Here is a 54,578-nt window from a genome sequence, read left to right as displayed (position 1 = left end):
TGCGCCGTCGCCTGCGCGAGCAGCGGGGAGATCGCCGCGAACGGCTGCAGCCGGGCGAGGACGGTGTCGGGGTCGTCGGAGTCGACCATGGTCATGGACTGTGCGACGACCGGCTGCCCCGGCCGCGGGCGCCCGACGATCAGGAAGCTCGTCGTGTCGCGCGGCGACGCCTCGACCGTCGCACCCCAGCGCTCGAGGAACCCGGCGAGGTCGGAGGCGTCGTGCACCATCTGCGCGAACCCCACCGCGGACACCTCGTCCGCGACGAGCTCGAACGACGTCACGATCCCGACCTGCGACCCCGCGCCGCGCACGGCCCAGAACAGGTCCGGGTTCTCCTCCGCGCTCGCCCGCACCACCGACCCGTCGGCGAGCACGACCTCGACGGCGCGCACGTGGTCGATCGTCAGACCGTGGGCGCGGCCGAGGAAGCCGATGCCGCCCGCGGTCGCGAGCCCGCCCACACCGACGCCGCCGTAGTCGCCGGACGTGATCGCCCAGCCCCGCGGCGCGAGCGCCGCCGCGACCTCGCCCCAGCGTGCGCCGGGCCCGACGCGCACGAGGCGCGCGGCGTCGTCGAGCACCTCGACGGCGTCGAGCGCGCCCAGGTCGAGGACGATCCCGCCGTCGTTCGTCGAGCGCCCGCTGATGCCGTGGCCGCCGGAGCGGACGGACAGCGGCACGGTGCGCGTCACCGGCTGGGCGCGTGCGAAGGCGAGCGCCTCGACCACCTCGGCGGTGTCGCGCGGGCGGAGCACGAGCCCGGGTGAGCCGCCGCGCAGGTAGTTCGAGCGCACGCCCGCGTACGCCGCGTCCCCGGGCTCGACCGCGCGCTCCGCGAGCGGGGCGGGGACGTCGTCGTACGCGATGCCCGGACGGCGCGCCGTGCGGACGGCGAGCGGCACGACGCGCGACGTGTCGGTCCCGCGCGCGGCACGCCCGGCGGCGACCGCGTCGCGCAGCGCGGGCGCGACCTCCTCGGCGAACCGGCGGGTCGTGCTTTCGTCGTCGGTCGCGAGGATCAGCGTCGAGACGCCCTCCTCCAGGACGAGCGGCACGAGCCGCTCCACCCAGGCCTCGGGCGGTCCGGCGAGGTCGGGCGCGCCGCCCAGGCCGCCACCGCCGTCGTCCGCCCCGAAGGTCCCGGACACGTTGAGCAGGCGCGTGACCTCGCGCGGGTCGCGCCCGACGGCGGTCGCGGCCTCGTCGATGCGCGCGTTGCCCGCGCGCAGCCCGTCCAGGCCGATGCGACCCAGCGACGGGAGCCAGCCGTCGGCCTTCTCGCCGACGAGGCGCAGCATGCGGGGGCCGAGCGCGCCCAGCCACACGGGGATGCGGCGCGTGGTGCCCGGGCCGGGGGTCGCGCCGTCGAGCCGGTGGTGGCGCCCGGGGACGAACAGATCGCCGGCACCGTCCTCGCCCCAGATCGCGCGGATCACCTCGATCGCCTCGGCGAGCGCGTCGACCGACTCGCCCGGGGTGAGCCGCTCGACGCCCATCGAGACCATGGCGTCCCAGAACGCGCCGGCACCCAGGGCGAGGTCGACGCGCCCGTCGGACAGCAGGTCGAGGCTCGCCGCCGCGCGCGCGAGCACCCCGGGCTGGCGCATCGGGACGTTGACGACGTCGGGCGCGACGTGGATGCGCTCCGTCGTGGACGCGACGTACGACAGCAGCGTCCACGTGTCGAGGAAGCGCGGCTGGTAGGGGTGGTCCTGGAACGTCACGAGGTCGTAGCCGAGGTCCTCGGCGAGACGCGCGAGCCCGACCGTCGCGTCCGGGTCCTGCGCCGAGGGCGTGACGAACGTGCCGAGCCGGAGCGGGTGGCCGTAGTCGGTCATGCGCGGACCTCGCCGTCGGTCGTGGCGCCCGAGGCCGGGCCGCCGGCGCCCCGCGCGGCCGCGACCAGCTCGCGCGCCGCGGGGGCGACCTCCTGACCGACGACGGCGAGCGTCGTCGGGTCGTCGCCCGCGACGATCCACGTGGACACGCCGTGCTCGAGCGTCACCTCCGCGACCTGCTCGGCCCACTGGCGCGGCGAGCCCTGGAGGAAGCCCGCACCGCCGTCGGCGGTGAACCGGCCGCCGACGTTGAGCAGCCGACGCACGGCGCGCGGATCACGACCCGCGGCCTCGGCGGCGGCGTCGATCGTCGCGTTGCCCTGCGCCAGCGCCTCGAAGCTCTGCAGGTACGCGAGCGACGGGAGCCAGCCGTCGGCCTTCGCCCCGACGAGGCGCAGCATGCGGGGCTTGAGCGCGCCGACCCAGATCTCCACGTCGTGCGCGGGTGCGGGCCCACGCTTGGGCCCGTCGACGCGGTGGTGCGTCCCGCCTGCGACGAGGCGGTCTCGGGTCGACGTGTCCCACAGCCCGCGGACGACGTCGATGCCCTCGGAGAGCGCGTCGACCGACTCCCCCGGTGTCAGGCGCTCGCCGCCCATGGCGACGATCGGGTCCCAGAACCCGCCCGCGCCGAGCCCCAGCTCGACGCGCCCGCCCGAGAGCCGGTCGAGGCTCGCCACGGCCCGCGCGAGCACGGCCGGCGGGCGCAGCGGCAGGTTGAGCACGTTGCCCGCGATCCGGACGCGCTCGGTGCGCGCGGCGACCCAGGACATCAGCGTCCACGTGTCGAGGAACGCCGCCTGGTACGGGTGGTCCTGGAACGTGACGAGGTCCAGCCCCACCTCCTCGGAGAGCTGAGCCAGCGCGACGGCCTGGTGCGGCGCCGCGGCGGTGGGCGTGACGAAGGACCCGAAGCGCAGGTCGTGGCCGTAGTCGGGCATAGCTCCTCGCGATCTCGGAATGCGTTGTTGAGCAGAACATATCTGTAACAGATAGGTGGTGCAACCGCATTCCCGGCGGTAGGCTGGGCGGATGAGCACGACCACGACGACCGCCGCACCCACCGGCCCGGCCGAGCTCCCCGGGCGCCTCGAGGACCTCGGCTGGCACCTCGGCGTGCTCCTGCGTGCCTACCGCGCGACGGTCGAGCAGGCCCTCGACGACGTCCCCCACGGCACGCGTGGCTACCAGGTCCTCGTCACCGTCGCACAGGGCGACCACCCCACCCAGCTCGCGCTCGCCGAGCACCACGGCATCGACCGGACCGTCATGACCTACCTCGTCGACGACCTCGTCGCCGCAGGCCTCGTCGAGCGGCAGCAGAACCCCGCCGACCGCCGCGCGCGCCGCGTCGTCGCGACGCCCGAAGGCCGCCGTCGGCTCGCCGGGTGGGCCTCCGCCGTGCACGACGCCGAGGAGCACCTCCTCGACATGCTCTCCCCCGACGAGCGCAGCGCCTTCCGCACACTCATGCGCCGCGTCGCGTGCGACCTGCGCGACGTCGACGCCACCACCGACCCCTGCACCGTCGCCGAGCACACCCTCGGCAACACCACTCCGCCGAAGCAGACCCCCGCTCGACCGAGGTAGAACCCTGGTCGCGCGACCCGGGTTGCACCGCGTGCAACCACGGCTCTACCTCGCGCGGGCGGGGTTCTACCTCGGGAGCGGGTCGGCCGCGGTGGGCGAGGCGTCGGCCTCGGTGAGGGCGGCGTCGGTGTCGTCGGAGTCGTGGCCGCGGAGGGGGTAGAACCAGAAGCACACGAACGCGAGCGCGGCGAGGACCACGGGCACGCCGCCGAGGAGGAGGCGCACGCCCGTCGCGACGCTGTCCGGCTGCACGACGTCGCCCGCGCCCTCGACGTACCCGCTGGCCGAGAGCACTCCGGCGACGAGCACGGCCTGGACGATGACGGACCCGCGCACGACGAACCCGTTGGCGCCGAAGTACATGCCCTCGCGGCGCAGGCCGGTGCGGCGCTCGTCGTCGTCGATGACCTGCGCCAGCGCCACCTCGAGCACCTGCATGAGGCCCGCGACGCCGACGCCCACGGCGAGGCCGGCGAGCGCGGCGCCGAGGACGGTGGACGGGATCAGGTAGAGGCACGTCGCGAGGCCGTACACGGCGACGACCCACAGCATGGCCGAGCGCGGGCCGATGCGCCGCACGACCCACGACCACCCGACGATCGACGGGATCGCGGCGACGAAGATCGGGGCGAGCAGCAGCGTCGCGTCGGCCTCGGCGCCGCCCAGCGTGTACCGCACGTAGAACGGGATCGCGGCGAGCACGATCGCGGTCGTGCTCTGGAGCAGGAGCGACCCGAGCACGTAGGTGACGAACGCCCGGTTGGCGAACGTGTACCGGAGCTGGTCCCCCAGCCCGACGGCGGCCTCGCGCTCGCGCACGGTCGCGACGTCGACCGGGCGCTCGACCATGCCGGCGAGGGACCACACGAAGAACGCGAGGCTCACGACCGCGAGCAGCAGCGCCATCCAGGTCCACCCGAGCGTGCCGTACAGCAGGGGCGCGCCGGCGGTGCCCAGGATCATCCCGACGAGGCCGAAGATCTGGCGCGGGGTGTTCCCGCGGGCGCGCTCCGCCGTCGTGCGGAAGATCTCGGGGAACAGCGCCGAGATGTTGAGCGCGACGACGACGTACGCGACGTCGAACAGGGCCACGACGACGAGGAACCACACGACGAGGCCGACGGGGCCGACGGCGGGCGGCATCCACACGAGCGCGAACGCGACGACGAGCGGCACGATCCCGAGCACGATCCAGGGGACGCGGCGGCCCCACCGCGTGCGACGCCGGTCGGAGGCGGCGCCGACGAGCGGGTTGAGCAGGGCGTTGAGGATGCCGTGCGCGACCATCGCGCCCGCGACCCAGCCCGCGCGCACGCCGAGGTGGTCGACGTAGAAGTAGACGACGAACGCGGAGAACGTCTGCATGAGCAGGTTCGAGGGGAACGCGGACGCTCCGTAGGCGATCGTCCGTGCGCGCGAGGGCGCGCCGACGAGCCGGCGGTCCCGCGTCCGGGCGAGCAGCCCTCCGCCCGCCGTCGGCACGCTGCCCGACGGCGCCGGCTGCGGGGCGCTCACCGCTCGCCCCGCTGCACCGCGCGCAGGTCCCGCCAGCCGACGCGGACGATGCCCTCCTCGGCGATCACGGCCGCGACGGCCGGGTCCGCGAGGAGCCGGTGCTCGAAGCCGCGCTTCGCGACGCCGTAGTCGGCGACGTCGCCGAGCTCGTCGTCGTCGAGCATGGGGTGGAGGAAGATCTCGGTCACGCCGGACGGGACGCGGCGCAGCAGGTCGAGGAAGTCGGCCCGGACGTCCTCGTAGTCCTCCTCCTCGACCGTCCCGGCGCCGTCGAGCTCGAACGGGTGGGTCCAGAGCCGGTCGACCAGGACGACGCCGAGCGCGTCCGCGGCGGCCGTCGCCTCGTCGAGCAGCGGCTGGAAGTCGCCCGGGGGCAGCACCATCCCGTCGGTCGTGCGGGGCAGACGGAACGGCAGCCGGTGCCGGGCGGCGAGCTCGAAGACCTGCGGCAGGAACGAGCGCCCCGTCTCGAGCCCGTAGACGGAGCCCATGTGGTTGTCGAGGTGCGAGACGTCGACCCCGGCCGCGAGCGCCGCGTCGAGCTGGGCCGTGAGCTCGGCGACGACGTCCTCGACGCGCGCCTGGCGCTCGACGGTCAGCACGTCGCGCGGGAAGTAGCCCGCGTCGTCGACCAGGGACGTGCCCGTGCCGGTGAGCGGGCGCCACCGGTACCGCGTCCACTCGCTGGTCAGCACGAGGTGCACGCCCACGTCGACGGGGTGCGCGGCCGCGAACGCGAGCGCGTCCGGCGCCCACCCGCACGGGACCATGACCGTCGCGGAGTCGACGTGCCCCGCGAGGAGGAGCTCGGAGACCGCGCGGTTGGCGGCGCGGCACATGCCGTAGTCGTCGGCGTTGAGGATGATCGCGCGCGCGTCGGCGGCGAGGCCCAGCCGGGAGACCAGGTCCGACGGCGGCGCTCCGCCGCCCGGTGCTGCCGCGGTCACGACGCCGCCTCCTCGCGCTCGTCGGCGATGTCGCCCTCGCCCGGCGCGGGGTGGGCGGCGGCGGAGCGGAACACCTCGTCGCGCAGCGCGTCGCTGGCCGAGCGGGCGGCCCCCACCACGACGGCGTCGCACGTGAGGTCCGACGAGACGACCCGGACGGGGAGGACGGCGATCTTCTCCGCGAGGAAGCGCGTCACGCGGTCCGCGATCGGCGCGCGCGCCGCCTGGTTGGTGAGGACGAAGAGCTCCGGCTCCACCACGAGCGCCACCGACGCGGCGACGACCCCGATCCGCTCGGCGACCTCGTCGAGCACGTCGTTCGAGGCGCCGTCGCCGTGCTCGGCCCGGTCCACGACGTCCTTGACGGTCACGTCGTCGGGCAGGCCGTGCTCCTTCGCGAGCGACGCGAGGGACGACGCCCCCAGCGCCTCGGAGCCCAGCGCTCGGGCGGGGTGCGGCAGGAACGAGACCTCGCCGGCACCGCCCGCGAACCCGCGGTGGAGCTTCCCGTCGAGCACCAGCCCGGCCCCGAAGCCGTCGCCCAGCCCGAGCACGACGAACGAGCGCGCCCCGGCCGCGGCGCCGTCGCGCTGCTCGGCGAGCGCCGCGAGGTTGAGGTCGTTCTCGAGGGTCACCGGGCACCCGAGGGCGTCCTCGAGCGCGTCGACGAGCTCGGTCCCGCCCTTCTCGTAGCCGGGGACGCGGCGGATCGTCCGCAGGTCCGACCCGACGATCAGCGGGACGGCCGCGACCGCGCGCGTCACCTCGATCGTCGGCCCCTCCGCGAGCCGCGCCTGGGCGTCGCTCACGCACGCGCGGGCGAGCTCCGCGGCCGCACGGGCGCGCGCCGTCGTCGTCGGCTTGACGTCCCGGCGCTCCGCACGGGCCCGGATCGCACCCGTGACGTCGACGAGCGCGACCCGCACCCGGTCGCGCGCGACGTCGATGCCCAGCCCGAACGCGTAGTCCGGGTCGACGCGGTACAGCGTCGCGGCGGGCCCCCGCCGGTCCCGGTCGAGCCCGGCCTCCGTGACCACGCCCGTGGCCTCGAGCGCCCGCAGCGTCTGCGCCACGGTCGTCTTGGACAGACCGGTCGCCGAGACGACGTCGGGCCGCGCGACCCGCGCGCCCGTGCCGAGCACGTCGAGCACGGCGCGTGCGTTGAGGGTGCGCAGGAGGGCGGGCGTACCGGCGGGAGTGGTGTCCATCTGGTCTCCGTCGAGCAGTGGGTGGGTCGATCAGACATGTCCGGGGCCGTGCGGGTAGAGCGGGAAGTTCCCTACCCGCCCGGAGACTAACCAAGGTCCCGGAGGTTGTCGACGGCAACCGGTCTCCCTGTGGACGGCCTGTACCGTGGCGTGGTGATCCGCCGAGCCCTCGCCCGCGCCTACTGGGCGACCAGCCGGTGGTCCCTGCGCTCCGAGCCGTACGACACCCGCCGCCCGACGCTCCTCGTCGGCGCCCCGCACACGTCGAACTGGGACTTCGTCCTCATGCTCGCCATCGCCTGGAGCACGGGCATCCACGTGCGCTGGCTCGGCAAGCACACGCTGTTCGCGGGCCCGGCCGGCCCGCTCATGCGCGCGCTCGGCGGCATCCCCGTCGACCGGCGCGATCCGAGCCGGGTCGTGGCCGACGTCGTCGCGCGCCTCCGCGCCGGCGAGGTGTTCTCGCTCGTCGTGACGCCCGAGGGCACGCGCGGCGCGGGGTCGTACTGGAAGTCGGGCTTCTACCGGATCGCGCGCGAGGCGCACCTGCCGGTGACCCTCGGGTACGTCGACCGCACCACCATGACGACCGGCCTCGGCCCGACCATCGAGCTCACGGGCGACGTGCGCGCCGACATGGACGTCGTGCGCGCGTTCTACGCCGACAAGTCCGGCCTCCGCCCGGCGCTGCGCACCGAGCCGCGGCTCCGCGAGGAGGACGCGGCCGCCTGACGCCCGCGCATCGGCCGGCCCGCCGCGCTCAGGGAACCCGGAGGATCCGCACCGGGTCCCGTCGAGCGGCGACGACCGCGGGAGGGACCGCGCCGACGACGCAGACGGCCAGGGCGAGCACCGCGACGCCGACCAGGAACGACGCTGACGGGAGCTCGCCCGCGAGCACGACCACCGTCGCCGCGCCTGCCGCCGCGCCGAAGGCCACTCCCAGGGACGCCGCGACCGCCGTCTGGACGAGCACGAGGACCACGATCGCGCTGCGCGTCGCGCCGAGCGCACGTCGTCGTCCGAAGTCCCGTCGCCGGGCCGAGACCGCACCGAACACCGTCGCGCACACGATCACGAGGCCGACGGCGAGGACCGTCGTCATGAGCCGTCGCGACGCCGCGCCGAGCTGACCGGCGACGACGTCCCGCAGCGCGATCGCACCCGTGGGTTCCTCGACCACGACGCCACCGGGCGACCGTGCGGGCAGCACGTCGGGGAGCAGCCGCGCCAGCGCGGGGACGGTCGCGACGTCGCGCGCCATCGCGTAGACGTAGCGCACCTCGTGACCCGCCGGGTCGGTGGCGACGAGCGCCGTCTCGCGCAGCGACGCGAGCGGACCCGCCGCGTCGACCACCCCGACGACCTCCCACGACCGCACGCCGTCGGTGAGGACGCCGACCCCGTCCACGAGCCCCAGCGCTCTCGCCGCGTCCACGCCGACGACGGCCTCGCCCTCCGCCGGCGCGCGCCCGGAGACCGTACCGACGTCGGCGGGAAGAGACCCGTACAGAGCCCGCAGCGGGACGACGTCACGCGCCGTGGCGTCCGCGTTGCGCACGTCCGTCGCCGAACCGGTCCCGAAGGCCCATGTGACGCCGTCGATCCGTGCCAGGGCCGCGACGCCGTCCGCGGCGACGCCGGCGTCGCCCTTGGCGTCCGCCGCCGTGACCAGTCGCGTACCGGTCGAGTCGATCGTCGCCATGACGGCGCGCTCCCCCGCCGCAGACTGCCCGGTCGTCGCGAGCACGACGAGGCAGACGACGGCGACGACGACCGCCGTCGTGAGGGTCGCGACCGGTTGCGCCAACGCGGACCGGACGCCGTCGCGGACGAGCGCCGTCGGACGTGGGCTGCCGGGCGCGCGGGACGTGCTCACGAGAGCACCAGCCGGTGGTCCGCCTCGGCCGCGAGCTCCTCGTCGTGCGTCGCGACCACCACGGTCGCGCCGTCGCGCGCGTGCTCGACGAGCGCCTCCCACACGACACGCGCCGACGCGTGATCGAGGTTCCCGGTCGGCTCGTCGCCGAAGAGGACGCGCGGCGACGTGAGCAGCGCGCGGCACAGAGCGACGCGCTGCGCCTGGCCTCCGGAGATCTCGCCGGGTCGGTGGGTCGCCCGGTGTCCGACGCCGAACCTCGCCAGGAGCTCCTCGGCCCGCGACCGTGCGGCACGAGTCCCCATCCCGGCGAAGAGCGCCGACTCGCACACGTTGTCCAGGATCGAACGCGCCGGGTCGAGCATCGCGTCCTGGAACACGAAACCGACGTGGGCAGCGCGCAGTCGTGCCGCCTCCGCGTCTGCCAGGCCCGACGCCGGCTCGCCGTCCCACAGCACCTCGCCGCTCTCGGCACGCAGCATCAGGGCGAGCACGTACAGCAGCGTCGACTTGCCCGACCCGGACGGCCCCGTCACGGCAGTCACGGCACCGGGCGCGAAGGCGGTCGTCAGGTCGTCGATGACGGGCGGCGTGCCGTGGCGGTACGCGAACGTCAGACCGTCCGTCGCCAGGACGGTCACCCCGTGTCCGCCTCGAAGAGTCGGACGACGTCGCCGACCTCGACGCCCTCCACCACCGAACGGCCCGAACCGCTCGACACGATCGTCACCGCGGCCTCGCGCCCGTCGGCGGTGCCGTCCTCCACGACGACCTGCACGGAGCCGTCCGCCCGCGTGCGCAGCGCCGCGGCGGGCACCGTAGGCCCGGTCGCCTCCTCGACGACGACGATCTCTCCGTCGAGGACGACGGACGCGACCACGTCAGCGGATGGCGCAGGTCCGCCGCCGGCGGTCCCGCCCTCGACGGCCCGCACGACGTCGAGCGCGGCGCAGTCCGACCCGCACACCGGGCCTCCGTCGGGCGCCGTGAGCAGCAGCCGCAGCGACCCGTCGCTCGTGCTCGTCGCGGACGAGATCGTGGCGTCCCAGGTCGACTCGCCGCTCCGCACGCGCGCAGGACCGCTCGTGGGGACGAGCGACGCCTGCTCGACGCTCAGCACCATCTCGAAGACCGGGTCCCCGGTGATCGTCGACACCAGGCGCTCGCCCGGCGCGAGCACCGCGCCGACGACCACACCCGGATCGAGCACGATCCTGGCCGGGAGGTCGGTGACGAAGTAGACGTCGCCCGTGCGCACGACACCGTCGACCGGGAACCCGGCATCCTTCTGCCACGCGCGCACCGCGCGCTCGGTCGCGGGCCCGAAGACGCCGTCGCCGCGACGCGCCGTCAGGTACCCGGCCTCGCGGAGGTACGCCTGGAGCTGGGCGACGTCCTGCCCCTCGGTACCCGCGCCGAGGTCGCGGAAGGCGGGCACACTGCCCGCGAGGACGACGACGGGGCGCAGCCCGACCGTGAGGAGCCGGTCCCCGGCCGCGACCGTCGCGCCCGGCTCCACGTCGACCGTCGTGACCGTGCCGGTACTCGCCCCGGCAACGAGGTCCGCCGTCGGCCAGGTCACCGTGACGGGCACGCTCACTGAGTGCCCGACGGTCTCCTCCGCCACGGTGTAGGTGAGCGCCTCCACCGAGGCGGTCTCGACCGTGGGCGGGGCGAGCGTCGCTCGCCCCGCCCACGCTCCGGCGCCGAGCGCCACCAGCACCGCGAGGACCCAGCCCGTCGTGGTGCGCCACGACCGACGTGCCGCTCTCACGGAGCCGTCCTGCCGCGTCGGGCTCGACTCCTAGCGTCTCGCTCCGGTGCCGAGATCACGACCCGAGCCCCGCCGGTGGGTCGCTGAGATCAGGAGAGAAGACGATTCCGGACTCGACACAGATCCCCTTGAGCCGGAACCACTCCGACTCCTCGATCTCGGGATCCTGCTCGTAGAGGTCCATGTAGGGCGCCCAGACCTCCTCGCCGGCGTCGAACCCCTCGACCCACGACGCCTTCGACGGCGGATCCGGCAGGTCGTACCCCTGCGCCGCGAGGCACTCCCACGTCTCGACGGACTGGTCGTAGACCGTCCCCGTCGGATAGTCGACGAAGCCGGCGAGCGGCTCGGACTCCTCCCAGCACTCGTAGGCCGCGGCCTGGAGCCGCTCGACCTGCGCGGGCGGCACGCCGTCCGCCGAGTAGCTCGCGCTCCCGTCGACCTCGGCCTGCGCGTACGGCAGCCCACGTTCTCCCATGCACGCGGCGACGGCACGATCGAGCCGCTCGTGGGCCTGCAGGGTCTCGAGCATCCACCCCGGCTGCGCGTAGGACGCCGTGGGTGCCGGAGCAGGGAGCTCCGCGGTGCACGCCGTGGCACCCCCGAGGAGCGCGACGAGCACGACGGCACGTCGCACGCTGCGCGCTCGGCACCCGCGACCTGCGCCCTCCCGCGCGACTGCCCGACGGTCAGCGGACACTGCAGTCACCCGACCCCCGGGGCCACTCGTCGTCGTCGACGCCGCTCGACACGGACCAGCCCGTGAAGCGAACTCCCGCACGCACGATCCCGTAGACCCGAGTCTTCGACGATCCCGACGTGATGTCGATCCTGTCGTTGGCGTTCACCCAGACCCAGCCGAGTGCGTTCCCTCGCGTGACGACCTGACGGTCGGCAGGGCAGTCCGTGTAGTCCGCGATCAGCGCGGCGGAAGCCGTCCCTGCACCGCCGAGAACCAGTCCGGCACCCAGTGCGCCCGTGACAAGTCCTGTGAGAACTCTCTTCATCTCAGCCCCCTCACTGAAGACACGGCGGAGGCCAGACACCTGCGTCAACCCCCTGCCGACCAGCGCACACGCGCCGACCACCTGACGCTAGGGGGCACTGCTCGGATAATGCAAGCACCCCTTCCCAATGCGTGGCCGCTCGATGCCACCCGCTACGGGGTCCCCGCACACCTCGGGCCCCGCAGCCCCTCTCCCGTGTGCGTTCCTCGACCCGCCAGGTGCGTCCTGACCTGCGCCGTCGTACAACCCGGCGGCGTGCTTAGGGGCAATCACCTACCTCCCGTAATCCTCGCGGAACCGTTGCCCGGGGAAGCGGGCGTGCCTAGCGTCCGTCGGGTCAAGGCCGACGAACCGGGCTTCGCGCCGCCGTCGGCACCCCGACCAAGGAAGCGAGACCCTCATGAGACGACTCCGCGCGACCCTCGTCGCCGCCGTCGTGGGCGCGGCCGCGATCGTCGCCCCGGTCGTGGTCGCCCCGAGCGCCTCGGCGCACGGCTGGATCACCTCGCCCGCGAGCCGCCAGGAGCAGTGCGCCAGCAGCGGCACGCTCTCGTTCGACTGCGGCGAGATCAAGTACGAGCCGCAGAGCGTCGAGGCCGTCAAGGGCTCGATGCAGTGCTCCGGCGGCAGCCGGTTCGCCATCCTCGACGACAGCAGCAAGCCCTGGAAGCGGACGACCGTGGGCAGCACCGTGACGTTCCAGTGGGAGCTCGAGGTCGCGCACGCCACGAGCACGTGGGAGTACTTCGTCGACGGCGTGCTCTTCAAGACGTTCAACGACGGCGGCAAGCGCCCGGCGTACGACGTCTCGCACACGCTCACCGGCCTGCCGTCGGGCAACCACACGATCCTCGCGCGGTGGAACATCGCCGACACGAACAACGCGTTCTACAACTGCGTCGACGTGAACGTCAACGGCACCGGCGGCAACGATCCGGACCCCGAGCCGACCGACCCGGAGCCCACCGACCCCGGGCCCGGGGAGTGCACCGCCCCGGCGTGGGCCGCCGGCTCCGTCTACCTCGGCGGCGCCACGGTGTCGCACGACGGCCGCACCTACCAGGCCAAGTGGTGGACGACGGGCGAGAACCCCGCCCAGAGCGGCCAGTGGGGCGTCTGGAAGGACCTCGGCGCCTGCTGACCTGACACCTCTCACCGAGCGCTGCACACTCGCGGCCGGGAGACGCACCTCTGTGCGCATCTCTCGGCCGCGGGCGCATCCCTGACCGGCGGACGCACGACGTTTCTCCGAGGTCCGCCGCCCGGACGCCGAGGACCGGTCCCTGCGGAGACGGCCGGGCTACGTGGTCCCCACATGTTTTTCACCCGCCGAGGGGCTCGGGACGGGCTCTCCGCCCCCGCGGGCACGACCGCGCAGGCGCACGATCCCGGCGAACCGGGCCCGCCGGGTACGGGACTTCCCGTACCCGATCCCGGTCGTGCGTAGTCGTTGAGCGGACGCGTCCGGGCTGCCTACGGTCCACCCCGTCACGGCCGACGGTGCGGGCTCCGCACGGCGTCGGCCCTCCCCGACACAGGAAGCGAGTCCCCCATGAAGCGACTTCGCGCGGCGCTCCTCGCCGCCGTCGTGGGCGCGACCGCGATCATCGCCCCGATCGCGATCGCCCCCAGCGCCTCGGCGCACGGCTGGATCACGTCCCCCCCGAGCCGGCAGGACCAGTGCGCCACCGGCGCCACGTCCTTCGACTGCGGCGGGCTCAAGTACGAGCCGCAGTCCGTCGAGGCCGTCAAGGGCTCGATGCAGTGCTCCGGCGGCAGCGGCTACACGATCCTCGACGACGCGTCGAAGCCCTGGCCCCGCACGACCACCGGCCAGGAGGTGACCTTCCAGTGGAAGCTCACCGCGAACCACGCGACGAGCGTGTGGGAGTACTTCGTCGACGGCCAGCTCTTCGCGTCGTTCGACGGCGGCGGCGTGCAGCCCCCCAAGGACATCTCGCACACCCTCAAGGGCCTGCCCCTCGGCAACCACACGATCCTCGCGCGCTGGAGCGTCGCGGACACGGTGAACGCGTTCTACAACTGCGTCGACCTCACGGTCACGGCGGACGGCACGAACCCCGGCGGGGAGAACCCCGGCGGCGGCGAGGGCGAGAACCCGGGCGGCGGCGAGCCGGGCCAGTGCACCGACCCGGCGTGGTCCTCGACCGCGACGTACACCGGCGGGGCGAAGGTCTCGCACGACGGGAACATCTACGAGGCGAAGTGGTGGACGCTGAACAACGTCCCGGGCGCCGAGCAGTGGGGCCCGTGGAAGCTGGTCGGCGCCTGCTGACCCGCTGACCCCGCGACGGCGGGTGTCCTCGTCCCTCGGGGCGAGGGCACCCGCCGTCGTGCGTGCCGGGCGTGGACGGCGCGCCGGGGTACGCGGAAGCACGTACGAGCTTTGCCCAATTGTCCGCACTCCGCACATTTCGTAGCGTCGACAGTGCCCGATCCGAGAGCGGCCCGCGACGAAGCGCGCCGCAGGACCCATGCACCACCGGATGGAGAGCGAGACAACTCATGCGAAGACTGAGAGCGGTACTCCTGGCGGCCGTCGTCGGCGCGGTCGCGATCATCGCCCCCGTGGCCATCGCCCCCAGCGCGAGCGCGCACGGCTGGATCACGTCCCCGCCCAGCCGGCAGGACCACTGCGCGAAGGGCACGACGTCCTTCGACTGCGGCGGCATCAAGTACGAGCCGCAGTCCGTCGAGGCGCCCAAGGGCTCGATGAAGTGTTCCGGCGGCAGCGGGTTCAGCATCCTCGACGACACGAGCAAGCCGTGGCCGCGCACGCAGACCGGCACGTCGGTGACCTTCCAGTGGAACCTCACCGCGGCGCACAACACGAGCACGTGGGAGTACTTCGTCGACGGCGTGCTCTTCAAGACGTTCAACCAGGGCGGCGCACAGCCCCCGAGCAACATCTCCCACACGCTGACCGGTCTGCCCGAGGGCAACCACACGATCCTCGCGCGCTGGAACGTGTCGAACACGGTGAACGCGTTCTACAACTGCGTCGACCTCAAGATCGGCGCCGGCGGCACGGACCCGGGCGACCCGGACCCCGAGCCCACTGACCCCGAGCCCGGCGAGTGCACCGCGCCCGCCTGGGCCGCCGGGTCGGTGTACGTCGGCGGCGCGAACGTCTCGCACGAGGGCCGCAACTACCAGGCCAAGTGGTGGACGACGGGCGAGAACCCCGCCCAGAGCGGCCAGTGGGGCGTCTGGAAGGACCTCGGCGCCTGCTGACCTGACACCTCTTCACCGAGCGCTGCACACTCGCGGCCGGGAGACGCACCTGCGCGTGCGTCTCCCGGCCGCACGCGTCTGCCGCTCGGTCCTGGGCCGCTCGCCGAAGCGGCGTCAGCCGCGGCCGCGGAGGCGGTCGAGGTCGCGGCGCTCGCGCTTCGTCGGGCGGCCCGCGCCACGCTCGCGGACCGCGACGCGGACGGTCAGCTCCCGGGGCGGAGGGGGCGGGCTCTGGTCGACCACGGCCTGTGCGGCCAGAGGCGCGGAGACGCGCTTCACCAGCACCTTCTCCACGACGAGGATCCGCTCGGCCGGGCCGCCGCGCACGACGACGCGGTCGCCGACCTTGACGCTCGTCGCCGGCTTCGCGCGCTCTCCGTTCACCCGCACGTGCCCGGCCTTGACCGCCGCGGTCGCCTGCGAGCGGCTCTTGAACACCCGGACCGCCCAGAGCCAGCTGTCGACGCGCGCGCTCGTCGCCTCCGTCGTCGCCATCCCCCGAGCCTAGCGACCACGCGCGCGGCTCCCGGCGTGCGAACCGCCCCGCCCCGTGCCACCGTGAAGTCAGGCATACGGGGCAGTTACGCCGTATGACCGTTTCGTCCCCCAGAGAACGGAGACAGGGATGAGCTTCATCGGGTGGATCCTCATCGGCCTCATCATGGGCGCGATCGCACGCGCCATCCTGCCGGGCAAGGCAGCAGGGGGCTGGATCGTCACGCTGATCGTGGGTGTGCTGGGTGCCCTCCTCGGCGGGTGGATCGGCGGCGCGCTGTTCGGCGCGGACGCCAACGACGAGTTCTTCTCGCTCACCACGTGGTTCTGGGCCTTCGTCGGCTCGCTGCTCGTGCTGCTCATCTGGGGCGCGATCGCAGGACGTTCGGCGCGCAAGTAGGCGGCGCGCGACCGCCGCGACCGACGGCGTCCCCGGCCCGGGCTCCCTGGCGGAGCCCGGGCCGTCGTCGTCCCGGCCGTCGTCGCCCGGTCCCGCGGGCCGCCGCCAAAAGCGTGGACACCCCGGACGCGCCGCGGTCACGCTGGACCGCATGAGCAGCGTCGCCCGCACCGCCCCCGAGGTGCCCCTCCCGCCGGGGTACACGCTCGTCGAGGCCCCGCACCCCGCGTCGCTCGACGACGCCGACGCGTGGGCCTACCACGCCGTCGCGGACGTCGGCCGGGAGCACGAGCTGGAGGTCCACGGGTACGACGACCTCGCGCTGCGACCGCGCGACGTGCTCTCCGGGATGGACCACCAGGAGTACGCGGCCAAGCGCCGCTTCGTCGTCGTGCGCTCCGCCGCCGCGCGCGCCCTGATCGCCGACGGCGTCCCGCCCGCGGTGCACGACGTCGTCGCGTACCTGTTCGTGCTCCAGCCCACGACGAGCAACGCGCACCTGAGCGACGCGTTCGCCGTGGTCCGCCCGCAGGAGCGGGGTCGCGGCATCGGGACGCCGCTGCTCGCGCTCGCCGAGCGCCTCGCCGCGGACGCCGGGCGCACGGTGCTCCTCTCGAACACCTCGCACGGGACGGAGCCGCCGCCCGGCCCGGACGCGCTGGCCGCCACCACCGGCGCGGGCCGCGTCCCCGCCGACGCCCCCGGTCCTCGCTTCCTGCGCGCCCACGGGTACGTCCTGGAGCAGGTCGAGCGCCACTCGGTGCTCGACCTCCCGGCCAACCCCGCGGGCCTCGACGCGCACCGCGCCGCCGCGCGGGAGCACGCCGGCCCGGACTACCGCGTGCACACGTGGACCGACGAGGTCCCCGAGGAGTGGCTCGACCAGGTGGCCGTGCTGTTCACCCGCATGAGCACCGACGCGCCGACGGGAGGCGTCGAGTTCGGCGAGGACCCGTGGGACGCGCGGCGCGTGCGCACGTGGGTGGGCGAGCAGGCCGAGAAGCGCAACGGGTTCCTCGTGAGCGCCGCGGAGCACGTGCCGACCGGCACGCTCGCCGCGTTCACCGTCTTCCTGTACCCGCACGACCGGGACGACTTCGCGTTCCAGGAGGACACCCTCGTGCTCCGCGAGCACCGGGGGCGCCGCCTCGGGATGCTCGTCAAGGTGGCCAACCTCGACGCGCTCGCGCGCGAGCGCCCCGCGACCCGGCGCGTCCACACGTGGAACGCGCAGGAGAACGACCACATGCTCGCGATCAACGTCGCCCTCGGGTTCCGACCGGCGGGCGTGTGGGCCGCGTGGCAGCGCAGGACGACGTCGGAGGACGGCGACTGATCGCGCCCCGGGAAGGACGGGCGCGACCCGCGTGACCCCGGAGGCCGCCGCGTCGTCGGCCGCTCAGCGGATGCCGTCGAGGAAGCGGATCACCCGCTCGGTGACGAGCGCGGCGGCCCCCGGCTCGTACGACGGCAGGCTCGGGTCGGTGAACAGGTGCCGGTCGCCGGGGTAGACGAACAGCTCGGCGTCGGGCGTGGAGTCCACGAGCTCGCGCGCGGCGTCGAGGTCCCCCTCGCCCGCGAACGACGGGTCGCCGTCCATGCCGTGCACCTGCACGGGCACGGCCTCGGGCCACGCCTCGCCGAACTCCGAGACCGGCACGCACGCCTCCAGGAGCACCGCGCCCTTCGCGCCCGCGCGCGTCTGCGCGAGCATCTGCGCCGGGAGCACGCCGAGCGAGATCCCGGCGTACACGACCGCGGGGTCGTATCCGTCCGCCACCGCCCGACCGCGCTCCAGGACCGTGCCGAACCCGAGCTCCTGCACGTGCGCCATGCCCTCGTCGAGGGTCGCGAACGTGCGTCCCTCGAACAGGTCCGGCGTGTGCACGACGTTCCCCGCGCCGCGCAGCGTCTCCGCGATCGTCCGTACGCCCTCGGTCAGTCCCTGCACGTGGTGGAACAGCACGACCTCGGCCATGGTCTCCTCCTCCGGTGTCCGTCGGTGGCCCGGCGGCACCGTCGCCGCGCGGTGCGCGCCGCCACGGCGCACGCCCACCATCGTCGCGCGGACCACCCACGTCCGCCCGGGCCCGGGGTCCAGGGACCGACGGCGGCCGTTCGTGAGGCCACCGGACCATGGACCGCGGGACGGTCGGGGTGGGCGAGGGCCGACGTCGGTCAGTAGTTTGGTGGTCATGACCTCGCAGCCCGTGCCGCCGCCGATCGACCCCACCACCACGCCGTCCTGGACCGCGCTCACCGTGCACCGTGACACCGTGGAGCCGGACCTGCGCACCTGGTTCGCGGTGGACCCGGACCGCGCGCGCCGTCTCACGCACCAGGCCGCCGACCTCACGGTCGACCTGTCGAAGAACCTCGTCACCGACGAGACGCTCGAGCTGCTCGTGCGCCTCGCTGAGGAGGTCCACCTCGACGACCGCCTCGAGGCGATGTTCACGGGCGAGCACATCAACGTCACGGAGGACCGCGCCGTCCTGCACACGGCCCTGCGCCGGCCGACCCCGCTGGGCGACGACGAGCACCTCGTCGTCGACGGGCAGGACGTCGACGCGGACGTGCACGGCGAGCTCGCCAAGGTCTACGCGTTCGCGGACAAGGTGCGCTCGGGCGAGTGGACGGGCGTCACGGGCGAGCGCGTGCGCACGGTCGTGAACATCGGGATCGGCGGCTCCGACCTCGGGCCGGTCATGGCGTACGAGGCGCTGCTGCCGTACAAGCACGAGGACATCGAGGTCCGGTTCGTCTCGAACATCGACCCGACGGACGTCGCGGAGAAGACCGCGGGCCTCGACCCGCGCACGACGCTGTTCATCGTCGCCTCCAAGACCTTCGGCACGCTCGAGACCCTGACCAACGCGCGCCTCGCGCGGGACTGGCTGTGGACGGAGCTCGCGGCGGTCGGCGCGATCGAGGACACGGACGAGTCCCGGCAGGCCGCCGTCGCGCAGCACTTCGTCGCGGTCTCGACCGCGCTCGACAAGGTCGCGGCGTTCGGGATCGACCCGGCGAACGCGTTCGGGTTCTGGGACTGGGTCGGCGGGCGCTACTCGGTCGACTCCGCGATCGGCACGTCGCTCGCGATCGCGATCGGGCCGGACCGGTTCGCCGAGCTGCTCGCGGGCTTCCACGCGATCGACGAGCACGTGCGCCGCACGCCGTTCGAGCGCAACGTCCCCGTCCTCATGGGGCTGCTCAACGTCTGGTACGTCAACTTCCTCGACGCGCACACGCACGCCGTGCTCCCGTACGCGCAGTACCTGCACCGCTTCCCGGCCTACCTCCAGCAGCTCACCATGGAGTCGAACGGCAAGCGCGTGCGGTGGGACGGCTCCCCGGTCACGACGGAGACGGGCGAGATCTTCTGGGGCGAGCCGGGCACCAACGGCCAGCACGCGTTCTACCAGCTCATCCACCAGGGCACCCGCCTCATCCCGGCCGACTTCATCGCCGTCGCGAACCCGGCGCACCCGCTCACGGACGAGGTCGGTGACGGCGGCGCGGTCCAGCCCGGCGCGGACGTGCACGGCCTGTTCCTCGCGAACTTCTTCGCCCAGACCAAGGCGCTCGCGTTCGGCAAGACCGCCGACGAGGTCCGCGCCGAGGGGACGGCGGAGGCGCTCGTGTCCGCGCGGACCTTCCCGGGCAACCGCCCGACGACGTCGATCCTCGCGCCGGCCCTCACGCCGTCGGTCCTCGGCCAGCTCATCGCGCTCTACGAGCACATCACGTTCGTGCAGGGCGTCGTGTGGGGCATCGACAGCTTCGACCAGTGGGGCGTCGAGCTCGGCAAGAAGCTCGCGCTTGAGATCGCGCCGGCCGTCGCGGGCGACGAGGACGCCCTCGCCGCCCAGGACCCGTCGACGGCGGCCCTCATCGACCGCTACCTCGACCTGCGCAACTGACCCACCCTCCCGCGCCGAGCACGACCTTGGTGTCGTCATCCGTCGGATGACGACACCGAGGTCGTGCTCGCGGGCGCGCAGGGTCGTGGTCGGGCGGGCTCAGGCCTCCTGGCAGGTCCCCGGCGCCGCGGCCGACGTCGCGTCCGGGCAGAGCAGGTGCACCCACTCCTGGTCGAACCGGACGTCGCCGCACGGGTCGAGCGGCTCCCGGTCGACGAACGCCGCCGGGGCGACCGCGTCGCCGTCACCCCGGGCTCCCGACGGCGTGGGTACGTCGTCGGCCGGCGGCTGCGAGCCCGTCGTCGCGCACGCACCCACGACGAGGAGCCCCGCCAGCACCTGGACCAGGATCGCGACGCGCGTCGTCCGGCTCATACCCGGGACGTGTGGTGACACCCCGCGACCTTGCACCTCGTCCCCGTTCCCGGTGGTCGACGGCGGTCGTCACGACGGAGGCGACGCGCGTCGAGCCCGGGGCCGGGGATCAGCCGGCGTCCCCGGACGGCACCTTGTCCGCGACGTCGTCGTACGTGACCTCGGCCGGAGGCTCGGCGGGCGCGTAGACGAGTCGCACGACGCCCGTCGGGAAGGTCTCGGAGCGCAGGAGCGTGAGCGGGTAGTAGGGCTCGCCCTCGTCGAAGAGCCGCTCGCCCGAGCGGGCCGCGACGGGGTGGACGAGGAGCCGCAGCTCGTCGAGCAGCCCGGCGGCGAGGAGCTGGCGCACCACCGAGATCGACCCCGCGACGAGCACCTTGCCCAGTCCGGGCTCCTCCTTGAGCGCACGGACGGCGTCGACGAGGTCGCCGTCGATCCGCTCGACGTGCCGCCACCCGAGGTCCTGGTCGCCGCGCGTCGCGACGATCTTGCGCATGTCCCCGAGCCGCGCGGCGAACGACGCGTCCTCGCCCCCGGCGGTCTCCCGCTCGGGCCACGCACCGGCGAAGCTGTCGTAGGTGACCCGCCCGAGGAGCAGCGCGTCGACGTCCTGGTAGTCCTCGTCGACGGCGGCGGCCATGTTGTCGTCGAAGTACGGGAAGTGCCACACCGGGTCGATCTCGGCGACGCCGTCGAGCGAGAGGAACAGGGTGGAGACGAGCGTCGCGGTCATGGGGTGGCCTTCCGGTCGAGGACGAGACGACGGGGCAGACCCTCGCGCCCGCGCGAACTCATCGTCCCGCCGAGCACGACCTCACGCGCGGTCGAGCACGATGTTCCTGTCGTCATCCGACGGATATCGACAGCAACATCGTGCTCGGCTGCCCCCGGGGGGCTGGGGCCGGTGGCGGAGGGTCAGCGGCGCAGGGCCAGCGTGAGGGTCAGGCCGACCGCGAGGTGCTCGACGGCGAGGAGCGCCACCGCGGCAGGCGTCACCGCGCCGAGCGGGCCGAGCAGCGAGACGAGCAGCACGACGGCGCACGTCACGAGCCACGCGCGCTCGCCCCGCCGCGGGCGACGGGACGCCAGCCGGCCGAGCAGGGCGCGCACGCCCCACGCGGCGTACCCGACGACGAGCGCCGTGACGACCGCGGCGACGACGCCGACGGTCTGGGTGCCGGTCGCGGTACGCACCTCCGGGTCGACGCCGAGCGCCGTCCCGACGAGCAGGACGACGGCGGCGACCGCCGCGGCGACGAGCGGGACGGACCAGCGGGGGACGCGGCGTCGGACCTCCCCGGGGACCTGCCGCCCGACGGTCGCGGTGGACGAGCCGGGATGGCGGGGGACGTCCGAGGTGCGGTACGTGGTGGTCGGCGTCGTGGACATGGCACTCCTCCTTCGTCACGCGACGGTGCCGCGTGCTCTCACGGCCGAGGCCGCCGCCGGCGGGGTGCCGACGTCGTCCACCCTCGCGGCGGCGGGGCTCCCGCCGCACCGACCGGACGTCGGTGCGCGACCCGACCGGCGTCCACCCCTGCCCCTCCTGCCGGACCCCGACCCCCGACCTTGGTCGGTGGTCGACCGTGACGGCGCCCCCTAGCGTCCGGAGCATGACCACTCGCACCGACTGCCCTCCGTACCCCGGGCGCCCCGTCCTCGCGACGGCCGCCGCACGCCGCGACGGGAACCGCCCGCTCGTCCCGTGGTGGACGTTCGCCCTCGCGTGGCTCGCCGTCGCGGCGCTCACGGTGCTCGCGACGGCCGGGATCGTCGGCCAGGACGACCCGGGCGCGCAGCCCGCGATCGACGTCGCCGTCGCGGCGCTGGCCCTCGCCGTCCTCCCGCTCCTGTGGTCGCGGTCCCCGCGCAACGCGCCGGTGCTCGGCGCCCTGATGCTCGCGTCGCTCGCGGCGTACTCCGGTGCGGCGACCCCCGCCTCGACGGTCGCGACCCTGCAGGTCGCGCGCTGGTACCCGGCGCGCACGGCGGTCCCGGTCGCGGTCGCGGGCTTCCTCGGCCACGCCGTGCAGGCGCTGTGGCGCCCGGAGGCGCTGCCGCTCGGCTGGTGGCTCCTGTGCGACCTCGCGGTGCACGCCGCCCTGCTCGGCTGGGGGCTGTACTGGCAGGCGCGGGCCCAGCTCATGTGGTCCCTGCGCGACCGCGCGCGGCGCGCCGAGGCCGAGCAGGAGCACCGCGTCGCGGAGGCGCGGGTCGCGGAGCGCACGCGGATCGCCCGCGAGATGCACGACACCCTCGCCCACCGCCTCTCGCTCCTCGCCGCGACGGCGGGGGCGCTCGAGTACCGCCCCGACGCCGACCCGGCGCAGCTCGCCCGCGCCGCGGGCCTGGTCCGGGCCGGGGTGAGCTCCGCGCTCGGCGACCTGCGCGACGTCGTACGGGTGCTCCGCGCCGACCCCGACGAGGTCGACGGAGGCGCCCCCGCGCCGCAGCCCACGCTCGACGACGTCGACCGCCTCGTCGCCGAGGCGCGCGCGGCGGGCGGCGACGTCGCCTACGAACGGTCGGGCTCGGCGGACGTGCCGCGGACCGTCGAGGTCGCGGCCTACCGCGTCGCGCAGGAGGGGCTGACGAACGCCCGCCGGCACGCGCCGGGCAGCCCGGTCGTGCTGCGGGTCACGGCCCGGGCGGGCGAGGTACGCGTCACGGTGTCCGACGGCGGTCCGCGCCTCGTCGCGGTCGGTGGCGTCGGTGGAGCGCGGGACGCGGCGGGAGAGGGCACCGGCACCGGGCTCGTCGGGCTGCGCGAGCGGGTCGACCTGCTCGGCGGGACGCTCGACGCCGGAGCGCGGGACGACGGGTTCGTCCTCGATGTCCGGCTACCGTGGGACGCGTGAGCGATCAGGGTGGACGCGGAGGCGGGGCGCGCGCGGACGGACGGGCACCGGGCGACGCGCCACGCACCCGGCTGGTGATCGTCGACGACGACGCGCTCGTCCGGGCCGGGCTGCGGCTCATGCTCGACGGCGCGCACGGGATCGAGGTCGTCGGCGAGGCCGCCGACGGGGCCGAGGTCACGTCGGTGCTCGACGCCCACCCGACCGACGTCGTGCTCATGGACCTGCGGATGCCGCGGGTCGACGGGATCGAGGCCACGCGGCGGGTGCGGTCGAGGGCCGGCGCGCCCGCCGTCGTCGTGCTCACGACGTTCGACAGCGACGAGGAGGTGGTCGGCGCCCTGCACGCCGGGGCGTCCGGCTACCTGCTCAAGGACATGCCGCCGGAGCGAATCGTGGCGGCGGTGCGCGCGGCGGCCGCGGGCGAGCCGGTCCTGTCGCCGGAGATCGCGCGGCGGCTCATGACGTCGGTCGCCGACGCGGGCGGCGAGCGGGACCGTGCCCGCGCGGCGCTCGACGCGCTCACCGGACGCGAGCGCGACGTCGCGGTCGAGCTGGGCCGCGGCGCGGCGAACGCCGAGATCGCGGCGACCCTGTTCCTCAGCGTCCCGACGGTGAAGGCGCACGTGTCGAACGTGCTGCTCAAGCTCGGCCTGGAGAACCGGACGCAGGTCGCGCTGCTCGTCCACGCCGCCGACCTGACCTGACGACAGACCTCCCTGCCTCCGTGTCCGACCACGTCCTGGCCCGCCGTCGAGCACGACATGGAGGTCGTTCTGGCTCCGACAACGACCCTCATGTCGTGTTCGGCCAGAGGGGTGAGGTCAGTCGCCGGGCCACTCCCCCGTCCAGCGCTCGAACGCGCGCGCGCCACCGCGGTCGATGAGTGCCTTGACCGCCGCGAAGATGGCGCCCTGGATCAGCGCCGCGACGAGGATCTCGCGCAGCCGGTACTCGGACTCGAGCGGCTTGGGCGCGTCCGTCCGGTGGCCCGGGGTCACGCGCTTGTAGACCTGCTTGAACACCTGCCCCGCGACGAGCCCGCCCACGATCGAGCTGGCGAGCCCCACGGGGCGGTAGAGGATCTTCGCGGCCTTGCCGCCGGTCTTCTCCGGGGGATGCGTCCCCGCCGTCACGTCGTCGCTCATCCCTCGACGCTAGGTCGGCTGCGGCTCTCTCGCCCGTCGCACGACCGCGAGCGCCGTCCGCGTGGGGGTCAGTCCGGGACGACGGCGCAGCCCGCCGGGTCGGGCGCGACGTGCACGCGGGCACCGGGTTCGTGCCCTGCGTCGGCACCGGCACCCGCGAGCGCCACGAGGCGGGCCGGTGCGCCGTGGTCGGCGCCGGGGAGGACGACGTCGACCGTGACCTCGACCGCTCCTCGCCGGAACACGCTGCCGACGACCGTCGCGGCCCACGTGTCGTCGGACGGCGCCGGGACCTCCGCGGGCACGAGCCGCAGCCCGCGCGGCCCGATCGCGAGCACGCTCCCGTCGCCGCGGGGGACGAACGCCTGGTAGCCGAGGAACTCCGCGACGCGGCGCGAGGCGGGGGCTCGCCACAGGTCCTCGGGCGGCGCGACCTGGAGGAGCCGGCCCGCGTCCATGACGGCGACGCGGTCGGCGACGGTGAACGCCTCGTCGTGGTCGTGGGTGACGAAGACGGCGGTCGTGCCGGTGGCGCGCAGCGCCTCGCGCAGGTCGAGCGCGAGGCGCTCACGCAGCCCGCGGTCGAGCGCGGAGAGCGGCTCGTCGAGCAGGAGGAGCCGCGGACGCGGCGCGAGGGACCGCGCGAGCGCGACCCGCTGGCGCTCGCCCCCGCTGAGGGTCGCGACGGCGCGCCGCTCGTACCCGGCCAGCCCGACGACGTCGAGCAGCTCGGTCACGCGCGCGTCGCGCGCGGCGCGCGGCAGCCCTGTGATCCCGTAGGCGACGTTGCCCGCGACGTCGCGGTGCGGGAAGAGCTGGCCCTCCTGGAACATGAGCCCGAACCCGCGCCGGTGCACGGGGACTCCCGTGAGGTCGCGGCCGTCCCACGCCACGGAGCCCGCGGCGACCGGCTCGAGCCCCGCGGCGGCGCGCAGCAGGCTCGACTTGCCGCACCCGCTCGGCCCGAGCAGGGCGAGCACCTCGCCGGGCGCGACGTCGAGCGTGACGCCCGCGACCGCCGTCGTGCCGGGGTCCGTGCCCGCTCCCCCGGCGCCGCGCCCGCCGTACCGCACGACGACGTCGCGCACCGCGAGCCCGGCGGCCTCCCCGGTGCCGGGGCCGCCGCGCGACGGCTCCGGCGTGCCCGCGCGCGCGGGGGCGGGGTCGGTCTGCACCATCAGAACTCTCCTCCGGGTCGGTCGCCGCGCAACCGCTCGGCGAGCAGCATGACGGTCGCGGTGAGCAGCGCGAGCACGACGCTCGCCGCGAGCGCCATGCCGTAGTTCTCGGCCCCCGGACGCCCGATGAGCCGGAAGATCACGACCGGCAGGGTCGCGCTGTCCGGGCGGGCGAGGAACGACGTCGCGCCGAACTCCCCGAGCGAGACGGCGAACGCGAACCCGACCGCGAGGCCGAGGGAGCGGGCGGCGATCGGGCCGTCGACCGTGCGGAACACGCGGCCGGGCGCGGCGCCGAGGGTCGCGGCGGCCTCGCGCAGGCGCGGGTCGATGGCGCGCAGCGTCGGCAGGACCGTGCGCACGACGAGCGGGATCGCGACCACCGCCTGCGCGATCGGCACGAGCAGCCCCGACGTGCGCAGGTCGACGTCGAGGCCGAGCGGCCGGTCGAGCGTGAGGAGGAACCCGAAGCCGACCGTCACGGCGGAGACCCCGAGCGGGAGCATGAACACCGAGTCGAGCACCGAGATCGCGCGCCGCCCGCCGCGCGAGCGCGGGCGCCGGGACACGACGAGCGCCACGAGACCCCCGATCACGACGGCGAGCACGGTCGCGAGCGCGGCGGTGCGCAGCGAGTTGCCCGCCGCCTCCCACACGGTGACGGACAGCGCGTTGCGCCCGCCCGTGGTGCCGAGGTTCGCGTAGTTGTCGAGGCCCCAGCCGCCGCCCGGGACGCGGAACGAGCGCACGACGAGCGTGCCGAGCGGCAGGCCGACGAGCACGACGACCACGGCCGCGGTGAGCGCCGCGGGGGCGAGGTCGCCGGTCGGGCGGCCGTCGCGCCACAGCCGCAGCGGGTGCGCGGACGACGCGGAGGACGAGAGGTTCAGGGCCCGCTCGCGCCGCGCGCGCGTGCGGTTCGCGACGGTGAGCGCGGCCGCGACGACGACGAGCTGCACGACCGACAGCACCGCCGCGGTGCGCAGGTCGAGGAACTGGGTGGTCTGGATCCAGATCTCCGTCTCGATCGTCCCGTAGCGGATGCCGCCGAGCACGAGCACGACGCCGAACGCCGTCGCGCAGAAGAGGAAGACGATCGACGCGGCGCTCGCGATCGCGGGAGTCAGCGCCGGGAGGGTCACGGTGCGGAACGCGCGCCACGGCGTCGCGCCGAGCGCCCGGGCGGCCTGCTCGGCGCGCGGGTCGAGGTGCTCCCACAGCCCGCCGACCGTGCGCACGACGACCGAGTAGTTGAAGAACACGAGCGCGACGACGATCGCCGCGAACGTCTCGTCGAGCCGCAGGAACCCGAGCGGGCCGCCCTGCACGAGCAGCGACCGGAACGCGACGCCGACGACGACGGTCGGGAGCACGAACGGCACCGTGACGAGCGCGCGCACGACCCGCCGCCCGGGGAACCGGCACCGGTACAGCACGTACGCGCCGGGCACGCCGAGCAGCACCGAGAACGTCGTGCCGAGCACCGCCTGCCAGAGCGTGAGGCCGAGGATCCGCCACGTCCGCGGCTGCGAGAACACCTCCGCGAACCCCGAGAGGTCGAGGCCGCCGTCGTCCCCGACGAACCCGCGCGCCACGAGCGTGACGACCGGCCACGCGAAGAACACCCCGAGGAACGCGAGCGGCACCGCCGCCGCCAGACCCCACAGCACCGCGCGTCCGACGCCGCCCCGCCAGACCGCCCGACCCCTCACCACGGCTCTACCTCGCGCGACCACGGCTCTACCTCGGCAGACCGGGGCTCTACCTCGCGAGGTAGAGGCGTGGTCACGCAGCGCGCACCGGGCGTCAGTCGACGACCGTGGCCGTCCATGCCTTGATCCACTCGTCGCGGTGCGCCGAGACGTCGGCGGGCGCGACCTCGAAGGGCTCGTCGGCGAGCGGGGCGAACTCGGCCCAGCCGTCGGGGAGCGCGACGGAGTCGTCGGCGGGGTACATGTACATCTGCTCCGGGACGTCGGCCTGGAACGCCTCGCTCACGAGGAAGTCGACGAGCTGCTGCGCGCCCTCGGGGTTCTTCGCGTTCGCGAGCACGCCCGTGTACTCGACCTGGCGGAAGCACGTGTCGAGCAGCGCGCCGGTCGTGGACGCGGAGCCGTCCTCGGTGAGCGTGAACGCGGGCGACGTCGAGTACGACAGCACGAGCGGGCGCGGCCCGGCGCCCTCGGAGCCGGAGAAGTCGACGTAATACGCGTCGGACCACCCGTCGACGACCTTGACGCCGTTGTCCCGGAGGTCGGCCCAGTAGTCCTCGTAGCCGTCCTCGCCGAACGCGCCGATCGTCGCGAGGAGGAACGCGAGACCGGGCGACGACGTCGCCGGGTTGGTCACGACGAGGAGGTCCTCGTACTCCGGCTTCGCGAGGTCCTCGAGCGAGACGGGCTCCGGGATCCCGGCGTCGGCGAACCACGCGTGGTCGACGTTGACGCACACGTCGCCGAGGTCGACCGCCGTGAGCTCGTCGCCGTCGCCGACGGCGTACGAGGCCGCCGAGTCGGACAGGCCCTCCGGCGTGTAGGGCGCGAGGACGCCCTCGTCGATCGCCCGCGAGGCGAACGTGTTGTCGATCCCGAACACGACGTCGCCCAGCGGCGAGTCCTTGGTGAGGATCAGCTGGTTGACGAGCGCGCCGCCGTCGCCGGGGGCGACCTGCTCGACGGTGAGCCCGCTCTCCTCCTCGAACGCGGCGAGCACCTCGTCGCTCACGGCGAAGGAGTCGTGGGTGACCAGGGTGACCGTGCCCCCGGTGCCCGACGACGTGTCGTCGCCCCCGGAGCCTGAGGTCGCGTCCTCGCCGCCACTGCACGCGGCGAGGGCGAGGAGGGCGAGGGTCGTGCCCGCGCCCGTGACGAGGGCGCTCCGGCGGGTACGGGCGGTCGTGCGCTGCATGTGTCCTCCCAGGACGTTCAGGAGGGGTCCACCGGCTCGCGCGACCGTGCCCCGCGAGCGCGGGCGACCGCACGAGCAGGTGATCGAGATTCCCGACTTCCTCCACCGGTGCTAACCGGATCAGGTTCGAGGGTCTGCGGTGGTCCGCACTCTCAGCTCCTCCAGGAGCTCCCCTGTCGTTCCCGTCGAGCCTACACCGGGCCGCGCCTGGGGAATCCCCCTGAGAGAACCCTGAGCGCGGCCCCGCGGCGACCAGGGAGGGGTTCCGGGCCGGTCCCCGATGCCCCGGGGCGCACCGCCGCGGGAGGGTCGAGACGACCGGACCGGGACACCCGGCCGACGACGCAGGAGGGGAAGGACCGATGAGCAGCAGACCTGGGACGACGGGTGCGACGACGACCGTCGCGACGTCCACCGAGAACGCCGAGAACGCCGAGAGCGCTGCGGGAGACGCCGGGACGACGCCGGAGCGGCCCGTGATCGCCACCGCGCGGGGGCTCGTGAAGACCTACGGGCGCGGCGAGGCGACGGTCCGCGCCCTGGACGGCGTCGACGTCGACCTCGAACGGGGACGCCTGACCGCGATCATGGGCCCGTCCGGGTCGGGCAAGTCGACCCTCATGCACTGCCTCGCCGGGCTGGACTCCCCCACGGCGGGGACCGTCGTCGTGGACGGCGAGACGGTCTCGGCGATGAGCGAGCGGCGCCTGACGCGGCTGCGGCGCACACGCATCGGGTTCGTCTTCCAGTCGTTCAACCTCGTGCCGACGCTCACGGCGGAGGAGAACATCGTGCTCCCGCTCGCCGTCGCGCGCCGGCCCGTGGACCGGGAGTGGTTCGACCGCGTGGTCGACGCCGTCGGCCTGCGCCCGCGGCTCGGGCACCGCCCGGCGGAGCTCTCGGGCGGGCAGCAGCAGCGCGTCGCGTGCGCGCGGGCGCTCGTGTCCCGGCCGGCGGTCGTGTTCGCGGACGAGCCGACCGGCAACCTCGACTCGCGCGCCGCCGCGGAGGTGCTCGGCTTCCTGCGCGCCTCGGTGGACGACCTCGGCCAGTCCGTCGCCATGGTCACGCACGACCCGACGGCGGCGTCGTACGCGCACCGCGTGCTGTTCCTCGCGGACGGGCGCCTCGTGACCGAGCTGCGCGACCCGACGCCGCAGGCCGTCCTCGACACGCTCGGTTCCCTCACGCCGGGGGCGTCGGCGGGCGCACACGCCGCACCGGTCACCCACGAACCGGCGGCCGTCCGATGATGGGCCGGATCGCGCTGCGCGGCGTGCGGGCGCACGGCGCGCAGCTCGTGCTGTCCGTGCTCGCGGTGACGATCGGCGTCGCGTTCGTCACGGGCACGTTCGCGCTGCGCGCGATGCTCGCGTCGACGTTCGACGGCATCGTCGCGTCGTCGATCCAGGCCGACGCGTACGTGCGCGGCGCCGCCACCGCCGGGTCCGCGCTCGAGTCGTCGTCCGCGCAGCTCGGTGGCGCACGGAGCCTCGTCCCGGCCGACCTGGCCGGCACGCTCGACGAGCGCGACGACGTCGACCTCGCGCTCGCGGAGGTGAGCGGCCCCGCCGTCCTGGTGGGCGCCGACGGCACCGCGGTGCTGAGCACCCAGGCGCCGAGCATGGCGGTCGGGTACGACCCGCGCGACCGCGGGCCGCGCGTGGTCGACGGCCGGGCGCCGGAGAACGGCGGCGAGGTCGCGCTCGAGTCCGCGACGCTCGAGGCGTCGGGGCTCGCCGTGGGCGACACGACCGACGTCGTGCTCGGGGACGCGGTGCGCCCGGTGCGCGTGGTCGGCGAGCTCTCGCTGTCCGCGCCCATGGCGGGCGCGACGATCGTCCTGCTCGACGCGGCGACCGCGGCCGCGACGTACGCGCCGGACGGCATGGTGCCGTCGATCGCCCTGCACGCCGCCGACGGCGTCTCGCCCGAGGCGCTGCGCGACGCCGTCGCGACGTCGCTGCCCGACGGCGCCGAGGCCGTGACGGGCGCGGAGCTGCGCGACGAGACGAGCAGCGCCGTCGCCGACCAGCTCGGCTTCGTCTCGACGTTCCTGCTCGTGTTCGCCGGGCTCGCGCTGTTCGTCGGCACGTTCATCATCACCAACACGTTCGCGATGCACGTGCGCCGCCGCACGCGCGAGCTCGCGCTCCTGCGCGCCGTCGGGGTGTCGCCCGGGCAGGTGTTCGCCTCGGTGCTGGGGCAGGCCGCGGTCGTCGGGGTCGTCGGCGCGGTGCTGGGCGTCGCGGCCGGGTTCGGGCTCGCCGAGCTCGCGCGGGCCGGGCTCGGCGCGGTGGGCATGGAGCTCGCCGGCTCGCTGCCCGTGACGACGGCCGGGATCGTGGTCCCGCTCGTCGTCGGTGTCGTGGTCTCGGTCGTGGCGGCAGCCCTGCCCGCGCGCCACGCGGCGCTCGTCCGGCCCGTCGAGGCGATGCGGGCCGACGTCGTGCGGCCAGCCGGCCCGGGCGTCGCCCGGGTGGTTGCGGGGACGCTGACCCTGCTCGCCGGCACCGGTCTCGTGGTGGGCGCAGCGGTGGTCGGGAGCGGCGGCGCGCCGCTCCTCGGGCTCGGCGCCGTCGGGGTGATCGCGGGCGTGCTGCTGCTCTCCCCGCTCGCGGTCGGTCCCGTGCTCGGAGTCCTCGCCGCGCCGTTCGTCGCGCTGGTCCGGCCGCTCGGCGGGCTCGCGCGCGGCAACGTGACGCGCCAGCCGCGGCGCACGGCCGCGACCGCAGGGGCGCTCGTCGTGGGGATGGCGCTCGTGTCGACGACGTCCGTCCTCGCGCTCTCGGCACGCGAGTCCGTGACCGGCATCGTCGACGAGGAGACGGCCGCCGACCTCGTCGTCCGGTCCGCGACCCCGTACCTGCCCGAGGGCGTCGCGACCGACGTGCGCGCCGTGCCCGGCGTCGCGTCCGTCGACCTCACGACGTACGGGCAGGTCGTCGTCGACGGCGAGCCGCAGCTCGTCGTCGGGTTCCCCGCCGAGGGCTTCGGCCGCTCGGTCCGCACGACGGCCGTCGAGGGCGACCTCGACGCGTACGCGCGCGGCGAGGCGGCCGTCATGGCGGACGCGCTCGACGAGCACGGCTGGGCGCTCGGCGACGTCGTGACGATCGCCGACCCCACCCGGCCCGACCTCCCGGCGCACGACGTCCGCATCGGCGCCGTGATCGACTCCCACGCGTTCTCGGTCGACATGCTCCTGCCGCCGGACGTCGCCTCGGCCGTCGGCGCGACGACCCCCGAGATGCTGTTCCTCGACGTCGAGCCGGGCGCCGACCTCGCGGCCGTGCGGGGCGCGGTGACCGAGGCCGTCGCGCCCTACGTCGTCGCGAGCGTGCTCGACGCCGACGAGTTCGCCGGGGAGGTCGCGTCCCAGGTCGAGTCGATCCTCGCGATCGTCTACGCGCTGCTCGGCCTGTCCGTGCTCGTCGCGGTGCTCGGGATCGTCAACACGCTCGCCCTGTCCGTCGTCGAGCGGACGCGCGAGATCGGGCTCCTGCGCGCCGTCGGGCTGGGGCGCGCCCAGCTCGCCACGACGATCGTCGTCGAGTCCGTGCTGGTCGCGGTCTTCGGGACGGCGGTCGGGCTGGTCGTGGGGACCGGCCTGGCCGCCGCGCTCCCGTCCGTCCTCGCGGACGAGGGCTTCACGACCCTCGCCGTGCCGTGGGCCCAGCTCGGGGCGATGCTCGCGCTCGCCGCCGTCGTCGGGGTCGTCGCGGCGGTCTGGCCCGCGACGCGCGCGGCCCGGCTGCCCGTGCTCGACGCGGTGAGCCAGGAGTGACGCGAGGGCGGTGACGAGAGGCGAGAAGTGGCCCTCCACGGTGGCGTCCAGAGGGCCACTTCTCGCGTCTCGCGACGTCGGGCCGTGGCCACGTGCGCGCGCCGCGCGACGCGGGCGCCGACCGTTCGCACTACGGTGGGAGCACGCCCGCGCCGACCGGCGCCCCGACTCACGGAGGACCCTCGTGGCCGACACGACCGAGACCGAGCAGACCCTGGCCGTGAAGGTCGGCACCGTCGCCCTCACGTTCGCCGCGGGCTGGGTGGCGCAGAAGCTCGTCACGTTCGTCTGGGCGAAGGTCACGGGTCACGACGCCCCCAAGGACCTCGACGACGAGGAGGTCGGCATCGTCTCCGCCGTCACCTTCGCGGCCGTCGCCGCCGGCGTCGGCGTCCTCGCGCGCCGGTTCGCCGGCAAGGAGGCCAAGCGCGTCGTCGCCCGCCTCGCGTCGCGCGCGTCGTAGCCGCCGCCCGAACCCGGGGTCCTTCCTCACGATCGTCACGACGTGGGGAGGGACCCCGGGTTCGGCGCGCCCGACGGCGGACGTCGGCGCCGGAGTCAGCGCACCGGGGCCGCGGGCTCGGGCGGGGTCCAGCCCATCGCGGCGCGCGCCCCGCGCGTGACCGCGGAGGCCGGGGTCAGGCGCATGAGCCCGTTCCGGACGGTCTGCCGCCAGCCACCGCCGAGGTGCGAGCCGAAGCGACCCGTCGCGACCGATGCCCGGGCGAGCGCCCGGCACCGGGGCCGGCGCGCGGCGTCGTACCCCGCGAGCGCCAAGGCGAGCCGACCGCCCGCCGCGACGGGCGACCCGACCAGGAGGCCGACGCACAGCCCGTCCTCCAGCGCCGTCGCCGCACCCTGCCCCATCGTCGGGAGCGTGCCGTGCGCGGCGTCGCCGACCAGGACGACGCGGCCCGTCGCGTAGCGCGGGAGGCCGCCGGGCAGGTGGTGCACGTCGTGGCGCAGGACGGCGTCCGGCGACGTCGCGGCGAGGACCTCCTGCACCGGCGGCGCCCACCCGGCGAACCGCTCACGGGCCGCGCCCAGCTCGTCGTCCAGCCGCGTCCGCTCGGGCATCGCGACGTAGCCGTACCAGTAGGTCTCGTCGGCGGCGGTGCGCAGCAGGCCGAACTCCGCGTGCGCGCCCCAGTACTGGGTCAGGGCCTCCGCGCCCCAGGCACCGGGGGTGATCGCGCGCCAGCTCGAGTAGCCGCTGTACACCGGCACGCTCGCCGGGAACAGGGTCGCGCGGACGGCGCTGCGCATCCCGTCCGCGCCGACGACGAGGTCCGCCTCCCGACCCGCGACGACGGCGGGCGACCCGGCGGGGTCGCCGGGATCCAGCGCGGTCACCGGCGTCGCCGTGACGATCTCGACGCCCAGGTCGGTCGCCCGGCGGTGCAGCGCCTCGTGGAGCCGACGCCGGTGGACGCCGACCAGCCCGACGGACGCGCGCACCTCGGGGGTGCCGGGCAGCGTGAGGATCGGGCGCCCGTAGAGGTCCCACGTCCCGCCCGCCCAGGTCGCGTACCCGAGCCGGGCGACGGCGTCGTCGTCGAACCCGAGGCCGCGGAACGCCGCGACCGCGTTGCGCGACATGGCGAAACCCGCGCCGACCTCGCCCAGCGCGTGCGAGCGCTCGAGGACGGTGACGCCCCACCCCGTGCCCGCGAGAGAGATCGCGGACGCGAGACCGGCGATCCCGGCTCCGACGACGATCGCGGTAGGGGTCATGGGTGCCTCCAGGTCGACGAGCCCGAGCGCACATACCACTACGGGCGTTGCAGTACCGATGTTGCCATACTGGCAGCCATGCCGAGGACCAACCCCGGGCGGCGGGCCGCTCTCGCGGACGCCGCCGTCGCCCTCCTCGCCACGGACGGCGTGCACGGCCTCACCCATCGCACGGTCGAGCGCGCCGCAGGGCTCCCGGCGGGCACCGCGGCCAACTACGTCCGCAGCCGGGAGGAGCTGCTCGTCGCCGCGGCCGAGCGCGTCGTCGACCTGCACCTCGCCGCCATGCGGCGGATCGACCGGACACTCGACGTCTCCGGCTCCCCGGAGCCGCTGACCGAGCTCCTCGCCGCATCCCTCGAGGACGCCGTCACGACGTCGCGCGAGCGGTACCTCGCGATCTTCGAGCTCCAGCTCGAGGCGCGCCGCCGCCCGGCGCTCGCCACGGCGCTGGCGCGGCTCGGCTCCGTCGCGACCGCGTTCACCGCCGACGAGCACGCCACGCTGGGGCTCGACGTCCCGCCCGACGCGATCCCCCTGCTCGTCACCCTCTACGGCGGCGCGCTGTTCTCCCTGGTCAACGCCCCGGGAGACGTCGACCGCGAGACGACCCGCCGCCTCGCCCGCGCGATCGTGCGGGGAGCCCTCGGAGCCGACCCGTCCGCCCCGCCGACGTGATCGCCACCGCCCGCGGGCGAGGCGCTCGCGGGCCGGCAGCGCCCGGCACTCCCGCCCCGGTACCCTGGCGCGCGTGACGGCCCCACCGGCAACCCCTGCGAGCGCCACGCCGGTCCCCCAGGACCCGGTCCTGCGATCCGGCGTGCGCGTCCTCGCCGACGCCGGCCGCCTGCTGTCCCGGCACTGGCCCGCGCTCGCCGCGGTCGCGCTCCTCGCCGAGGTCGTGCACGAGCTCGCGCTGCGGGCGGCGCTCGCGGTCGCCCCGTCGTCCGGCGTGCTCGGCCTGCTCGTGCTGTGCTTCTCGCCGCTCGCGACGGTCGTCGGGATCGTCGTCATGCTGCACGTCCTGCGCCGCGAGCCGCGGACGGAGCGCGACCGCCTCGAGGTCCGGGCGCTCCTCGGCTCGATCGCGTCGGTCCTCGTCCCGTACCTCGTCATCTACGAGTTCTACGGCGGCCTCTCGTCCGACTGGCAGTCGTACATCGACTCCGCGGCGCTCGACCACGCGTTCGCGGCCGGGTCCGGGATCGAGACGGCGAGCCCGATCCCCGAGGGCTTCGGGCTCACGGTCGTGCTCGTCGTCGCGGGCGCGCTGCTCGCCCGGACGCTGCTCGAACGTCTCGCCAAGCGCGTCGACCGCGGCATCTCCGCCGCGGGCGGCGACACGCGGCGCAGCGCACGCTCGGCCGCGGTCCGCATCGCGGCGGGCTACTGCGAGGTCGTGTGGATCGTCGTCGGCGCGTTCACCGTGACAGCCGTCGTCGGCCGCGTGCGCGAGTGGTGGACGTCGCGCGTCGTCGTCGTCGAGACCACGACGTGGTGGGACGGCGTGGTGGCGCGCGTCGACGTGCTCAAGCCGCTCGCCGACGCCCTGGGCCCGACGACGTCGCTCCTCCTTGCGGGCGTCGTCACCGGCCTCGTCGTGCCGCTCGCCTGGCTCACCCTCGGCACGATCGTCTACGGCGTCGAGGCGATCGACGTCGTCGACCCCGCGCACGCGACGCAGGACGGCGGCGAGCCGGCGGGCCGCGCGACGCGCGTCGTCGACCGGTTCAACCGGACGCTCGGCGAGAGCGGCGCGCGCAGAGCGTGGGAGCTCATGCTCGACCCCGGCCGGCGGTTCGGCGGCCTCGTGGGCGCGGTCGGCATGCTGTGGCGCAGCCGGTGGAGCGCCGTGCTGCTCTTCTGCGTCGCGTTCGCCCTCCTCACGCTCGGCGAGCAGGTCGTCTACACGGCCGCGCAGGCCGTCGTCGGCCAGCCGGGCATCGTCGCCTGGCGCGCGCTCGTCGGCCCGCTCGAGATCGTCGCGACGGTCGTCGTGCAGGTGCTCACGACCGTGCTGCTCGCGGCCGCCGCGGACGCGCTGCTCGCGAGCCTCGGCCTGCCGTCGGCGCTGCGGACGCGGCGCGTTGCCCGGTCCCGGACAGCGGTCGGGGCCGGGGCCGGCACGACGACGGACGGCGCGTCAGCCGGCTGAGACCGTCGCGGACAGGTCGTCACCGGACCGGCCGTCGTCGGGCCGCCCCTCGACGAGCAGCGCCGCCGCGACGACGTCACGGATCTCGGTGTCCGTCAGCGCGTGGTCGCGTGCCAGGCGGACGAAGCGCGCCGCCGCGTCCGTCACCGCCGCACGCGACAGCATCGCGGCCGGAGCCGTCACGAGGGTCCCGACCCGTCGCCGCGTCGTGACGAGCCCGGCGGCCTCCAGGTCGCGGTAGCTCCGCGCGACCGTGCCCGGCGCGATCCCCAGGTCGTTCGCGAGCGCCCGCACCGTGGGCAGGCGCTGCCCGTCGGCGAGGTCGCCCGCCGTGACGAGGGCCGCGAGCTGGGCGCGGAGCTGCTCGTAGTGCGGCGTCGGGGAGTCCAGGTCGATGCGGACGGCGAGGCTCACGCGACCGCCCCCGCCGGCTCGCGCGCGGGCGCCGCCGTCGGCGCAGGGTCGCGGGCCGGCCAGAGCAGGACCACGACCGCCACCACCATGACCGCCAGCGCCACGAGGAGCAGGGTGTTCCCGGACTGGACGTGTCCCGGGCTGAGCCCGGGCCCCCTCCGCACGCCGTCGCCGTTCCCCAGCCCCAGCCAGCGCAACGAGAGCCCGGCCAGCGCGACGAGCCCGCCGAGCGTCAGGCCCAGGACGAGCTGGGTCGCACGCTCGACGCGGCGGGCGACCCGGCGGCGCAGCCACATGTCCCACCGCTCGTCCACGTCCTCGACCGCCGGTCGCGACGCGACGAGGCGCAGCACCACCTCCGAGGCCACGACGGCGACGACCGTCCCGACCAGGAGCGGCACCGTCCACAGCCACCCGGGGAAGGGTGCGACCGTGTACGCCTCGTACCGGCCGACGACGCGGGAGATCGAGCGCGGGCCGTCGGACAGGAGGCCGAACGCCACGCTCGCGACGACGAGGCCCCCGGCCCAGGTCCACGTCAGGCGACGGGTGAGCGTCGGGACGACGTCGGCCGTCGAGCGCGCGACGAGCCGCGCCTCGCGCTGGCGGTGGGTCGGGCGCGGCCACGTGAGCTCGCCCACCGCGTGGACGGCGAGGGCGCCGACGAGCGCGACGAGCGGCAGCACCGCCGTCGTCCGCGCGCCGAGCGGGACGAGCCCGAGGTACCAGTACAGCGACGGCAGCAGGATCCCCGCGGCGACGAGCAGACCCGAGCCGGCGCTCGTCACCGCGGAGTGCCGCACCGCGCGCCGCCCCGCCGAGCTCGGGACGACGGCACGTCGGCCGTCCCACCACAGGAGCCCGGCGACAACGGCCGCGGCGAGCAGCGCGACGTCGACCGCGAGAGCGACGGGGGACGGCAACGGGTTCCCCAGCATCCACGACACCCAGCTCATGTCCACCTCCGTCAGAGATTATTGATCATGAACTATGATCATTCAGCAGAGGCTTGTCAACCGTCTCGTCGGGGTGCGGACCGTCAGGCCGCGTCAGGGACGGGCAGCGACCAGTAGGCGGGGAGCAGCTCCGGCTCGACGAGACGCACCTCGGCGGGCACGGCGTCGTCGGGCGTGAGGAAGTACTGCGTGCTGCGGCTCGAGACGGCGCCCGTGCAGACGGGGGCCTCGGGGAACGGCATGCCCGGGAGCGCCGACGCGCCCGCCGTGAACTCGCGCGCGGCGTCGTCGAGGAGCACGACCTCGCACGACGAGTACGTCTCCTCCTCGCTCGCCGGGGCAGCGGGCGCGTCCGACCGCAGCGACACGTCGGCGGCCCAGAGCGTGTAGCCGTCGGGCGCCTCGATGCGGTCCCCGTACCCGTCGTCGAGCCAGTCGACCTCCTCGAGCCCGGCGAGTCGCGCCCGGACGTCGCCGACCTGCGCCCAGCCCTCGGCGTCGGCCGTGTGGGCGCGGTGCGGCGCCGACGCCCACCACCCCTGCACCGCGTCGGAGCGCCACGTGAGGGTGCCGAGCGCCGCGAGCGCCCCCGCCAGCACGACGAGCCACCACCGGTTCGCGCGCCACCATCCCACGCTCCCGCTCATCCGTCCCACCCCCCGGGGACGAGCGCGGGCCGCACCACGTCGACGACGGCGTCGGCCGCGGGCCGCTCCAGGCGACCGAGGTCGATCTCGGCGACCGCCTGCGGGCGGTCGATGTCCGCGTCGTCGTGCTCCGTGAGGACCCGCAGCACGACGTCCCCGTCGAGCGCCCGCGCGGGCACCTCGACGACCACGGTCCCGGCCTCGGGGACGTCCGGGTCCACGAACGTGCTCATCATCGTGTTGCTCGCGCGGTGCGACGCCGCGTGGTCGCGCCCCGCGGCGTCGCGCAGCTCGAGCACCTCGATGCCGGCCTCCTTCGTGGTGCCGGACACCGCGAGATCGACGGCGACCCACGCGCCGTCGGTCGTCAGCGTGTCGAACCCGTCCTCGAGCACCGTGCCCGTGCGCACGTCGTCGACGCGCACGCGCAGCGGGCCCGCGGTGACGACCTCGCCGACGCCGCCGCGCGTCGTCGTCGCCGTGAGCGTGGGCCACCACGTGTCGACGCGCGCCACCGCGGCCCCGACGCCCACGGCGAGGAGGAGCAGGACGACGGTCACGACGACGTCCGCACGCCGCGGGCGCACGGGCGCGGCGGGCTCACCGGCGGTCGCGGGATCGCCCGCGGTCGCCGGGGTGGTCGCCGTGTCCACGGTGGGCTCGGTCACCACGCCTCCTCGTCCTCGGGCGGGTCCACGATCTCCGGCGGGACGTCGCCGGGCGGGACGTCCACGAGCACCACGGCGCCCGTCTCGGCCCACCGGCGCCCGCCGCCGACCGTCATGTCGCGGTAGCGGAAGCTCGGGACGGTGACGGTGAGCGGCTCGTCGGGGGCGGCGGACGTCGCGCCGCCCTCGGGGACCGTCACAGGCCACAGCAGGGCGACGTCCTCGGCCAGGCCCGGCTGCAGCTCGGGGTAGACCGAGGCGTCGCGCACGAGCAGCGTCGGGTCCGGGCGGTCCGGTTCCGCGTCGCCCGCGAGCGCCAGCCCGCCCGGCAGCGCGTCGGGGAGCGTCTCGGCGGTGCGGTCCAGACGTCGGGGCTCGCGGTCGGTGTCCAGCGCACCCACCACCACGACCAGCCACGCGTCGGCGCCGGAGTCCTCGAGCGCGGAGACCTGCACGGCGTCCGTCACGGACCACGACCGCACCGTCAGGTCGAACGGTCCCGTCGGGACGGGCTCCCCCGCGGCGGCGTGGGCGGGCCCCGCCTCGGCGGCGACGTGCCGCGCGAACCCGCCGGCCGCCGCCGTCCCCGCCACGAGGCCGAGCACGACCGCCAACGCGACACGGCGGGGCCACGTCCCGACGACCGCGCGGAGCAGCGGGATGCTGCGGGCGGCCCTCGGCGCGGTCGACGTCACGGCGCGCATCCTACGGGGCGAGCGGCGTGCCCGTCAGGCCCCGCGGACCAGGAGCGTCGTGACGGGTCCCATGACGATCGCGTACATCAACGCGAAGAACAGCGTGTGCAGCAGGACGAACAGGAGCGCGGCGCGCACGGCGCCCCGGGCCCGGAAGTGCGTGCCGAGCTTGCGCACGAACTCGACGGGGTGGGCCAGGTCCCAGCTGTTGAAGCGCACGTACCGGCCCAGGTAGATGCCCACGGACACGAGCGCGAGCACGACGAGCACGGCGATCCACGAGGACGCGTGCCGGAACGGGTCGTCGTCGTTCGGGTACAGCACGAGGGCGAGCAGCGCCTGCGCGAGGAAGACGTTGACGACCGTGTTCATGGCGCCCGACATCGCGAGCGTGAGCACGGCGACGATGTCGTACCAGAGCGGGACGTCCTCGCCCTCCTGCCGGTGGCTGTAGTTGAGCTCCGTGACGAGGTACCCCGCGTTGGGCAGCAGCAGGAGCCACACGAGGAACCCCGCTCCCGCGACCGTGAGGACCACCCACGGCGGGGCGCCGCCCGCGATGAGCACGGCGTCGAGGACGACGACGAGCCCGAGGACGATGACGGGCGCGATCGACAGCCCGATGTTGAGCAGCATCGGCCGGTACAGGCGCGTGCGGTAGAGCGGGGCGCGCAGCACCACGAGGGCGAGCGCGTACACGTTGAGCAGGGCCACGCCCCCGAAGAGCCAGTCGAGCACGCCCCCACGGTACGGGTGGTTCGCCGCGCGGGGCGCGACGAGCGTCGTTAGCGTGGAGTCGCTCGACGCAACGACCTCCCCGTGCCCGACGACGGGCACCTCCCACCAGGAGTCGCCATGGCGCAGCAGCACGCGAGCGGGACCGCGGGCCCCGCCCCGACGACGACCTCCTCGTCCACCTCCCCGACCCTGATGCTCGTCCTCGCGACGATCGGGTTCGCCGTGAACTTCTGGGCATGGGCCCTCATCAGCCCGCTGGGCGCGGCGTACGGGCAGCTCTACCACCTCACCGACGTCCAGGTGTCCGTCCTCGTCGCCGTCCCGGTCGTCGTCGGCTCCCTCGGGCGCATCCCCGTGGGCGCGCTCACCGACCGCTACGGCGCGCGCATCATGTTCCCGCTGGTCAGCGCCCTGACGATCCTGCCCGTGCTGTTCGTCGGGCTCGTCGCGGACAGCTTCGTCGCGCTGCTCGTCGGCGGCTTCTTCCTCGGCCTCGGCGGGACGGCCTTCGCCGTCGGCGTCCCGTTCGTCAACGCCTGGTACCCGCCCGCGCGCCGCGGCACCGCCGTCGGGATCTTCGGCATGGGCATGGGCGGCACCGCGATCTCCGCCTTCACCACCGTGCGCATCCGCGACGCGTGGGGCGACGCCGCGCCGTTCCTCCTCGTCGCCGCCGTCCTCGCCGTGTTCGCCGTCGTGTCGTGGCTCCTGCTGCGCGTCCCGCCCGGCCGCGCGACCGCCCCCGCGGGCGGGTTCTGGGCCCGCACCTGGGCGACGTTCCGCCTGCCCGCCACCCTCCAGCTCTCCTGGCTGTACGCCGTCGGGTTCGGCGGGTTCGTCGCGTTCTCCGTCTACCTGCCGACGTTCCTCGTCAACGCCTACGACCTCACCGCGTCCGATGCCGCCGCCCGCACCGCGGGGTTCGTCGTGCTCGCCGTCCTCATGCGGCCCGTCGGGGGCGCGCTGTCCGACCGGTTCGGCGGCGTGCCCGTCTCCGTCGGGTGCTTCGCCGTCGTCACGGCGCTCGCCGCGGTCGTCGCGTTCCAGCCGTCGCTCGTGCCGGTCGGGACGATCGCGTTCCTCGGCCTCGCCGCCGCGCTCGGCGCGTCGTCGGGCGCGACGTTCGCCCTCGTCTCGAAGGTCGCGCCGGTCGAGAAGGTCGGGGCGGTCACGGGCCTCGTGGGCGCGGCGGGCGGCCTCGGCGGGTTCATCCCGCCGCTGCTCATGGGCGTCGTCTACCAGCTCGAGGGCACCTACGGCCTCGGCTTCGCGCTCCTCGCGCTCACCGCTCTCCTCACCCTGTTGTTCACCCTCGGCCCCGTCCGCCGCGCCGCCGCGACGTAGCGACCCGCGGCCTCGATGGTGGCCGGGGTCGCCATCTCGACCCGGGAGTCGCCATCTCGACGGGGGGTCACACCCGGAGCGCCTCGCTCGGTTGGATGCGGCGCGCGCGCAGGGAGGCCGCTACCCCGCCGAGCACCCCGACGACGACGCCACCCGCGACCGCGACCGGGACGTGTCCCAGGTCGAGGACCGGGGTCCAGCGTCGGGCGATGGTGATCGCCAGGAGGGCGGCGACTCCCGTGGCCGCGCCTGCGACGCCGCCGACGACACCCACGAGCGCGGCCTCCGTCATGACGAGCCGGCTCACGTGGCGCGCCTGGGCGCCGATCGCGCGCCGCATCCCGATCTCCCGGGAGCGTTCGAGCACGGACATCGTCATCGCGCTCGTCAGGGAGACGACCGAGGCGAGGATCGCTACCCCCGTGAGGACGAGGAGGATCGTCCGGACGTCGTTCTCGATCTCCCCGCGCAGGCCGCGAGGGTCGGGCGGCGCGACGATCGTGAACGCCTCGGGTGTGCTGGGCCGCAGCACGAGGGGGGCCTGCGCCGCGACCTGCTGGGCTGCGCCGGTCGCGGTGAAGACGTAGACCTCGTGCTCCGCGGCGGGTCGCAGCGCGGCCGCGACGTCGACGGGCACGAGGACCGCCTGGATGACGTTCGTGACGCGATAGCCCTGGTCGACGATGCCGCGCACCACGAACGACCGTCCGTCGAGCACGACCTGCGGGCGCGCGCTGAGCGGCCCGAGACCGAGCCGGTCGGCGATCGCCCGCCCGAGCAGCACCTCGCCGTCCCCGAGCGGGCCCGGCGTCCCGCCTGCCCAGTCGACGCCGAGCTCCGCGGCATGGTCGATGCCGTCGCCGACGCCGAGCAGGAAGGCGTCCGGCACGCTGGCGGCCTCGCCCGGCAGGGCGACCGTCATCATCCCGTTCCGGGACACGAGCGCCGCGGCGTCCACACCGGGCAGGTCCGCGAGCCGGGCGACGGCCTCCCCGGGCACGCCCGGCGCGGTCCCGTCGACGACGACGGGCAGCCCCGCCTCGGCAGCGGCGAGGGGCATCGTCAGGGTCACGGCCCGGTTGAGCCGGGCGTCGAACCGCTCGGAGACCTGGGCCTGCGCCGACGCCGAGAGACCGACCGTCGTCAGGGCCAGGGCCACCCCGACCGCGACGGAGGCCGCGAGCGTGGCGGTGCGGCCGCGTCGGGAGGCGACCGACGCGGCCGCGTCACGGACCACCGTGCGGAACCCGACCCGGTGTCGTGCCCGACGTCGGTCCTCGCCCCCGGCCGGTCCCGTCGCCTCCGGCGACGGCCCGGCGAGCAGCAGGTCGAGGCCCGCGACCGCCGTGGTGGCGGTGCCGACGCCCTCGGCCGCACCTGCACCGACGCCTCCGGTGTCGGTGACGACGAGGCCGTCGCGCACCACGAGCCGCCGCTGCGCGCGAGCCGCGATCTCCGGCGAGTGGGTGACGAGCACGACCGTCGTGCCGGTGCGGTGCAGGTCGGTGAGAAGCTCCAGCACGGACTCCGACGTCGCGGTGTCGAGGTTGCCGGTCGGCTCGTCGGCCACGATCGTCCCAGACCCGACCGAGAGCGCACGCGCGATCGCGACGCGCTGCCGCTGCCCGCCCGACAGGTCGCTGGCGCGACGGTGCGCGGTCTCCGAGAGCCCGACACGGTCGAGCGCCTCCAGCGCCCTGAGGCGACGCTCGTCGGCGGGCACGCCGGCGTAGAGCATGCCGAGCTCGACGTTGTCCACGACCGTCCGGTGGTCCATGAGGTGGAACCCCTGGAACACGAAGCCGAACGTCTCCCCGCGCAGGCGCGCCCGCTCACGCTCCCCGAGGGAGGCGACGTCCCGGCCGTCGAGCCGGTACGTGCCCGAGGTCGGCGCGTCCAGGAGGGCGAGGATGTTGAGGAGCGTCGACTTGCCGCTGCCGGAAGGGCCCTCGACGGCGAGGAACTCCCCCGGGCCGATCCTCAGGTCGACCCCTCGCAGCGCCTCGACCGGCTGCGCGCCCGGGTACGTCTTGGTGACCCCCGCGAGGTCGAACGTCGTCACTCGACCTTCACCTCGTCGCCCGCCGACAGGGCGTCGGCGGTGACGGGTTCGACGGCGCTGGTCCCGCCCAGGCGCCCGAGCTCGCGGACCTCGACCTCGCGGAACGAGCCGTCGGACTCGCGCCGCTGGACGACGGCGGTGCCGTCGGAGTGCACGGCGACGGCACGGGCCGGGACACGCAGGGCCTCGTCGGCCACCGCGGACACCGTGATCGTCGTGAGCACGTTCGCCCCCAGCCACGTGCTGTCGATCGGCTGCGCCGCCACCAACGGCACCCCGACCTCGACCGGGGCCGCCTCGTCCCCCGTCGCCGTCGGCGGGGCGGGGATCGCGCCGAGCGTGGCGTCGAGCACCGTGCCGTCGGGGCCGGAGAGCGTCGCGGTCATCCCCTCGCCGAGGACGGGAAGGACCGAGACCGCCACCTTCGCCTGCGCGACGACGGCACCCTGGCCCAGGGTGATCGTCGCGTTCTCGGCCGTGAGCACGTCCCCCACGTCCGGCGTCGTGCCGACGACGGCGGGCAGCGAGCCCGTGACGACGAGCTCGCCGCGCGGCACGACCACGAGCTGCGCGGGGGCCGCCGGCGCGACGGAGCCGGTCGTGCCGTCGACCGGAGCGGCCGGGTCGGTGCCTGTGCCGTCGGTCGGAGCAACCTCAGATACCGCATCGCCGGTGGACGGCGCCGGCGCGTTCTGACCCGGCGTCTGCAACTCGTCGGCGGGCGCCTCGCGGGTGGTCGGCTCGTACCCGATGTCCTTGTAGAGGGCGCGCACGGCCTGGGCAGTCTGCGGGCCGAACTCCCCCAGGCCGCCCACGCGGTAGCCGAGGTCACGCAGGAACCGCTGGAGCTGCTCGACGTCCGGGCCGGTCGCTCCCTCGACGAGGTCGCGGTAGTACGGGAACGCCCCGGTGGTGGCGATGACGGGACGGCCGCTGACCTCCAGCACGACAGCGCCCGCCCGCAGCTCGGAACCCGCCGGGACCCCGACAGCCGTCACCACGGACTGGTCACCGCTCCCGGCGGCGACCTGGACGCTTGCCGCCGACTCGCGCACGACGTCCGACCGCGCAGTGATCTGCTCCGACAGCGCACCGAAGGTCACCGTCGCCACGATGTCACCGGGCGGCGGAGGTGCCGCGTTCGCGGCGACCTGTGCCGGGGACTGGAAGCTCGCCGCCGCGAACCACCCGCCCACGAGCCCCCCGACGAGGAGGACGGTCACGACCGCCCCGACGACGACGCGGCGGCGAGGAATCACCCGACCCCCGCCCCGTCCAAGATCTCCCGGGACTGCTTCTCGAAGGCATTCTTCTCCTCGAGGAGCGTGGCCAGCGCGTCCTCGTTCTCCGCGACGACCGTCGTCTGACGCTCCCACTCCGCGTCGTACAGCGCCTGCGCGTAGCCGGAGCTCTCCTGGCACTCGGCGTCGAACGTCGCGAGCCGGATCTCCTCCGCCTTCTGCTCCGGCGTCCGCTCGTTCTCCATACCGTCGGCGATCTCGCCGAACGACGCGCTCATCGTCTCGGTCGGCGTCCCGCCGTCCTCGCCGTTCGGGCTCGGCGGGAGGTCGGTGACGCCGAGCGGCTGCATGCACGTCACCCACTTCTCGGCTGCCGCCACGACCGCGGGATCCAGGGCCGCGCCGTTCCAGGCCGACGCGCCGAGGCCGGCGAGGGCGTTGTTGATCCGCATGCCTTCCGTGGGCAGCTCTTCTCGCGCCTCGTCGACGCACGCCCAGAACTGCTCGTCCTGTTCCGGCGACCAGGACATCGACTCCTCGCTCGCCGCCCTGATGATGGCGGCGTTCGGGTCGGGCGCCCCGCTGTACCCCCACCGCGCGGCCGTCTCGACGTTGAACAGCCGTCGCCCACCGAGCGACATGGACTCCGAACGCACCGAGACGTCGACCTGCGGACGCTGATAATCGAAGCCCTCGTCCCGCATGCACGCCTCGACCAGCACGCCCTCCGCGGCGTCGCCGAGGGCGTTGTCGACCCTGTACGCGTCCAGGGGCATCACCCACTTCAGCCGGTTCTTTTCACCGTCGCCCGGCGCCGCCGCCTCGACCGATCCTGCCGCTGTTTCGTGATCGCGTTCCAAACCCCCGTCGGCCTCCATCGTTCCGCATCCCGCGACGACAAAGCAGAAGACCGCCCCACCGACAACCCCGGACAACGCTCGAACTCGCATCGCAGCTCTCAACCCCTTCAGACTTCGGCACCCGTGACCCGGGGACGTGGTGGGGCGGGGCTGTCGATGTCGTCATGTTCGACAGCCCCACGACCACCCACTACGACTACTTGCACCCGTACTCGACCGAGCCGAACGCCCCCGAGAGCAGTTCGTCGTTGAACCCAGCGGGAGCATTCCCTCCGCTGTCGCCCAAGTTGCCGTCGCCCGACCCGGGCTTGAGGCCGAAGGAAGGGCCCTGATAACCCGGGTTGATGTAGTAGAAGGCGTACTCGTACCTGCCCTTGTTGGAGACCGAGCTCACTGAGTAGCCACCGTTACCGCCGACGCCCGCGTACGTACGCCAAGAGAAGTCGTACTGGCACTCGAAGAAGGAGAAGTGACCGGCCTCGACCGAGCCCGTCCGGTAGCCGGTGTCTCGCCACTGGCACGAATACCCCAACGGGCAATCGGCCGTGGCTGCCGTCGCCGGTACCGCCAGGCCGACGCTGCCACCGAGTGCCAGCAGACCTGTGGTGACCAGGCCAATGATCGTTCGCTTCATCGCGTCTCCCTGCTTTCGGCCCCCCTGCTGAGGGCGAACGGGGCCAACCGTCGCAGATCGACCATCGGGCGCATAAGGGTTCTCACCATCTGGACCGTTTGCGGCCACCCCCTGCGTTCCGGGTGGAGTCGGGCACTAATTCAGACCACGTCGTCAGGGGTGCGCTCCATGGACCTGTGCAGGACCAGTCGCGGAGCCGTGGGCGACGAGGCGCGGGAGGACGAACCAGAGGCCGACGAGCAGGACGAGCGCGCAGCCGCTCGACCACAGCGCCGCGGTGCGGTTCACGACGACGTCGACCACGAGCAGGACCGTCCCCGTGACGACGAACGCGAGGACGAGCACGCCGACCCGGGCGATGCGGTCGCTCAGGGTGACGAGCGCCGTCTTGCGGTGCTTGCGGAACAGCGCGCGGTGCAGGCTCACGGGCGTGACGAACAGGCCGGTGGACAGCACGGCGAGTGCCACGAGGGTGAGGTAGACACCGGTCTGGAACGAGTCGAGGTCGCCGAAGCGCTGCTGGAACGGCAGCGTGAGCAGGAACCCCGTGAGGATCTGCACGCCCATCTGCATGACGCGCAGCTCCTGGAGCAGCTCGGCCCAGTTGCGGTCGGACCGTTCGTCGGCCGACTCGTCACGCCCGTCGCTGACCTGCGTGGTCATGAGTCCTCCCTCGCGCCGCCCCTGGGCTAATCTTCCTTCTGCTGGGGTCAGGAATCGGCTCCGTCCTGATCGATCTCCGGGGACCCCCATCGATGGACGCTGTCCTGCCCTCCGACGTCGCGGAACCCGACGACGTCGTCCCTCCGGCTCTCGCCGACCTCCTCGCCGCACTCGGCCCGGGTGACCCCCAGCCGGTCGGGCGCTTCCGCGTCGACGTCGCCACGGACACGTGGTGGTGGTCGGACGAGGTGTACGAGATGCACGGCTTCGCGCCCGGCGAGGTCGTCCCGACGACGGCGCTCGTCCTGTCCCACAAGCACCCCGAGGACCGGGAGCGCGTCGCGAGCGAGCTCGCGCACGCGGCGCGCACCGGGGAGCCGTTCGGGTCCATGCACCGCATCGTGGACGCGACGGGCCGGACTCGCACGCTCGCCGTGGCCGCGCAGGGCCGCCGCCTCGACGGCGGGGCCCCGTGGGCGGCCGTCGTGGGGTACTTCGTCGACCTGACGACCGCGCACGAGGAGGCGGCCCGGCGCGAGGCGACGGCGTCGATCCGCGCCGCGGACGCGTCACGCTCGGTGATCGAGCAGGCCAAGGGCGTCCTCATGACGGCGTTCGCGATCGGACCGGACGACGCGTTCGAGCTGCTGCGACGTCGCTCGAACGACGCGAACGTGCCCGTGCGCGAGCTCGCGCGCCGGCTGGTCGCGGCCGTCGTCGACGGGAGCGTCGCGGGCGCGGGCGGAGGCGCGCTCGACGAGACTGCCCGACGTCGCATCGACCGGCTCCTCGGAGGTGCGGACGACGGCACGCCCGCGGGCGCGCTCGACTGACCGACGGACCGTCCGGACCGGCCCGCGGCGCGAGGCCCGCCGGGGACGGCCTCGCCTCAGTCGGCCCCGACCCCCGGGATGCGCCGCGTCTCGACGATGTGGCGCGCGATGTCGACGAGCTTGATGTTCGCGTCCTGGGACACGCGGCTCATCACCGCGAACGCGCGCCCGGCCGTGAGCGAGTAGCGCTCCATGATGATGCCCTGCGCCTGCCCGATGAGGGTGCGCGTCTGGACGGCGGACTGGAGCTGCTCCTCGGTGCGCGCGGCGGAGATCGCGGCAGCAGCGACGGCAGCGAACGTCGACGCGAGGTGGTAGTCGTCGGGCCCGAAGGCGTCGGGCGACGTCGAGTACATGTTGAGCGCGCCGTGCGCGTTCTCCGACGTGTAGAGCTGCACGCACAGCATCGACCGGACCCCGAGCTCGCGCGCGACGGCGGGCGCCCAGAGCGGCCAGCGCACGTCGGACTCGATGTCGCCCGACTCGACCAGCGCGTGGTCGTGGACGGCGTCCAGGCACGGCCCCTCGTGGAGCTCGTACTGGAGCGCGTCGCCCCGCGCGACGAGCGGGTCGGACACCGCGGGGCTCTCGATCCGCCCGCGCGTGACGAGCGAGATGCCCGCGGACTCGCACCCCTCGACCATGGAGACCGCGAGCTCGACGACGCGGTCGAGCGTCTGCTGGAGGGTCGGCTCGTCGGCCAGCGCCCGCGCGGCGTCCGCGACAAGCCCGGCGACGCTCTGGTCCTCGACGCCGCCCACGATCTCGGGCAACCCGGCGACGCCCCCCGTCTGCGGGGCGGGGACGGTGGCTCCCGGACCCGCCGGCATGCCGACCGTGCCCTGCTCGACGCTCTGCTCGATGCTCGTCATCTCGGCCTCCTCACGGGTCCCCCGGGCCCCAGCGTAGGCCGCGCTCACAGCGACCGGTACCCAGAGAGACGGGCCGCGACGTCGTGCGCGGCCCGCCTCACCGGTGGTGCCGGAGGCCCCGCCCGGGCAGGGCGCCCGGACGGGTCGGGGGCGGTGGCCGTCTCGCCCGCACAGGGCGTGGCGGCTGGTGTCCCTGGGGCACCGTCGCTCTCGCGGCGGACCCGCCCCCGGGCAGGCGCGGACGCCTGCCCTCCGACCCTCCCGGGCGGGTCGCGGCCCTCGGCCGATCCGTCCGCGGCCCGCACGGGGAGGTCTCTTCCAGGCCCTAGAACACGGGCTTGCCTCCCGTCACCCCGAGGACTGTGCCGGAGACGTAGCTCGCGTCCGTCGGGGAGGCGAGGAAGACGAACGCCGGCGCGACCTCCGCGGGCTGCCCGGCCCGCCCGAGCGGCGTGTCCTGGCCGAACGTCTCGATCTTCTCCTCCGGCTGGGTGGCCGGTTGGAGCGGGGTCCAGATGGGTCCGGGAGCGACGGCGTTGACCCGGATGCCCCGCGGCCCGAGCTCCGCCGCGAGGTTCACCGTGAGGTTGTTGATCGCGGCCTTGGTCGACGCGTAGTCGAGCAGCGACGTCGAGGGCTGGAACGCCTGGATCGACGAGTTGTTGACGATCGCCGACCCCTCCCCCAGGTGCTCGAGCGCCGACTGGGTGACCCAGAGCAGCGCGTAGAGGTTCGTCTTGAGGACGCGGTCGATCTCCGCGGTCGTGACGTCCTCGATGGACTCGCGCCGCGCCATCTGGAACCCGGCGTTGTTGACGAGGACGTCGAGCCCGCCGAGCTCCGCGACGGCGCGCCCGGGCAGGTCGCGGGCGGTCGCCTCGTCGGTCAGGTCGCCGGGCAGGAGGGCGCACGTGCGGCCCGCCTCGCGGACCCAGCGCGCCGTCTCCTCGGCGTCCTCCTGCTCCTCGGGCAGGTAGCCGATCGCGACGTCCGCGCCCTCGCGCGCGTAGGCGATCGCGACCGCGCGGCCGATGCCCGAGTCGCCGCCCGTCACGAGCGCGCGCAGACCCTCGAGCCGCCCGCTCCCCCGGTACGACTCCTCGCCGTGGTCGGGCGCCGGGTCCATGGGCCTCGTGAGGCCGGGCGGCTCCTGCTGCTGGGCCGGGAAGGCCGTCTCGTCCGTCATGTCGTCCCTCCGTTCCGTCGGGGTCCTCTGCTCCGGCTCACGAGCGCGCGGGCTCGCGGCGGCGGGCGAGCTGGGCGTCGTGCGCGCGGGGCCGGGCGACCGGGCGCACGGCGGCGAGCGCCCCCGCGACCGTCGCCTCGGCCGTCGGGCCCACCCCGCCGGCCTTGCTCAGCGCGCGCATGACCTGCGTCGCCGTCTCCTGGACCGGGACGCCCGCCTCGCCCGCCGCCTCGGCGAGGAGCTGGCCGGCCGCGACGTCGTCGACGCCGTGCACGGCCATGAGCACGCCCTTGACCTGCTCGACGGCGGCCTGGCTGACGAACGCGCGCGTCACGGCGCGCTGCGACTCGCGCTCCAGCGCCTCCTTGTGGGTCGGGCTGACGTCGACGACGTAGCCCGCGATCTCGACGACCCGGCCGCGAGCGTCCCGGCGGCCCTGGCCCGTCACGACGACCGAGCGGGCCTTGCCGTGCCCGTCGACGATGCGGTGCGCGCACGAGAAGGGGCGGCCGGAGCGGATCGCGTCCGTCGCGGCGCGGACGACGCGGGCCCGGTCGTCCGGGTGCTTGCGCGAGCGCAGCGCGTCCAGGCTCGGCTCGACGTCCCCCGGCGTCCAGCCGTGCATCGTGTACACCTCGTCCGACCACCACCAGGTCCCGGTGCCGAGCTCGACGCGGTACTGCCCCACGAGCAGGTGCGTGCCCACGGCGAGCACCTCGGCGAGGGCTGCGGGGCGCACGGGAGCGGTCTGCTCGGGGCTGGGGGTGGTGGTCGCGGAGATCGAGGCCATGGTGTCCTCCCAAAGTTCGGGGGGCTGCGGGCCGCTTCATGACTCCGCCTCCAACCTAGCCCACTCGTCCGGAGTCGGCACCCGGGCTCCGCTACGGTGCGGGCATGACCCGCGAGCCGCGCCGGACGATCGCCCAGCACGCCGACGACGCGCTCGCGCTCGTCCGCCCGACGCCGTCGACGGACGTCCCGCTCGAGGACGCGGTCGGGGCGGTCCTCGCGGCGGACGTCGTCTCGACGCTCGACGCACCCGCGTTCGACGCGTCCGCGATGGACGGGTACGCGGTGCGGTCGGAGGACGTGGCCGGGGCCACGACGGCGTCGCCGGTCGCGCTGCGCGTGGTCGGCGACGTCGCGGCGGGGGCACCGGGGCTCGACGCCCTCCTCGGGGTCGGCGAGGCGGTCCGGGTCATGACCGGGGCGCCGGTGCCGCGCGGCGCCGACCTCGTGGTCCCGGTCGAGCGCACGTCGACCGGGCGGTTCACGCCGGGGGCGGCCGGGAGCGGCCCCGCGACCGTCGAGGTCCACGACGCGTCGCGCAGCAACGTGCGGGCGCGGGGCGAGGACGTGCGCCGCGGTGACGTGGTCGTGGAGGCGGGAGCCGTGCTGACGGCTCGGCACGTCTCGGTCGCGGCGTCCGCGGGGCACGCGACCGTACCGGTGCACCGCGCGCCCCGCGTCGCGGTGCTCTCCACGGGCAGCGAGCTCGTCGCGCCGGGGACCGCGCCGGGGCCGGGTCGGATCCCCGACTCCAACTCCGTCCTCCTTTCCGCGTCGGCGCGCGCGGCCGGGGCGCACGTCGTGCGGCGGGGCGCGGTCGGCGACACGGCCGCCGCGCTCGTCGCGGCCCTCGACGACCTGCTGGGTGCGTTCGACGGCGCCCCGCCCGACCTCCTCGTCAGCACGGGAGGGGTGAGCGCGGGTGCATTCGACGTCGTGCGCGAGATCCTCGACCCCGCGACGCGCGCCGGGACGGCGTGGGAGGGCGCCGTCGCCGACGCGCGGCTCGTCGCCGTCGGGATGCAGCCCGGCAAGCCGCAGGGCCTCGCGCGGTGGCGCGGCGTCCCGTGGCTCGCGCTGCCCGGCAACCCCGTGAGCGCGTTCGTGTCGTTCGAGCTGTTCGTGCGCCCCGTCCTGGACCGCCTGCGGGGCGTCCCCGGGCAGGGGCGTGCGCTCGTCGGCCGCGTCGCCGCCGAGGGCTGGTCCTCGCCGGCGGGCCGCGAGCAGCTCGTGCTCGTGCGGCACACCGCGGCCGACGGCGCCCGCGTCGTCCCGGCCGGCCGGCACCGCGACCGCGGGGCGGACCCCGCGGAGGCGCGGGGGTCCGGCTCGCACCGCGTGAGCGCGCTCGCGCACGCCGACGCGCTCGCCGTCGTCGGCGCGGACGTCACGTCGGTCGAGCCCGGCGACGCCGTCCGGGTCCTGCTCCTGGACTGATCGTCGGGAACCCTCTCCGCACGCGCGTGCGAGAGTGGCGCCATGAGCCCCACGCACGACTTCACGCACCTGGACGAGCGCGGCCACGCCCGCATGGTCGACGTCACCGCCAAGCAGCCCACCGTCCGTTCCGCGACGGCGACCGGCGTCGTGCGGTGCTCGCCGGAGATCGTCGCGGCGCTGCGCGACGGCACCGTCCCCAAGGGCGACGTGCTCGCCGTCGCGCGCATCGCGGGCATCGCGGGCGCCAAGCGCACAGCGGAGCTGCTGCCGCTCGCGCACGTCATCGGGGTGCACGGCGCGGTCGTCGACCTCGTCGTGGGCGACCACGGCGTCGACGTCACCGCGACCGTGCGCACCGCCGACCGCACGGGCGTCGAGATGGAGGCACTCACCGCCGTGGCCGTCGCGGGCCTCGCGGTCGTCGACATGGTCAAGGGGCTCGACAAGTCCGTCGAGCTCACGGACGTGCGCCTCGTCGCCAAGACCGGGGGCAAGTCCGGCGACTGGCACCGCGAGCCGTGACGGAACCCCGCCCGGCGTTCGCCTTCGACGCCCTCGTGCTGGCCGGAGGTCGCGCGGCGCGGCTCGGGACGCCCAAGCCGGGCGTCGTCGTCGGGAGCCGTCCCCTGCTGGAGCACGCGCTCGCGGCGACCGCCGGCGCGGTGCGGACCGTCGTCGTCGGGCCGGACGAGCTCGCCGACCCCGCCCGCTACGCCCTGACGCGCGAGGACCCGCCCTTCGGGGGGCCCGTCGCGGGCATCGCGGCCGGGCTGGCGGCCCTGCCCGGGCCTGACGACGGCGGCGCGGCCTGGGTGCTCGTGCTCGCGTGCGACGTCCCCCGGGCCGCGGAGGCGGTGCCCGCGCTGCTCGCCGCGGCGCGCCGGCGGACAGGCGAGGTCGCCGTGCACGCGGTGCGCGGCGGGCGCGACCAGTGGCTCGTGGGGCTCTACGAGCGGGCCGCGCTCCAGGGCGCGCTCGACGCCCTGCCCGCGCTGCACGGAGCCTCGGTGCGCCGCCTGCTCGCGGGACTGCCCGCGCTCGCCGTCCCCGACGAGGACGGCGCCACCGACGACGTCGACACGTGGGAGGATGCCCGCGAGCAGGACCGCCGCCTGGGCGCGGGTGCGGAACCGGCGCCCGACGACACCCCCGACGACAGCAGGAGGCCACGATGACGAACTTGGAGCGCTGGGTCGACGCGCTGGCGGGCGACCTCGACCTCGACCCCCAGGTGGTGGACATCGGCGCGATCCTCGACCTCGCGCGCGACGCCGCGCACGGCATCGAGCGTCCGGCCGCGCCCCTCACGACGTTCGTCGCGGGCTACGTCGCCGGGCTGGCCGCGCACGACGGCTCGGGCCGTACCGTGCAGGACGTCCTGGACCGCGCCGCCGAGCTCGCGCTCGCGTGGACGCCGGAGCCCGAGCTGCCCAGCACGGCGGCGGCCGAGACGCAGGACTGACCGATGGTGACCGTCCGCTACTTCGCCGGGGCGCGCGACGCCGCCGGCACCGAGACGGAGAGCGTCGACGCGACGACGGCCGGCGAGCTGCACGCCGCGCTCGTCGCCCGCCACCCCGCCCTGGCGGACGTGCTCCCCCGCTGCTCGCTCCTCGTCGGCGGCATCCGCGCGTCCACCGACGCCACCCCGATCGGTACGGACGAGACGGTCGACGTCCTGCCCCCGTTCGCAGGCGGCTGACCCGGCCCCGCGCCGAGCAGGCACGGATCGCCTGGTGTCAGTGGTCGCCGCCGTCGAGCTGGGTGAGGACGTGCGGGAGGAGCGGCTCCAGGACCGCCCAGCCGTCGCGCACGCCGCCCGTCGAGCCGGGCAGGTTCACGACGAGCACCCGGCCTTCCGGGCCCGACGCGATCCCCGCGAGCCCGCGCGACAGCACGGCGGCCGGCACGTGCGCGGCGCCGCGCCGGCGCAGCTCCTCCGCGACGCCGGGGAGCTCCTGCGCCAGGACCTCGCGCGTCCCCTCGGGCGTGAGGTCGCGCGGCCCGACGCCGGTCCCGCCGGTCGTGAGCACGACGCGCGCTCCCCCGGCCACGGCCCGGTCGACGGCATCGCGGACGGAGGCGACGCCGTCGGGCACGAGGTCCGTGACGACCGGCCAGCCCGCCGCCTCCAGGAGCCCCGCGAGGAGCGGGCCCGAGCGGTCCTCCGCCTCGCCGCGCGAGCAGCGGTCGGACACGGTGACGACGGCGACGGTCGCGTCCGCGGCCGGTCCGGTGGCTTGGCTCATGGCGCCACGGTAGCGACCCGCGTGGCCGGGTAGGGCGGGGTGTCGGGCGCGTCGCGCTCGGCGCGCGCGATCCGCCCGTTCTGGGCATAGTGGCTGTGGACCGACCCGCCGTCCCTGCTCGCCCAGGAGGCCCGCATGTCGTACGTGTCCGTGCCGTCAGCGCTGCCGGTGCGTGGGCCCTCGCGACCGCTCCGTGCCCGGCCCTCGACGTCCGGCGGCGGGCGAGCGGCATGACGACGACGTCGGACGGTCCCGTCGAGGACGCGCTGCTGCGGCTCGGCAAGCACCTGCGGCGCGGGCAGGTGTCCGAT

The 54,578-nt window shown here is 75.0% G+C and carries 58 protein-coding genes and 1 riboswitch (1 of these 59 running past the window's edge); of the genes, 22 read left to right on the top strand and 36 right to left on the bottom strand.

What is annotated here, in order from left to right; translation table 11 throughout:
- Window positions 1-1,841: the 5' portion of an LLM class flavin-dependent oxidoreductase gene (locus ABWU78_RS13500; RefSeq protein WP_253054144.1), read on the bottom strand. 490 nt of this gene lie to the left of the window's left edge; only the first 1,841 of its 2,331 coding nucleotides appear in the window; its start codon is at window positions 1,839-1,841; its stop codon lies beyond the left edge, outside the window.
- Window positions 1,838-2,782 carry an LLM class flavin-dependent oxidoreductase gene (locus tag ABWU78_RS13495; protein ID WP_253054146.1) on the bottom strand — a complete coding sequence of 315 codons (945 nt, stop codon included), beginning with the start codon at window positions 2,780-2,782 and terminating at the stop codon, window positions 1,838-1,840. The genes ABWU78_RS13500 and ABWU78_RS13495 overlap by 4 nt, the downstream gene beginning before the upstream one ends.
- Window positions 2,783-2,873: 91 nt before the next feature.
- Here ABWU78_RS13495 and ABWU78_RS13490 point away from each other — a divergent pair, with 91 nt between their 5' ends.
- On the top strand, window positions 2,874-3,431 hold the full coding sequence (locus ABWU78_RS13490) for a MarR family winged helix-turn-helix transcriptional regulator (RefSeq protein ID WP_253054148.1): 558 nt from the start codon (window positions 2,874-2,876) through the stop codon (window positions 3,429-3,431).
- 66 nt (window positions 3,432-3,497) lie between these two features.
- Here ABWU78_RS13490 and ABWU78_RS13485 read toward each other — a convergent pair whose 3' ends face one another.
- From ABWU78_RS13485 to ABWU78_RS13475, 3 genes are read right to left on the bottom strand one after another with little or no spacing between them, the layout of a single operon-like run.
- Window positions 3,498-4,946 carry an MFS transporter gene (locus tag ABWU78_RS13485; protein ID WP_253054150.1) on the bottom strand — a complete coding sequence of 483 codons (1,449 nt, stop codon included), beginning with the start codon at window positions 4,944-4,946 and terminating at the stop codon, window positions 3,498-3,500.
- Entirely contained in the window at window positions 4,943-5,893 is a 951-nt protein-coding gene (locus ABWU78_RS13480; RefSeq protein ID WP_253054152.1) for a polysaccharide deacetylase family protein, read from the bottom strand. Before ABWU78_RS13480 ends, ABWU78_RS13485 begins: the two co-directional genes overlap by 4 nt.
- Complete coding sequence (locus ABWU78_RS13475; protein ID WP_253054154.1) at window positions 5,890-7,101, bottom strand: ROK family transcriptional regulator; 1,212 nt, start codon at window positions 7,099-7,101, stop codon at window positions 5,890-5,892. The genes ABWU78_RS13480 and ABWU78_RS13475 overlap by 4 nt, the downstream gene beginning before the upstream one ends.
- Before the next feature lie 150 nt (window positions 7,102-7,251).
- On the opposite strand from ABWU78_RS13475, the gene ABWU78_RS13470 reads away from it, so the two are divergent.
- The gene (locus ABWU78_RS13470) at window positions 7,252-7,833 is read left to right on the top strand and encodes a 1-acyl-sn-glycerol-3-phosphate acyltransferase (RefSeq protein ID WP_253054156.1); all 582 of its coding nucleotides are present in this window, start codon (window positions 7,252-7,254) and stop codon (window positions 7,831-7,833) included.
- A gap of 28 nt (window positions 7,834-7,861) precedes the next feature.
- Here the strand turns inward: ABWU78_RS13470 and ABWU78_RS13465 are convergent, their stop codons facing one another.
- Genes ABWU78_RS13465 through ABWU78_RS13445 form a run of 5 tightly spaced genes read right to left on the bottom strand, consistent with a single transcriptional unit; the run spans window position 7,862 to window position 11,800 of the window.
- On the bottom strand, window positions 7,862-8,980 hold the full coding sequence (locus ABWU78_RS13465; protein ID WP_439158689.1) for an FtsX-like permease family protein: 1,119 nt from the start codon (window positions 8,978-8,980) through the stop codon (window positions 7,862-7,864).
- Window positions 8,977-9,621, bottom strand: a complete 645-nt coding sequence (locus ABWU78_RS13460; RefSeq protein ID WP_253054160.1) for an ABC transporter ATP-binding protein — start codon at window positions 9,619-9,621, stop codon at window positions 8,977-8,979. Before ABWU78_RS13460 ends, ABWU78_RS13465 begins: the two co-directional genes overlap by 4 nt.
- Window positions 9,618-10,754, bottom strand: a complete 1,137-nt coding sequence (locus tag ABWU78_RS13455) for a peptidoglycan-binding domain-containing protein (protein WP_253054162.1) — start codon at window positions 10,752-10,754, stop codon at window positions 9,618-9,620. Before ABWU78_RS13455 ends, ABWU78_RS13460 begins: the two co-directional genes overlap by 4 nt.
- 55 nt (window positions 10,755-10,809) lie before the next feature.
- Window positions 10,810-11,391, bottom strand: coding sequence for a hypothetical protein (locus ABWU78_RS13450; RefSeq protein ID WP_253054164.1), 582 nt, complete (start codon window positions 11,389-11,391; stop codon window positions 10,810-10,812).
- Window positions 11,392-11,443: 52 nt separating this feature from the next.
- Window positions 11,444-11,800, bottom strand: a complete 357-nt coding sequence (locus ABWU78_RS13445) for a hypothetical protein (protein WP_439158688.1) — start codon at window positions 11,798-11,800, stop codon at window positions 11,444-11,446.
- A gap of 361 nt (window positions 11,801-12,161) precedes the next feature.
- Here ABWU78_RS13445 and ABWU78_RS13440 point away from each other — a divergent pair, with 361 nt between their 5' ends.
- From ABWU78_RS13440 to ABWU78_RS13430, 3 genes are all read left to right on the top strand, one after another.
- On the top strand, window positions 12,162-12,902 hold the full coding sequence (locus ABWU78_RS13440) for a lytic polysaccharide monooxygenase (protein WP_253054166.1): 741 nt from the start codon (window positions 12,162-12,164) through the stop codon (window positions 12,900-12,902).
- A 411-nt stretch (window positions 12,903-13,313) separates the two neighbouring features.
- Window positions 13,314-14,057, top strand: coding sequence for a lytic polysaccharide monooxygenase (locus ABWU78_RS13435; RefSeq protein ID WP_290445540.1), 744 nt, complete (start codon window positions 13,314-13,316; stop codon window positions 14,055-14,057).
- Window positions 14,058-14,287: 230 nt separating this feature from the next.
- Window positions 14,288-15,016, top strand: a complete 729-nt coding sequence (locus ABWU78_RS13430; RefSeq protein WP_253054168.1) for a lytic polysaccharide monooxygenase — start codon at window positions 14,288-14,290, stop codon at window positions 15,014-15,016.
- Window positions 15,017-15,130: 114 nt separating this feature from the next.
- On the opposite strand, the gene ABWU78_RS13425 is transcribed toward ABWU78_RS13430, so the two are convergent.
- Window positions 15,131-15,511 carry an RNA-binding S4 domain-containing protein gene (locus ABWU78_RS13425; RefSeq protein WP_253054170.1) on the bottom strand — a complete coding sequence of 127 codons (381 nt, stop codon included), beginning with the start codon at window positions 15,509-15,511 and terminating at the stop codon, window positions 15,131-15,133.
- A gap of 130 nt (window positions 15,512-15,641) precedes the next feature.
- Between ABWU78_RS13425 and ABWU78_RS13420 the strand changes: the two genes are divergently transcribed.
- Both ABWU78_RS13420 and ABWU78_RS13415 read left to right on the top strand, forming a co-directional pair.
- On the top strand, window positions 15,642-15,911 hold the full coding sequence (locus ABWU78_RS13420; protein ID WP_253054172.1) for a GlsB/YeaQ/YmgE family stress response membrane protein: 270 nt from the start codon (window positions 15,642-15,644) through the stop codon (window positions 15,909-15,911).
- A 151-nt stretch (window positions 15,912-16,062) separates the two neighbouring features.
- Window positions 16,063-17,247, top strand: coding sequence for a GNAT family N-acetyltransferase (locus ABWU78_RS13415; protein WP_253054174.1), 1,185 nt, complete (start codon window positions 16,063-16,065; stop codon window positions 17,245-17,247).
- A gap of 63 nt (window positions 17,248-17,310) precedes the next feature.
- Here the strand turns inward: ABWU78_RS13415 and ABWU78_RS13410 are convergent, their stop codons facing one another.
- Entirely contained in the window at window positions 17,311-17,970 is a 660-nt protein-coding gene (locus ABWU78_RS13410; protein WP_290445594.1) for a dienelactone hydrolase family protein, read from the bottom strand.
- A gap of 136 nt (window positions 17,971-18,106) precedes the next feature.
- Between ABWU78_RS13410 and pgi the strand changes: the two genes are divergently transcribed.
- Window positions 18,107-19,834 carry a glucose-6-phosphate isomerase gene (gene pgi, locus ABWU78_RS13405; RefSeq protein WP_253054178.1) on the top strand — a complete coding sequence of 576 codons (1,728 nt, stop codon included), beginning with the start codon at window positions 18,107-18,109 and terminating at the stop codon, window positions 19,832-19,834.
- Window positions 19,835-19,933: 99 nt separating this feature from the next.
- Here the strand turns inward: pgi and ABWU78_RS13400 are convergent, their stop codons facing one another.
- The 3 genes from ABWU78_RS13400 to ABWU78_RS13390 all read right to left on the bottom strand — a co-directional run bounded on the left by ABWU78_RS13400 (window position 19,934) and on the right by ABWU78_RS13390 (window position 21,598).
- Entirely contained in the window at window positions 19,934-20,209 is a 276-nt protein-coding gene (locus tag ABWU78_RS13400; protein WP_353708278.1) for a hypothetical protein, read from the bottom strand.
- Window positions 20,210-20,318: 109 nt separating this feature from the next.
- Window positions 20,319-20,942 (bottom strand): dihydrofolate reductase family protein, encoded by a 624-nt coding sequence (locus tag ABWU78_RS13395; RefSeq protein ID WP_439158687.1) that lies wholly within the window; start codon window positions 20,940-20,942, stop codon window positions 20,319-20,321.
- 182 nt (window positions 20,943-21,124) lie between these two features.
- Complete coding sequence (locus ABWU78_RS13390) at window positions 21,125-21,598, bottom strand: DUF6069 family protein (RefSeq protein ID WP_253054184.1); 474 nt, start codon at window positions 21,596-21,598, stop codon at window positions 21,125-21,127.
- A 224-nt stretch (window positions 21,599-21,822) separates the two neighbouring features.
- Between ABWU78_RS13390 and ABWU78_RS13385 the strand changes: the two genes are divergently transcribed.
- A complete protein-coding gene (locus ABWU78_RS13385; RefSeq protein WP_253054186.1) occupies window positions 21,823-23,067 on the top strand; it encodes a sensor histidine kinase in 1,245 nt (414 codons plus the stop codon).
- On the top strand, window positions 23,064-23,774 hold the full coding sequence (locus ABWU78_RS13380) for a response regulator (protein WP_374615145.1): 711 nt from the start codon (window positions 23,064-23,066) through the stop codon (window positions 23,772-23,774). Before ABWU78_RS13385 ends, ABWU78_RS13380 begins: the two co-directional genes overlap by 4 nt.
- A 117-nt stretch (window positions 23,775-23,891) precedes the next feature.
- On the opposite strand, the gene ABWU78_RS13375 is transcribed toward ABWU78_RS13380, so the two are convergent.
- From ABWU78_RS13375 to ABWU78_RS13360, 4 genes are all read right to left on the bottom strand, one after another.
- Window positions 23,892-24,215: a DUF4235 domain-containing protein gene (locus tag ABWU78_RS13375; RefSeq protein WP_155100015.1), complete on the bottom strand. Its 324-nt coding sequence runs from the start codon at window positions 24,213-24,215 to the stop codon at window positions 23,892-23,894.
- 68 nt (window positions 24,216-24,283) lie between these two features.
- A complete protein-coding gene (locus ABWU78_RS13370) occupies window positions 24,284-25,393 on the bottom strand; it encodes an ABC transporter ATP-binding protein (RefSeq protein WP_439158686.1) in 1,110 nt (369 codons plus the stop codon).
- Window positions 25,393-27,108 carry an ABC transporter permease gene (locus tag ABWU78_RS13365; RefSeq protein WP_439158685.1) on the bottom strand — a complete coding sequence of 572 codons (1,716 nt, stop codon included), beginning with the start codon at window positions 27,106-27,108 and terminating at the stop codon, window positions 25,393-25,395. Before ABWU78_RS13365 ends, ABWU78_RS13370 begins: the two co-directional genes overlap by 1 nt.
- A gap of 91 nt (window positions 27,109-27,199) precedes the next feature.
- Window positions 27,200-28,300, bottom strand: a complete 1,101-nt coding sequence (locus tag ABWU78_RS13360; RefSeq protein ID WP_253054192.1) for a thiamine ABC transporter substrate-binding protein — start codon at window positions 28,298-28,300, stop codon at window positions 27,200-27,202.
- A gap of 80 nt (window positions 28,301-28,380) precedes the next feature.
- A riboswitch (TPP riboswitch) is annotated at window positions 28,381-28,485 on the bottom strand.
- Between the two features lie 177 nt (window positions 28,486-28,662).
- On the opposite strand from ABWU78_RS13360, the gene ABWU78_RS13355 reads away from it, so the two are divergent.
- From ABWU78_RS13355 to ABWU78_RS13345, 3 genes are all read left to right on the top strand, one after another.
- The gene (locus ABWU78_RS13355) at window positions 28,663-29,553 is read left to right on the top strand and encodes an ABC transporter ATP-binding protein (RefSeq protein ID WP_253054194.1); all 891 of its coding nucleotides are present in this window, start codon (window positions 28,663-28,665) and stop codon (window positions 29,551-29,553) included.
- Complete coding sequence (locus ABWU78_RS13350; RefSeq protein WP_439158684.1) at window positions 29,553-32,087, top strand: ABC transporter permease; 2,535 nt, start codon at window positions 29,553-29,555, stop codon at window positions 32,085-32,087. Before ABWU78_RS13355 ends, ABWU78_RS13350 begins: the two co-directional genes overlap by 1 nt.
- Window positions 32,088-32,271: 184 nt before the next feature.
- Window positions 32,272-32,550: a DUF4235 domain-containing protein gene (locus ABWU78_RS13345; RefSeq protein ID WP_253054198.1), complete on the top strand. Its 279-nt coding sequence runs from the start codon at window positions 32,272-32,274 to the stop codon at window positions 32,548-32,550.
- Between the two features lie 95 nt (window positions 32,551-32,645).
- On the opposite strand, the gene ABWU78_RS13340 is transcribed toward ABWU78_RS13345, so the two are convergent.
- A complete protein-coding gene (locus tag ABWU78_RS13340; protein WP_439158683.1) occupies window positions 32,646-33,821 on the bottom strand; it encodes an FAD-dependent monooxygenase in 1,176 nt (391 codons plus the stop codon).
- A gap of 78 nt (window positions 33,822-33,899) precedes the next feature.
- Between ABWU78_RS13340 and ABWU78_RS13335 the strand changes: the two genes are divergently transcribed.
- A complete protein-coding gene (locus ABWU78_RS13335; protein ID WP_253054204.1) occupies window positions 33,900-34,499 on the top strand; it encodes a TetR/AcrR family transcriptional regulator in 600 nt (199 codons plus the stop codon).
- Window positions 34,500-34,572: 73 nt separating this feature from the next.
- Window positions 34,573-35,976 (top strand): hypothetical protein, encoded by a 1,404-nt coding sequence (locus ABWU78_RS13330; protein WP_439158682.1) that lies wholly within the window; start codon window positions 34,573-34,575, stop codon window positions 35,974-35,976.
- On the opposite strand, the gene ABWU78_RS13325 is transcribed toward ABWU78_RS13330, so the two are convergent.
- The 6 genes from ABWU78_RS13325 to ABWU78_RS13300 form a co-directional block, all read right to left on the bottom strand.
- On the bottom strand, window positions 35,965-36,390 hold the full coding sequence (locus ABWU78_RS13325; RefSeq protein ID WP_439158681.1) for a GntR family transcriptional regulator: 426 nt from the start codon (window positions 36,388-36,390) through the stop codon (window positions 35,965-35,967). The two genes, ABWU78_RS13330 and ABWU78_RS13325, sit on opposite strands and share 12 nt — an antisense overlap.
- The gene (locus tag ABWU78_RS13320) at window positions 36,387-37,346 is read right to left on the bottom strand and encodes a hypothetical protein (protein WP_439158680.1); all 960 of its coding nucleotides are present in this window, start codon (window positions 37,344-37,346) and stop codon (window positions 36,387-36,389) included. Before ABWU78_RS13320 ends, ABWU78_RS13325 begins: the two co-directional genes overlap by 4 nt.
- An 83-nt stretch (window positions 37,347-37,429) precedes the next feature.
- Window positions 37,430-37,993, bottom strand: a complete 564-nt coding sequence (locus ABWU78_RS13315) for a hypothetical protein (protein ID WP_439158679.1) — start codon at window positions 37,991-37,993, stop codon at window positions 37,430-37,432.
- Complete coding sequence (locus ABWU78_RS13310; RefSeq protein WP_439158678.1) at window positions 37,990-38,661, bottom strand: hypothetical protein; 672 nt, start codon at window positions 38,659-38,661, stop codon at window positions 37,990-37,992. The genes ABWU78_RS13315 and ABWU78_RS13310 overlap by 4 nt, the downstream gene beginning before the upstream one ends.
- Window positions 38,658-39,356, bottom strand: coding sequence for a hypothetical protein (locus ABWU78_RS13305; protein ID WP_439158677.1), 699 nt, complete (start codon window positions 39,354-39,356; stop codon window positions 38,658-38,660). The genes ABWU78_RS13310 and ABWU78_RS13305 overlap by 4 nt, the downstream gene beginning before the upstream one ends.
- Window positions 39,357-39,389: 33 nt before the next feature.
- Window positions 39,390-40,226, bottom strand: a complete 837-nt coding sequence (locus ABWU78_RS13300; RefSeq protein WP_439158676.1) for a DUF1361 domain-containing protein — start codon at window positions 40,224-40,226, stop codon at window positions 39,390-39,392.
- Here ABWU78_RS13300 and ABWU78_RS13295 point away from each other — a divergent pair.
- Window positions 40,212-41,438, top strand: a complete 1,227-nt coding sequence (locus tag ABWU78_RS13295) for an MFS transporter (RefSeq protein WP_353708264.1) — start codon at window positions 40,212-40,214, stop codon at window positions 41,436-41,438. The two genes, ABWU78_RS13300 and ABWU78_RS13295, sit on opposite strands and share 15 nt — an antisense overlap.
- Before the next feature lie 67 nt (window positions 41,439-41,505).
- Here the strand turns inward: ABWU78_RS13295 and ABWU78_RS13290 are convergent, their stop codons facing one another.
- The 5 genes from ABWU78_RS13290 to ABWU78_RS13270 form a co-directional block, all read right to left on the bottom strand.
- A complete protein-coding gene (locus ABWU78_RS13290; RefSeq protein WP_253054222.1) occupies window positions 41,506-43,500 on the bottom strand; it encodes an ABC transporter ATP-binding protein/permease in 1,995 nt (664 codons plus the stop codon).
- The gene (locus tag ABWU78_RS13285; RefSeq protein WP_439158675.1) at window positions 43,497-44,759 is read right to left on the bottom strand and encodes a peptidoglycan-binding protein; all 1,263 of its coding nucleotides are present in this window, start codon (window positions 44,757-44,759) and stop codon (window positions 43,497-43,499) included. Before ABWU78_RS13285 ends, ABWU78_RS13290 begins: the two co-directional genes overlap by 4 nt.
- Window positions 44,756-45,517, bottom strand: a complete 762-nt coding sequence (locus ABWU78_RS13280) for a hypothetical protein (protein WP_439158674.1) — start codon at window positions 45,515-45,517, stop codon at window positions 44,756-44,758. Before ABWU78_RS13280 ends, ABWU78_RS13285 begins: the two co-directional genes overlap by 4 nt.
- Before the next feature lie 280 nt (window positions 45,518-45,797).
- Window positions 45,798-46,235, bottom strand: a complete 438-nt coding sequence (locus ABWU78_RS13275) for a hypothetical protein (RefSeq protein WP_253054228.1) — start codon at window positions 46,233-46,235, stop codon at window positions 45,798-45,800.
- A gap of 153 nt (window positions 46,236-46,388) precedes the next feature.
- Window positions 46,389-46,898, bottom strand: coding sequence for a DUF6328 family protein (locus ABWU78_RS13270; RefSeq protein ID WP_253054230.1), 510 nt, complete (start codon window positions 46,896-46,898; stop codon window positions 46,389-46,391).
- A 92-nt stretch (window positions 46,899-46,990) separates the two neighbouring features.
- Here ABWU78_RS13270 and ABWU78_RS13265 point away from each other — a divergent pair, with 92 nt between their 5' ends.
- Window positions 46,991-47,731: a PAS and ANTAR domain-containing protein gene (locus ABWU78_RS13265; RefSeq protein ID WP_439158673.1), complete on the top strand. Its 741-nt coding sequence runs from the start codon at window positions 46,991-46,993 to the stop codon at window positions 47,729-47,731.
- A gap of 56 nt (window positions 47,732-47,787) precedes the next feature.
- On the opposite strand, the gene ABWU78_RS13260 is transcribed toward ABWU78_RS13265, so the two are convergent.
- From ABWU78_RS13260 to ABWU78_RS13250, 3 genes are all read right to left on the bottom strand, one after another.
- Window positions 47,788-48,603: a GAF and ANTAR domain-containing protein gene (locus ABWU78_RS13260; protein ID WP_439158672.1), complete on the bottom strand. Its 816-nt coding sequence runs from the start codon at window positions 48,601-48,603 to the stop codon at window positions 47,788-47,790.
- 325 nt (window positions 48,604-48,928) lie between these two features.
- Window positions 48,929-49,789: an SDR family oxidoreductase gene (locus ABWU78_RS13255; RefSeq protein ID WP_353708260.1), complete on the bottom strand. Its 861-nt coding sequence runs from the start codon at window positions 49,787-49,789 to the stop codon at window positions 48,929-48,931.
- A 37-nt stretch (window positions 49,790-49,826) separates the two neighbouring features.
- The gene (locus ABWU78_RS13250) at window positions 49,827-50,579 is read right to left on the bottom strand and encodes a PAS and ANTAR domain-containing protein (protein WP_353708259.1); all 753 of its coding nucleotides are present in this window, start codon (window positions 50,577-50,579) and stop codon (window positions 49,827-49,829) included.
- Between the two features lie 104 nt (window positions 50,580-50,683).
- On the opposite strand from ABWU78_RS13250, the gene ABWU78_RS13245 reads away from it, so the two are divergent.
- From ABWU78_RS13245 to ABWU78_RS13225, 5 genes are read left to right on the top strand one after another with little or no spacing between them, the layout of a single operon-like run.
- Window positions 50,684-52,015, top strand: coding sequence for a molybdopterin molybdotransferase MoeA (locus ABWU78_RS13245; protein ID WP_439158671.1), 1,332 nt, complete (start codon window positions 50,684-50,686; stop codon window positions 52,013-52,015).
- 42 nt (window positions 52,016-52,057) lie between these two features.
- Window positions 52,058-52,540: a cyclic pyranopterin monophosphate synthase MoaC gene (moaC, locus tag ABWU78_RS13240; RefSeq protein ID WP_047233669.1), complete on the top strand. Its 483-nt coding sequence runs from the start codon at window positions 52,058-52,060 to the stop codon at window positions 52,538-52,540.
- Window positions 52,537-53,193 (top strand): molybdenum cofactor guanylyltransferase, encoded by a 657-nt coding sequence (mobA, locus tag ABWU78_RS13235; protein ID WP_439158670.1) that lies wholly within the window; start codon window positions 52,537-52,539, stop codon window positions 53,191-53,193. The genes moaC and mobA overlap by 4 nt, the downstream gene beginning before the upstream one ends.
- Window positions 53,190-53,480: a DUF6457 domain-containing protein gene (locus tag ABWU78_RS13230; protein ID WP_253054244.1), complete on the top strand. Its 291-nt coding sequence runs from the start codon at window positions 53,190-53,192 to the stop codon at window positions 53,478-53,480. The genes mobA and ABWU78_RS13230 overlap by 4 nt, the downstream gene beginning before the upstream one ends.
- A 3-nt stretch (window positions 53,481-53,483) precedes the next feature.
- Window positions 53,484-53,720 (top strand): MoaD/ThiS family protein, encoded by a 237-nt coding sequence (locus tag ABWU78_RS13225; protein ID WP_253054246.1) that lies wholly within the window; start codon window positions 53,484-53,486, stop codon window positions 53,718-53,720.
- A 37-nt stretch (window positions 53,721-53,757) separates the two neighbouring features.
- Here the strand turns inward: ABWU78_RS13225 and ABWU78_RS13220 are convergent, their stop codons facing one another.
- Entirely contained in the window at window positions 53,758-54,267 is a 510-nt protein-coding gene (locus tag ABWU78_RS13220; RefSeq protein ID WP_253054248.1) for a MogA/MoaB family molybdenum cofactor biosynthesis protein, read from the bottom strand.
- Window positions 54,264-54,578 (bottom strand): hypothetical protein (locus tag ABWU78_RS13215; protein ID WP_439158669.1); only part of this gene is annotated, 315 nt, incomplete at its 5' end. The genes ABWU78_RS13220 and ABWU78_RS13215, both read right to left, overlap by 4 nt.

Origin of the sequence: Cellulosimicrobium sp. CpK407, assembly GCF_051844275.1 — a bacterium.
GTDB classification, from domain to species: Bacteria; Actinomycetota; Actinomycetes; order Actinomycetales; family Cellulomonadaceae; genus Cellulosimicrobium; species Cellulosimicrobium cellulans_G.
The sequence above is the reverse complement of the archived record's forward strand: the minus strand, read 5'-3'. Positions and strand labels throughout refer to the sequence as shown.

What these genes read in the sequence shown, in the direction of transcription:
- ABWU78_RS13495 (WP_253054146.1), bottom strand. Translation starts at nt 2,782, where the DNA reads ATGCCCGACTACGGCCACGACCTGCGCTTCGGGTCCTTCGTCACGCCC.
- ABWU78_RS13490 (WP_253054148.1), top strand. Translation starts at nt 2,874, where the DNA reads ATGAGCACGACCACGACGACCGCCGCACCCACCGGCCCGGCCGAGCTC.
- ABWU78_RS13475 (WP_253054154.1), bottom strand. Translation starts at nt 7,101, where the DNA reads ATGGACACCACTCCCGCCGGTACGCCCGCCCTCCTGCGCACCCTCAAC.
- ABWU78_RS13440 (WP_253054166.1), top strand. Translation starts at nt 12,162, where the DNA reads ATGAGACGACTCCGCGCGACCCTCGTCGCCGCCGTCGTGGGCGCGGCC.
- ABWU78_RS13435 (WP_290445540.1), top strand. Translation starts at nt 13,314, where the DNA reads ATGAAGCGACTTCGCGCGGCGCTCCTCGCCGCCGTCGTGGGCGCGACC.
- ABWU78_RS13430 (WP_253054168.1), top strand. Translation starts at nt 14,288, where the DNA reads ATGCGAAGACTGAGAGCGGTACTCCTGGCGGCCGTCGTCGGCGCGGTC.
- ABWU78_RS13425 (WP_253054170.1), bottom strand. Translation starts at nt 15,511, where the DNA reads ATGGCGACGACGGAGGCGACGAGCGCGCGCGTCGACAGCTGGCTCTGG.
- ABWU78_RS13420 (WP_253054172.1), top strand. Translation starts at nt 15,642, where the DNA reads ATGAGCTTCATCGGGTGGATCCTCATCGGCCTCATCATGGGCGCGATC.
- ABWU78_RS13415 (WP_253054174.1), top strand. Translation starts at nt 16,063, where the DNA reads ATGAGCAGCGTCGCCCGCACCGCCCCCGAGGTGCCCCTCCCGCCGGGG.
- ABWU78_RS13410 (WP_290445594.1), bottom strand. Translation starts at nt 17,970, where the DNA reads ATGGTGGGCGTGCGCCGTGGCGGCGCGCACCGCGCGGCGACGGTGCCG.
- pgi (WP_253054178.1), top strand. Translation starts at nt 18,107, where the DNA reads ATGACCTCGCAGCCCGTGCCGCCGCCGATCGACCCCACCACCACGCCG.
- ABWU78_RS13400 (WP_353708278.1), bottom strand. Translation starts at nt 20,209, where the DNA reads ATGAGCCGGACGACGCGCGTCGCGATCCTGGTCCAGGTGCTGGCGGGG.
- ABWU78_RS13395 (WP_439158687.1), bottom strand. Translation starts at nt 20,942, where the DNA reads ATGACCGCGACGCTCGTCTCCACCCTGTTCCTCTCGCTCGACGGCGTC.
- ABWU78_RS13390 (WP_253054184.1), bottom strand. Translation starts at nt 21,598, where the DNA reads ATGTCCACGACGCCGACCACCACGTACCGCACCTCGGACGTCCCCCGC.
- ABWU78_RS13385 (WP_253054186.1), top strand. Translation starts at nt 21,823, where the DNA reads ATGACCACTCGCACCGACTGCCCTCCGTACCCCGGGCGCCCCGTCCTC.
- ABWU78_RS13375 (WP_155100015.1), bottom strand. Translation starts at nt 24,215, where the DNA reads ATGAGCGACGACGTGACGGCGGGGACGCATCCCCCGGAGAAGACCGGC.
- ABWU78_RS13370 (WP_439158686.1), bottom strand. Translation starts at nt 25,393, where the DNA reads ATGGTGCAGACCGACCCCGCCCCCGCGCGCGCGGGCACGCCGGAGCCG.
- ABWU78_RS13360 (WP_253054192.1), bottom strand. Translation starts at nt 28,300, where the DNA reads ATGCAGCGCACGACCGCCCGTACCCGCCGGAGCGCCCTCGTCACGGGC.
- ABWU78_RS13355 (WP_253054194.1), top strand. Translation starts at nt 28,663, where the DNA reads ATGAGCAGCAGACCTGGGACGACGGGTGCGACGACGACCGTCGCGACG.
- ABWU78_RS13350 (WP_439158684.1), top strand. Translation starts at nt 29,553, where the DNA reads ATGGGCCGGATCGCGCTGCGCGGCGTGCGGGCGCACGGCGCGCAGCTC.
- ABWU78_RS13340 (WP_439158683.1), bottom strand. Translation starts at nt 33,821, where the DNA reads ATGACCCCTACCGCGATCGTCGTCGGAGCCGGGATCGCCGGTCTCGCG.
- ABWU78_RS13335 (WP_253054204.1), top strand. Translation starts at nt 33,900, where the DNA reads ATGCCGAGGACCAACCCCGGGCGGCGGGCCGCTCTCGCGGACGCCGCC.
- ABWU78_RS13320 (WP_439158680.1), bottom strand. Translation starts at nt 37,346, where the DNA reads ATGAGCTGGGTGTCGTGGATGCTGGGGAACCCGTTGCCGTCCCCCGTC.
- ABWU78_RS13315 (WP_439158679.1), bottom strand. Translation starts at nt 37,993, where the DNA reads ATGAGCGGGAGCGTGGGATGGTGGCGCGCGAACCGGTGGTGGCTCGTC.
- ABWU78_RS13295 (WP_353708264.1), top strand. Translation starts at nt 40,212, where the DNA reads ATGGCGCAGCAGCACGCGAGCGGGACCGCGGGCCCCGCCCCGACGACG.
- ABWU78_RS13280 (WP_439158674.1), bottom strand. Translation starts at nt 45,517, where the DNA reads ATGCCCCTGGACGCGTACAGGGTCGACAACGCCCTCGGCGACGCCGCG.
- ABWU78_RS13275 (WP_253054228.1), bottom strand. Translation starts at nt 46,235, where the DNA reads ATGAAGCGAACGATCATTGGCCTGGTCACCACAGGTCTGCTGGCACTC.
- ABWU78_RS13270 (WP_253054230.1), bottom strand. Translation starts at nt 46,898, where the DNA reads ATGACCACGCAGGTCAGCGACGGGCGTGACGAGTCGGCCGACGAACGG.
- ABWU78_RS13265 (WP_439158673.1), top strand. Translation starts at nt 46,991, where the DNA reads ATGGACGCTGTCCTGCCCTCCGACGTCGCGGAACCCGACGACGTCGTC.
- ABWU78_RS13260 (WP_439158672.1), bottom strand. Translation starts at nt 48,603, where the DNA reads ATGACGAGCATCGAGCAGAGCGTCGAGCAGGGCACGGTCGGCATGCCG.
- ABWU78_RS13255 (WP_353708260.1), bottom strand. Translation starts at nt 49,789, where the DNA reads ATGACGGACGAGACGGCCTTCCCGGCCCAGCAGCAGGAGCCGCCCGGC.
- ABWU78_RS13250 (WP_353708259.1), bottom strand. Translation starts at nt 50,579, where the DNA reads ATGGCCTCGATCTCCGCGACCACCACCCCCAGCCCCGAGCAGACCGCT.
- ABWU78_RS13245 (WP_439158671.1), top strand. Translation starts at nt 50,684, where the DNA reads ATGACCCGCGAGCCGCGCCGGACGATCGCCCAGCACGCCGACGACGCG.
- moaC (WP_047233669.1), top strand. Translation starts at nt 52,058, where the DNA reads ATGAGCCCCACGCACGACTTCACGCACCTGGACGAGCGCGGCCACGCC.
- ABWU78_RS13230 (WP_253054244.1), top strand. Translation starts at nt 53,190, where the DNA reads ATGACGAACTTGGAGCGCTGGGTCGACGCGCTGGCGGGCGACCTCGAC.
- ABWU78_RS13225 (WP_253054246.1), top strand. Translation starts at nt 53,484, where the DNA reads ATGGTGACCGTCCGCTACTTCGCCGGGGCGCGCGACGCCGCCGGCACC.
- ABWU78_RS13220 (WP_253054248.1), bottom strand. Translation starts at nt 54,267, where the DNA reads ATGAGCCAAGCCACCGGACCGGCCGCGGACGCGACCGTCGCCGTCGTC.